The organism is Kitasatospora sp. NPDC051702 (assembly GCF_040681575.1).
GTDB lineage: Bacteria > Actinomycetota > Actinomycetes > Streptomycetales > Streptomycetaceae > Kitasatospora.
This window is the reverse complement of record NZ_JBFAZB010000019.1, coordinates 55,835-113,505: the sequence shown is the minus strand read 5'-3', so window position 1 is coordinate 113,505 and position 57,671 is coordinate 55,835. Positions and strand designations below refer to the sequence as shown.

At 74.0% G+C, this 57,671-nt stretch carries 45 protein-coding genes, 1 tRNA gene and 2 pseudogenes (2 of these 48 running past the window's edge); 34 read left to right on the top strand and 14 right to left on the bottom strand.

All coding sequences use genetic code 11. The features are described from left to right. The 10 genes from AB0N04_RS18290 to AB0N04_RS18245 form a co-directional block, all read left to right on the top strand. Positions 1 to 849 carry the 3' portion of a CTP synthase gene (locus AB0N04_RS18290; RefSeq protein ID WP_360209960.1) on the top strand. Its footprint begins 831 nt before the window's first position, so only the last 849 of its 1,680 coding nucleotides appear in the window; its start codon lies off the left edge, out of view; it ends in the stop codon at positions 847 to 849. Between the two features lie 92 nt (positions 850 to 941). Then, positions 942 to 1,589, top strand: a complete 648-nt coding sequence (locus tag AB0N04_RS18285; protein ID WP_360209958.1) for an NUDIX hydrolase — start codon at positions 942 to 944, stop codon at positions 1,587 to 1,589. A gap of 175 nt (positions 1,590 to 1,764) precedes the next feature. Continuing rightward, positions 1,765 to 4,014 carry a tetratricopeptide repeat protein gene (locus tag AB0N04_RS18280; RefSeq protein ID WP_360209956.1) on the top strand — a complete coding sequence of 750 codons (2,250 nt, stop codon included), beginning with the start codon at positions 1,765 to 1,767 and terminating at the stop codon, positions 4,012 to 4,014. A gap of 261 nt (positions 4,015 to 4,275) precedes the next feature. Then, complete coding sequence (ald, locus tag AB0N04_RS18275) at positions 4,276 to 5,391, top strand: alanine dehydrogenase (protein WP_360209954.1); 1,116 nt, start codon at positions 4,276 to 4,278, stop codon at positions 5,389 to 5,391. A gap of 326 nt (positions 5,392 to 5,717) precedes the next feature. Next, positions 5,718 to 6,884, top strand: coding sequence for a ParA family protein (locus AB0N04_RS18270; protein ID WP_360209952.1), 1,167 nt, complete (start codon positions 5,718 to 5,720; stop codon positions 6,882 to 6,884). Continuing rightward, a complete protein-coding gene (locus tag AB0N04_RS18265) occupies positions 6,881 to 7,519 on the top strand; it encodes a hypothetical protein (RefSeq protein WP_360209950.1) in 639 nt (212 codons plus the stop codon). The genes AB0N04_RS18270 and AB0N04_RS18265 overlap by 4 nt, the downstream gene beginning before the upstream one ends. A 385-nt stretch (positions 7,520 to 7,904) precedes the next feature. Further along, positions 7,905 to 8,864: a segregation/condensation protein A gene (locus tag AB0N04_RS18260; protein WP_360209948.1), complete on the top strand. Its 960-nt coding sequence runs from the start codon at positions 7,905 to 7,907 to the stop codon at positions 8,862 to 8,864. Positions 8,865 to 9,181: 317 nt separating this feature from the next. After that, the gene (scpB, locus tag AB0N04_RS18255) at positions 9,182 to 9,850 is read left to right on the top strand and encodes an SMC-Scp complex subunit ScpB (RefSeq protein WP_360209991.1); all 669 of its coding nucleotides are present in this window, start codon (positions 9,182 to 9,184) and stop codon (positions 9,848 to 9,850) included. Between the two features lie 62 nt (positions 9,851 to 9,912). After that, complete coding sequence (locus AB0N04_RS18250; RefSeq protein ID WP_360209946.1) at positions 9,913 to 11,265, top strand: pseudouridine synthase; 1,353 nt, start codon at positions 9,913 to 9,915, stop codon at positions 11,263 to 11,265. Positions 11,266 to 11,501: 236 nt separating this feature from the next. Further along, positions 11,502 to 12,485, top strand: a complete 984-nt coding sequence (locus AB0N04_RS18245; RefSeq protein ID WP_360209944.1) for a helix-turn-helix domain-containing protein — start codon at positions 11,502 to 11,504, stop codon at positions 12,483 to 12,485. Positions 12,486 to 12,582: 97 nt separating this feature from the next. Here AB0N04_RS18245 and AB0N04_RS18240 read toward each other — a convergent pair whose 3' ends face one another. The 3 genes from AB0N04_RS18240 to AB0N04_RS18230 all read right to left on the bottom strand — a co-directional run bounded on the left by AB0N04_RS18240 (position 12,583) and on the right by AB0N04_RS18230 (position 16,944). Further along, complete coding sequence (locus AB0N04_RS18240) at positions 12,583 to 12,945, bottom strand: DUF952 domain-containing protein (RefSeq protein ID WP_360209942.1); 363 nt, start codon at positions 12,943 to 12,945, stop codon at positions 12,583 to 12,585. 115 nt (positions 12,946 to 13,060) lie between these two features. Continuing rightward, positions 13,061 to 14,608 (bottom strand): mucoidy inhibitor MuiA family protein, encoded by a 1,548-nt coding sequence (locus tag AB0N04_RS18235; protein WP_360209940.1) that lies wholly within the window; start codon positions 14,606 to 14,608, stop codon positions 13,061 to 13,063. 2 nt (positions 14,609 to 14,610) lie between these two features. Beyond that, positions 14,611 to 16,944, bottom strand: coding sequence for a DUF4139 domain-containing protein (locus tag AB0N04_RS18230; RefSeq protein WP_360209938.1), 2,334 nt, complete (start codon positions 16,942 to 16,944; stop codon positions 14,611 to 14,613). A gap of 564 nt (positions 16,945 to 17,508) precedes the next feature. Here AB0N04_RS18230 and AB0N04_RS18225 point away from each other — a divergent pair. The 4 genes from AB0N04_RS18225 to der all read left to right on the top strand — a co-directional run bounded on the left by AB0N04_RS18225 (position 17,509) and on the right by der (position 22,789). Next, entirely contained in the window at positions 17,509 to 18,594 is a 1,086-nt protein-coding gene (locus tag AB0N04_RS18225; RefSeq protein WP_360209936.1) for a prephenate dehydrogenase, read from the top strand. A gap of 166 nt (positions 18,595 to 18,760) precedes the next feature. Continuing rightward, positions 18,761 to 20,239 carry a DUF4419 domain-containing protein gene (locus AB0N04_RS18220; RefSeq protein ID WP_360209934.1) on the top strand — a complete coding sequence of 493 codons (1,479 nt, stop codon included), beginning with the start codon at positions 18,761 to 18,763 and terminating at the stop codon, positions 20,237 to 20,239. 182 nt (positions 20,240 to 20,421) lie between these two features. After that, positions 20,422 to 21,135 carry a (d)CMP kinase gene (gene cmk / locus AB0N04_RS18215; protein WP_360209932.1) on the top strand — a complete coding sequence of 238 codons (714 nt, stop codon included), beginning with the start codon at positions 20,422 to 20,424 and terminating at the stop codon, positions 21,133 to 21,135. A 199-nt stretch (positions 21,136 to 21,334) separates the two neighbouring features. Further along, on the top strand, positions 21,335 to 22,789 hold the full coding sequence (der, locus tag AB0N04_RS18210) for a ribosome biogenesis GTPase Der (RefSeq protein WP_360209930.1): 1,455 nt from the start codon (positions 21,335 to 21,337) through the stop codon (positions 22,787 to 22,789). Positions 22,790 to 23,070: 281 nt separating this feature from the next. Here der and AB0N04_RS18205 read toward each other — a convergent pair whose 3' ends face one another. Next, complete coding sequence (locus AB0N04_RS18205; protein WP_360210001.1) at positions 23,071 to 23,934, bottom strand: hypothetical protein; 864 nt, start codon at positions 23,932 to 23,934, stop codon at positions 23,071 to 23,073. Between the two features lie 237 nt (positions 23,935 to 24,171). Then, a complete protein-coding gene (locus tag AB0N04_RS18200; RefSeq protein WP_360209928.1) occupies positions 24,172 to 24,993 on the bottom strand; it encodes a hypothetical protein in 822 nt (273 codons plus the stop codon). A 595-nt stretch (positions 24,994 to 25,588) separates the two neighbouring features. On the opposite strand from AB0N04_RS18200, the gene AB0N04_RS18195 reads away from it, so the two are divergent. The 7 genes and pseudogenes from AB0N04_RS18195 to AB0N04_RS18165 all read left to right on the top strand — a co-directional run bounded on the left by AB0N04_RS18195 (position 25,589) and on the right by AB0N04_RS18165 (position 31,785). After that, positions 25,589 to 26,392, top strand: coding sequence for a transglycosylase family protein (locus AB0N04_RS18195; RefSeq protein ID WP_360209926.1), 804 nt, complete (start codon positions 25,589 to 25,591; stop codon positions 26,390 to 26,392). A gap of 399 nt (positions 26,393 to 26,791) precedes the next feature. Continuing rightward, a complete protein-coding gene (locus tag AB0N04_RS18190; protein WP_360209924.1) occupies positions 26,792 to 27,130 on the top strand; it encodes a transglycosylase family protein in 339 nt (112 codons plus the stop codon). Between the two features lie 165 nt (positions 27,131 to 27,295). Then, positions 27,296 to 27,964: pseudogene (locus AB0N04_RS18185) on the top strand (alpha-ketoglutarate-dependent dioxygenase AlkB); the annotation flags it as partial. Positions 27,965 to 28,259: 295 nt separating this feature from the next. Continuing rightward, positions 28,260 to 29,120: an acyl-CoA thioesterase II gene (locus AB0N04_RS18180; RefSeq protein WP_360209922.1), complete on the top strand. Its 861-nt coding sequence runs from the start codon at positions 28,260 to 28,262 to the stop codon at positions 29,118 to 29,120. Between the two features lie 197 nt (positions 29,121 to 29,317). Continuing rightward, a complete protein-coding gene (locus AB0N04_RS18175) occupies positions 29,318 to 30,109 on the top strand; it encodes a DUF1684 domain-containing protein (protein WP_360209920.1) in 792 nt (263 codons plus the stop codon). Positions 30,110 to 30,309: 200 nt separating this feature from the next. After that, positions 30,310 to 31,578: an MFS transporter gene (locus AB0N04_RS18170; RefSeq protein WP_360209989.1), complete on the top strand. Its 1,269-nt coding sequence runs from the start codon at positions 30,310 to 30,312 to the stop codon at positions 31,576 to 31,578. 133 nt (positions 31,579 to 31,711) lie between these two features. Beyond that, positions 31,712 to 31,785 (top strand) — tRNA-Pro (locus AB0N04_RS18165). A 64-nt stretch (positions 31,786 to 31,849) separates the two neighbouring features. Here the strand turns inward: AB0N04_RS18165 and AB0N04_RS18160 are convergent. From AB0N04_RS18160 to AB0N04_RS18145, 4 genes are all read right to left on the bottom strand, one after another. Continuing rightward, positions 31,850 to 33,205, bottom strand: coding sequence for a site-specific integrase (locus AB0N04_RS18160; protein ID WP_360209918.1), 1,356 nt, complete (start codon positions 33,203 to 33,205; stop codon positions 31,850 to 31,852). 275 nt (positions 33,206 to 33,480) lie between these two features. Further along, positions 33,481 to 33,672, bottom strand: a complete 192-nt coding sequence (locus AB0N04_RS18155; protein WP_360209916.1) for a hypothetical protein — start codon at positions 33,670 to 33,672, stop codon at positions 33,481 to 33,483. Positions 33,673 to 33,732: 60 nt separating this feature from the next. Next, a complete protein-coding gene (locus tag AB0N04_RS18150; RefSeq protein ID WP_360209914.1) occupies positions 33,733 to 33,873 on the bottom strand; it encodes a hypothetical protein in 141 nt (46 codons plus the stop codon). Positions 33,874 to 33,994: 121 nt separating this feature from the next. Then, positions 33,995 to 34,876: a potassium channel family protein gene (locus AB0N04_RS18145; RefSeq protein WP_363364736.1), complete on the bottom strand. Its 882-nt coding sequence runs from the start codon at positions 34,874 to 34,876 to the stop codon at positions 33,995 to 33,997. Positions 34,877 to 35,179: 303 nt separating this feature from the next. Here AB0N04_RS18145 and AB0N04_RS18140 point away from each other — a divergent pair, with 303 nt between their 5' ends. From AB0N04_RS18140 to AB0N04_RS18105, 8 genes are all read left to right on the top strand, one after another. After that, positions 35,180 to 35,875: a response regulator transcription factor gene (locus AB0N04_RS18140; RefSeq protein ID WP_360209987.1), complete on the top strand. Its 696-nt coding sequence runs from the start codon at positions 35,180 to 35,182 to the stop codon at positions 35,873 to 35,875. Beyond that, the gene (locus AB0N04_RS18135) at positions 35,872 to 37,272 is read left to right on the top strand and encodes a HAMP domain-containing sensor histidine kinase (RefSeq protein ID WP_360209910.1); all 1,401 of its coding nucleotides are present in this window, start codon (positions 35,872 to 35,874) and stop codon (positions 37,270 to 37,272) included. Before AB0N04_RS18140 ends, AB0N04_RS18135 begins: the two co-directional genes overlap by 4 nt. A 104-nt stretch (positions 37,273 to 37,376) precedes the next feature. Next, positions 37,377 to 37,847 carry a hypothetical protein gene (locus tag AB0N04_RS18130; RefSeq protein WP_360209908.1) on the top strand — a complete coding sequence of 157 codons (471 nt, stop codon included), beginning with the start codon at positions 37,377 to 37,379 and terminating at the stop codon, positions 37,845 to 37,847. Next, on the top strand, positions 37,844 to 38,788 hold the full coding sequence (locus AB0N04_RS18125; protein WP_360209906.1) for an FAD:protein FMN transferase: 945 nt from the start codon (positions 37,844 to 37,846) through the stop codon (positions 38,786 to 38,788). Before AB0N04_RS18130 ends, AB0N04_RS18125 begins: the two co-directional genes overlap by 4 nt. After that, on the top strand, positions 38,785 to 39,477 hold the full coding sequence (locus AB0N04_RS18120) for a ferric reductase-like transmembrane domain-containing protein (RefSeq protein ID WP_360209904.1): 693 nt from the start codon (positions 38,785 to 38,787) through the stop codon (positions 39,475 to 39,477). The genes AB0N04_RS18125 and AB0N04_RS18120 overlap by 4 nt, the downstream gene beginning before the upstream one ends. Continuing rightward, positions 39,474 to 40,766: an NADH-ubiquinone oxidoreductase-F iron-sulfur binding region domain-containing protein gene (locus AB0N04_RS18115; protein ID WP_360209902.1), complete on the top strand. Its 1,293-nt coding sequence runs from the start codon at positions 39,474 to 39,476 to the stop codon at positions 40,764 to 40,766. Before AB0N04_RS18120 ends, AB0N04_RS18115 begins: the two co-directional genes overlap by 4 nt. Further along, positions 40,763 to 40,978, top strand: coding sequence for a ferredoxin (locus AB0N04_RS18110; RefSeq protein ID WP_360209900.1), 216 nt, complete (start codon positions 40,763 to 40,765; stop codon positions 40,976 to 40,978). The genes AB0N04_RS18115 and AB0N04_RS18110 overlap by 4 nt, the downstream gene beginning before the upstream one ends. A gap of 110 nt (positions 40,979 to 41,088) precedes the next feature. Next, positions 41,089 to 41,802: a VIT family protein gene (locus tag AB0N04_RS18105; protein ID WP_360209898.1), complete on the top strand. Its 714-nt coding sequence runs from the start codon at positions 41,089 to 41,091 to the stop codon at positions 41,800 to 41,802. A 95-nt stretch (positions 41,803 to 41,897) separates the two neighbouring features. Here AB0N04_RS18105 and AB0N04_RS18100 read toward each other — a convergent pair whose 3' ends face one another. Then, positions 41,898 to 43,547, bottom strand: a complete 1,650-nt coding sequence (locus tag AB0N04_RS18100; protein ID WP_360209896.1) for a hypothetical protein — start codon at positions 43,545 to 43,547, stop codon at positions 41,898 to 41,900. Continuing rightward, positions 43,544 to 44,506, bottom strand: a complete 963-nt coding sequence (locus AB0N04_RS18095; protein ID WP_360209894.1) for an ABC transporter ATP-binding protein — start codon at positions 44,504 to 44,506, stop codon at positions 43,544 to 43,546. The genes AB0N04_RS18100 and AB0N04_RS18095 overlap by 4 nt, the downstream gene beginning before the upstream one ends. Before the next feature lie 382 nt (positions 44,507 to 44,888). On the opposite strand from AB0N04_RS18095, the gene AB0N04_RS18090 reads away from it, so the two are divergent. The 4 genes from AB0N04_RS18090 (at position 44,889) to AB0N04_RS18075 (ending at position 52,521) form a co-directional block, all read left to right on the top strand. Beyond that, entirely contained in the window at positions 44,889 to 47,141 is a 2,253-nt protein-coding gene (locus tag AB0N04_RS18090; protein WP_360209892.1) for a heavy metal translocating P-type ATPase, read from the top strand. A gap of 304 nt (positions 47,142 to 47,445) precedes the next feature. Next, positions 47,446 to 48,327 (top strand): universal stress protein, encoded by an 882-nt coding sequence (locus AB0N04_RS18085; RefSeq protein ID WP_360209890.1) that lies wholly within the window; start codon positions 47,446 to 47,448, stop codon positions 48,325 to 48,327. A gap of 593 nt (positions 48,328 to 48,920) precedes the next feature. Next, positions 48,921 to 49,898, top strand: coding sequence for an AAA family ATPase (locus AB0N04_RS18080; RefSeq protein ID WP_360209888.1), 978 nt, complete (start codon positions 48,921 to 48,923; stop codon positions 49,896 to 49,898). Then, on the top strand, positions 49,891 to 52,521 hold the full coding sequence (locus AB0N04_RS18075) for a S8 family peptidase (RefSeq protein WP_360209886.1): 2,631 nt from the start codon (positions 49,891 to 49,893) through the stop codon (positions 52,519 to 52,521). Before AB0N04_RS18080 ends, AB0N04_RS18075 begins: the two co-directional genes overlap by 8 nt. Positions 52,522 to 52,605: 84 nt before the next feature. On the opposite strand, the gene AB0N04_RS18070 is transcribed toward AB0N04_RS18075, so the two are convergent. Next, positions 52,606 to 53,016: a MerR family transcriptional regulator gene (locus AB0N04_RS18070; protein WP_360209884.1), complete on the bottom strand. Its 411-nt coding sequence runs from the start codon at positions 53,014 to 53,016 to the stop codon at positions 52,606 to 52,608. A 422-nt stretch (positions 53,017 to 53,438) separates the two neighbouring features. Here AB0N04_RS18070 and AB0N04_RS18065 point away from each other — a divergent pair, with 422 nt between their 5' ends. After that, entirely contained in the window at positions 53,439 to 54,938 is a 1,500-nt protein-coding gene (locus tag AB0N04_RS18065) for a SulP family inorganic anion transporter (RefSeq protein ID WP_360209882.1), read from the top strand. Between the two features lie 472 nt (positions 54,939 to 55,410). Here the strand turns inward: AB0N04_RS18065 and AB0N04_RS18060 are convergent. Together AB0N04_RS18060 and AB0N04_RS18055 are read right to left on the bottom strand one after the other, a co-directional pair. After that, positions 55,411 to 56,598: pseudogene (locus AB0N04_RS18060) on the bottom strand (MFS transporter); the annotation flags it as partial. Between the two features lie 7 nt (positions 56,599 to 56,605). Next, on the bottom strand, positions 56,606 to 57,671 hold the 3' portion of the coding sequence (locus AB0N04_RS18055; RefSeq protein ID WP_360209880.1) for an NAD(P)-binding domain-containing protein. It continues 314 nt past the right edge of the window; only the last 1,066 of its 1,380 coding nucleotides appear in the window; its start codon lies off the right edge, out of view — the gene reads right to left on this strand; it ends in the stop codon at positions 56,606 to 56,608.

The following is a 57,671-nucleotide window of genomic DNA, read 5'->3' as shown; positions in this document are numbered from 1 at the left end:
CGGCTCGACCTGCCGTTCCGCGACGTCGACTGGACCACCTGGGACGACCTGCTGCGCCGCGTCCACGAGCCGCAGCACATCGTCAAGGTCGCGCTGGTCGGCAAGTACATCGACCTCCCGGACGCCTACCTGTCGGTGACCGAGGCGCTGCGCGCCGGCGGCTTCGCCAACAACGCCCGGGTCGAGATCAAGTGGGTCACCTCGGACGACTGCGAGACCCCCGAGGGCGCCCGGGAGCAGCTCGGCGACGTGGACGCGATCTGCATCCCCGGCGGCTTCGGCGACCGCGGCGTCAACGGCAAGGTCGGCGCCATCACCTACGCCCGCGAGAACAAGGTCCCGCTGCTCGGCCTCTGCCTGGGCCTGCAGTGCGTCGTGATCGAGGCGGCCCGCAACCTGGCCGGCCTGCCCGAGGCGAACTCCACCGAGTTCGACGCCGCGGCCAAGCACCCGGTCGTCTCCACCATGGCCGAGCAGCTGGCCATCGTCGACGGCAAGGGCGACCTGGGCGGCACCATGCGCCTGGGCCTGTACCCGGCCAAGCTCGCCGAGGGCTCCATCGTGCGCGAGGTCTACGCCGGCGAGCAGTACGTCGAGGAGCGCCACCGCCACCGCTACGAGGTCAACAACGCGTACCGCGCGGACCTCGAGAAGACCGGTCTGCAGTTCTCCGGCCTCTCGCCCAAGGGCGACCTGGTGGAGTACGTCGAGTACCCCCGCGAGGTGCACCCGTACCTGGTCGCCACCCAGGCCCACCCGGAGCTGAAGTCCCGCCCGACCCGCCCGCACCCGCTGTTCGCGGGCCTGGTCAAGGCCGCCATCGAGATCAAGACCGCCACTGCCGAGTAATCGTCGGTCGTTCACCGGACGGCGGCCCCGCGATTCCCGCGGGGCCGCCGTCCGGCGTTAGATTGTGTCGTACTGACGAAAAGGGGAGAGCGATGGACGAGCAGAGCGACCTGGTGATCGCCGACGCGGCCGAGGAGTGGGAGGTCCGGGAGAGCCGGACGCCGTTCCAGGGCAAGGTCACCGGAGTGCGCAGCGAGGAGGTCCGGATGCCCGACGGCAGCTGGGCCCGCCGCGACTACCAGACCCACCCGGGCTCGGTCTCCGTGCTCGCCCTGGACGACAAGGAGCGGGTGCTCGTCCTGCGGCAGTACCGCCACCCCGTCCGCCACCGCCTCTGGGAGCTGCCGGCCGGGCTGCTGGACGTGCCCGGCGAGAACCCGTGGCACGCCGCCCGGCGCGAGCTGTTCGAGGAGGCGCACTGCCGTGCCGAGACCTGGCGCGTCCTGGTGGACTTCTACACCTCCCCGGGCGGCACCGACGAGGCGCTGCGGATGTTCCTCGCCACCGACCTCTCGGCCGCCGAGGGCGAGCGCTACGAGGCGCACGGCGAGGAACAGGAGATCGAGGTCGCCTGGGTGCCGGTGCCGGAGCTGATCCGGCTGATCCAGGCCGGGCTGCTGCACAACCCGACCCTGATCACCGGCACCCTCGCCCTGCACGCCGCCCTCACCGGGGCGGACGGACTGGACGCGCTGCGCCCGGCGGACTCGCCCTGGCCGGCCCGGCCCTTCGAGGCGTGAGCGAACGGCCCGGCCGCCCGCGGCCGCGCCGCGGTTGATCCACGGGGGTGATTTACCGGTTCGTACGACCGGATGTCACCTCGGCTGAGCCGGACGGTCGAACTACGCTTCGCAGACAGGGCGCCCGTCCCGGGCCGCCCCCGCGGAGCGCCGGATGACGTCGGGAGTGGCACGGGTGGCGAGGAAGACGGCGACGATGGACCCCGGCCCCGACGCGCCCCCCGGGGCCGTCCCCGGCCTGGACCGGCTGCCGGCCGGGCCCGCGCTGTTCGTCGGGCGGCGGGCCGAACTGGCCGCACTGCGGGCGGCCGCGGCCCGCCCGGCCAGCGGCCGCAGCACGGTGCTGGTGCTGGCCGGGCGCCCCGGCTCCGGACGCACCGCGCTGGCGGCCCGCTTCGCCCGCACCGTCGCCGCCGACCACCCCGACGGCGTGCTCTTCGCGCGCCTGTCCGCGGCCGACGGCGGCCGGGTGCCGCCCGCCCGGGCCGCCCGGCTGCTGCTGGAGCAGCTCGACCCCGAGGCCCCGGTGCCGCTGCCCGGGGCCGTCGGGGACGCGCGGGACGAACCGGCCTGCGTGGCGCTGCGCGAGGCGCTGGCCGGCCGCCGGGTACTGGTGGTCCTGGACGACGTCCGCGACGCCGGACAGCTGTGGCCGCTGCTCGCGGACGAACCGGGCTGCCTGGTGCTCGCCACCACCGCCGGACCGCTCACCGGGATCGAGGACATCGACCCGGTGATCCTCGGCGGGCTCGACCGGCAGGCCTCCGGCGAGCTGCTCGCCGACCTGGTCGGCGGTACCAGGATCTCCTGCGACCCGGTCGGCGGGGCCGATCTGGCGGAGGCCTGCGCGGCGCGCCCGGCCGCGCTGCGGCTGATGGCCGGGTGGCTGCGCGGCAACCCGAAGGCGGCGGTCACCGAGGCGGCGGCCGAGCTCACCCGGGTGGTCGGCGAGGAGTCGGAGCGGGGGGCGGCGCCGAAGCGGAAGGGCGGGCGCCAGGGCGGGGCGGCCGGGGGGACGGCCGCGGGGAAGGAGACGGCGGCGGGGAACGCGGCGGTGGCGGGGAACGGGGCGGTGGCGGCCGAGGGGGCCGCGCCGGCTCCCGGAACCGGGGGAATCGCGGGCACCGAGGGTGCTGAGGGCGCCGTGGGTGCCCCGGGGGAGTCCGGGAGGCCGGGGAAGACCGAGCGGTCCGGGCAGCCCCGGATGCCCGGGGACCGCCGCAAGCAGCCCCAGGCCCGGGAGCCGGAGAAGCCCGCGGGCGCCGCCCGGCCGGCGGAGGAGCCCTTGGCCGGTACCACCGCCGGGGACCAGGCGTCCTGGGTCAAGCCCGGGCCGGAGCCGGCCGAGCCGGTGCCCGTTCCCGACAACGACCCGCTGATCGGCGCGTTCACCCTGCTGTACGGCACGCTCCCGGCGGCCCAGGCGCGGATGCTGCGCGCCCTCACCCTCGCCCCGGCGCAGACCGCCGACCCGCGCACCGCCTCGGCCCTGGTCGGCTGCCCGGCGCCGGAGGCGGCCGCGACGCTGGCGGCGCTGGCCGAGCACGAGCTGCTCGGGAAAGAGGCCCCGGCCGCCGACGGCAGCCCGCGCTACCGGGTGCCCGGCCGGCTCTACCCGCGGCTCGTCCGGCTGCGGGAGCGGGAGGACCGGCCGGCCGAGACCGAACTCGCCCGGGCCCGGCTGCTGGAGCGGCTGGTGCGCCTCACCGAGTCGGCGCGCGCCCTGCTGGACCCGGCGGGCGGCCCCGGCCCCGACCCGCTGCCCGCCCCGCTGCGGCTCGGCTCGGCCGGGCACGCCCGGGAGTGGCTGCTCGGGGAGCGGGACCTGCTGCTCGGCGCGGTCGCCGACGCGATCGGCCAGGGCGACCTGGACGGCTCGGCCGGCCGGCTGGTCACGGCCCTGCTGAGGGCCCTGCCGCTGACCGGCGCCGCGGCCCCCGCGGACCTCTACCGGCTGCACGAGCTGGTGCTGACCGTCGCCGAACGGCACGGCAAGCCGCGCCGGGCCTCGGCGGCGCTGCTCAACCTGGGGGACCTCCAGGTGGCGGCGGGCCGCTGGGAGCAGGCCGGTGCGCACTACCGGGCCGCCCTGGAGCACGCCCGGACGGCCGACGACGAGCCGCTGTGCGCGCGGGCCCTGGAGGGCGCGGCCGGCTGCCACCGGGCGCTCGGCGACGCCGTGCGCGCCGCCGACTGGTACGGGCGGGCGCTCGGCCTGCGGCAGTCGCTGGGCGACCACGCCGCGGAGGCGAGGCTGCTCGCCCGGGTGGCCGAGGCGCACACCGCGCAGCGCAGGTTCGACGAGGCGGACCGGGAGTACCGGGCGGCCCTGTCGGTGCTGCGCCGCCTCGGCGACGAACGCGGCCGGGAGGCCGTCGGCGCTGCCCTGGCGGACCTGCGGGAACGCGTCGACGCCGGGTGGTGAGAGGCCTTTCGGGGGTATTGTCGAAGATGCCCGGTTCATACGCTTTTGGCGGGAAGATCGCAGGGGAAGCCTACGAACCTGCCAATGTGTTCGGCAGATTTATTCACTTTGGAAGGCTGACACGCCGACTGGGCTTCATTACACTCGAACTCAGTCGCGCAGCGATCCATGCCCCGGGCTGCCCCGGAGGCTTCCCCACGTGCGCGTCGCCCGCCGGTCTTCTCCGGTAGGGACCCCCATGGCAAGAGGACGTGTTTAGCCGTGAAGGTCGGCATCCCCCGCGAGGTCAAGAACCACGAGTACCGCGTGGCCATCACGCCCGCCGGCGTGCATGAGCTGGTCCGCAACGGACACGAGGTCTACATCGAGGACAACGCCGGTGTCGGCTCCTCGATCCCCAACGAGGAGTACGTGGCCGCCGGCGCCACCATCCTCCCCACCGCCGACGAGGTGTGGGCCACCGCCGACCTGCTGCTGAAGGTCAAGGAGCCCATCGCCTCCGAGTACCACCGGCTGCGGAAGGGCCAGACCCTCTTCACGTACCTGCACCTCGCGGCCGACCGTGCCGGCACCGACGCGCTGGTCGCCTCCGGCACCACCGCCATCGCGTACGAGACCGTGCAGCTCGGCAACGGCGCCCTGCCGCTGCTCGCCCCGATGTCCGAGGTCGCGGGCCGGCTGGCCCCGCAGGTCGGCTCGTACCACCTGATGCGCCCGGCCGGCGGCCGAGGCGTGCTGCCCGGCGGCGTGCCCGGCACCCACCCGGCGAAGGCCGTCGTCATCGGCGGTGGCGTCTCCGGCTGGCACGCGGCCACCATCGCCATCGGCATGGGCTACGACGTGACCCTGCTCGACCGCGACATCAACAAGCTGCGCGAGGCCGACCGCATCTTCGGCACGAAGATCAAGGCCATCGTCTCCAACACCTTCGAGCTGGAGAAGGCCGTCATCGAGGCCGACCTGGTCATCGGCGCGGTGCTGATCCCGGGCGCCAAGGCCCCGAAGCTCGTCACCAACGAGCTGGTCTCCCGCATGAAGCCGGGCTCCGTGCTCGTCGACATCGCCATCGACCAGGGCGGCTGCTTCGAGGACTCGCACCCGACCACGCACGCCGAGCCGACCTTCCAGGTCCACAACTCGGTCTTCTACTGCGTGGCCAACATGCCGGGCGCCGTCCCGAACACCTCCACCTACGCGCTGACCAACGCGACGATGCCCTACGTCGTCGAGCTGGCCAACCGCGGTTGGAAGGAGGCGCTGCGCCGCGACCCGGCGCTCGCCAAGGGCCTGAACGTCCACGAGGGCCAGATCACCTTCCCCGCCGTGGCCGAGGCCTTCGGCCTGGAGTCGGTCTCCCTGGAGAGCGTGCTCGCCTGATCCACCAGACCGCCCGGCGGTCCTTCGCCCCCGACCCTCTCCCCCCGGGCCGGGGGCTTCGCCGTGCCCGTGAACGGGCGGGGGAGCGGGCGGGTCGCTCTGTCGTCAATTTCCGTGGGTCGCGTCACCCGACCGCAGAAACGTTAGGGTCAACGGCCCACTCATCCCTTGACATCGGCCCGCCTGATAGTCGACACATCCTGCCCACTACCGTGGATTGTGTTGCTGCGAACGCCTGGAACGGCCTAGAGTCGCAAACCGTCGGCATGCTGCCACGCTGACGAATCGACATAGAGTCCTGGATGCCCAAGGAGGTAAGACGACTTGTGAATGAGTCGACATTTGCTCCCGGGGGTGGTCAGCCAGGACTGGCGGAGCGCACCGCCGGCCAGCCGAGTGAGGAGCCCGGGGCCCGGCAGGCCACCGTGGGCTCGGCCGAGGTCGGCTCGGTCGCACTCCGTACCTTCGAAGCACGCCAGAACACAGCACAGGTGACCACGGTGACCGAACACGACACCGACTTGGCGGCCTACGGAGTGGGCTACGGCGACTTCGCCTACGGCGCCTACGACGACCCGGACGCCGAGTACGAGCCGGATCCGGAGTACGCCGCCACGCTGGCCCCGGACGCCGCCCGCCAGCGCCGCGAGCGGGTCGGCCCGACCGGCCGCCCGCTGCCGTACTTCCCGATCCCCGCGCCGGTCGCCGAGCACGGCCCCGCCCAGATCATCGCGATGTGCAACCAGAAGGGCGGCGTCGGCAAGACCACGTCGACCATCAACCTGGGTGCCGCGCTCGCCGAGTACGGCCGCCGGGTGCTGCTCGTCGACTTCGACCCGCAGGGCGCGCTCTCCGTCGGACTGGGCGTCAACCCGATGGAGCTCGACGTCACCGTCTACAACCTGCTCATGGAGCGGGGCCTGACGGCCGATGAGGTGCTGCTCAAGACGGCCGTGCCGGGCATGGACCTGCTGCCGTCCAACATCGACCTCTCCGCGGCCGAGGTGCAGCTGGTCAGCGAGGTGGCCCGGGAGTCCGCGCTGGCGCGCGCCCTGAAGCCGCTGCTGCCCGACTACGACTACGTCATCATCGACTGCCAGCCCTCGCTGGGCCTGCTGACGGTCAATGCGCTGACGGCCGCTCACAGCGTCATCGTCCCGCTCGAGTGCGAGTTCTTCGCGCTGCGCGGCGTCGCGCTGCTGACCGAGACCATCGAGAAGGTGTGCGAGCGGCTCAACCCCGAGCTGCGCCTGGACGGCATCCTCGCCACCATGTACGACTCGCGCACCGTGCACAGCCGTGAGGTGCTGGCGCGCGTCGTCGAGGCGTTCGGCGAGCACGTCTTCCACACCGTCATCGGGCGGACCGTGCGCTTCCCCGAGACCACCGTCGCCGGCGAGCCGATCACGACGTACGCGACCAACTCGGTCGGCGCCGCCGCCTACCGCCAGCTCGCCAGGGAGGTGCTCGACCGGTGCCGCCCCGCCGAGTGAGTCTCCCGGGTGCCGACGAGCTGTTCCGGACCACCGGCGGGATGGCGCTGTCGCCGTCCCTCGCGCCGCGTCCGGCCGCCGAGGCATCCAGACCGGAGACCGCGCGGAACGCCGGTGGCACGGACGGGCAGGACGGTGCCGAGGGCACCCAGGACGCCAACGGCACGCAGGACGCCCAGCGCGCCGGCGGGGCCGGGCGCAGGCCGTCCCAGGACCAGCAGCCGGCCTCCGTGCCGGCACCCGCGCAGCCGCCCGTCCAGCGGTCCGCCGCACCGGCGGGCTCCCCGGGGGCCGCGCAGGCCGCCGCCGGCGGCCGCGCAGCAGCCCCCGCGCCGGGCGGCCGCCAGCACGCCGGCACCGCCGAGGAGGCGCCGGGCACCGCCGGGCGCGCCCGGCCGCGCGGCCGCGCGCCGCGCCGCCCCAGCGGGCGCGAGCGGCACGACGAGAAGATCACCGTGTACGTGTCCGCCGAGGAGCTCATGGACCTGGAGCACACCCGGCTGGTGCTGCGCGGCGAGCACGGCCTGGCCGTGGACCGCGGGCGGATCGTCCGGGAGGCCATCGCGGTCGTCCTGGCGGACCTGGAGCAGCGCGGCGAGGCCTCCATCCTGGTGCGGCGGCTGCGCGGGCGGTAGCCGCCCCTGAGGGCCCTCGGGGCCCCGCCCCGGCCTCCCCGGGCCGGTCCGCCCGCCCTCCGGCCCCTGAAGGCCCGCTGCCGGGCGTTCCGGCGGTTCGGTGGTGCGGCCCGCGGTCCGCGGTGCTCGGGGCGCGCAGTCGGCGGTGCGGCCGCCGTCCGCTCCGCTCCGTTCCGCTCCGTTCCGCTCCGTTCCGCTCCGTTCCGCTCCGTTCCGCTCTGCTCGTTGTCCGGTGGGTGCTGTCCGCCGGGTCGGCCGCCCGCCGCGTTCGTACGAGCTCGCGCGGGTGGTGCCCCGAGCCCGGTCCGGCGGCGGGCCCGCCGCCGCGGCGTGTCGGCGCCCCCGGGGCCGGCCGGGCGGGCGGCGCGGGTGAAGATGGACCGCCATGCCGAGCACCGCCGAACCACCCGCCACCCCCGTGGACGCGCCTGCGGGCGTGCCCCCGGAGCCGTCCCCGGACGTGCCTCCGAGGAGGTCGGGGAACGCCTCCGAGGAGGCCCCGCGGGGCGGCTTCCGGGTGCGGCTGGACAACTTCGAGGGCCCCTTCGACCTGCTGCTCAGCCTCATCGCCAAGCACCGGCTCGACGTGACCGAGGTGGCGCTGGCCACCGTCACGGACGACTTCATGGCGCACATCCGGGCGATGGGCCCGGACTGGGACCTGGACGCGGCGACCGAGTTCCTGGTCGTCGCCGCCACCCTGCTCGACCTCAAGGCCGCCCGGCTGCTGCCCGCCGCCGAGGTCGAGGACGAGGAGGACCTCGCCCTGCTCGAGGCCCGCGACCTGCTGTTCGCCCGGCTGCTGCAGTACCGGGCGTACAAGCGGGCGGCGGCCCTGTTCGGCGAGCGCTGGGCCGCCGAGCTGGCGCGGCGCCCGCGCACCGTCGGGCTGGAGCCCCGGCACGCCGAGCTGCTGCCCGAGGTGGTCCTCGGCATCGGGCCGGAGCGGCTCGCGCAGCTGGCGGCCAAGGCCATGGAGCCCAGGCCGGAGCCGGTGGTGTACGTCGACCACATCCACACCCCGCCGGTCAGCGTGCGGGAGCAGGCCGGGCTGGTGGTGGCGCTGCTCACCGAGCTCGGCGAGGCGTCCTTCCAGCGGCTCGTCGCGGACGCGCCGGACACCCTGGTGGTGGTCGCCCGGTTCCTGGCGCTGCTGGAGCTGTACCGGGAACGGGTGCTGGCCTTCGAGCAGCCGGAGGCGCTGGGCGAGCTGCTGGTGCGCTGGGTGGCCGGGGCGGACCGGGGTGAGGTGGCGGTGACGGACGAGTTCGACCGGCCGGCGGGCGAGGCCGCGGCGGCGGAACGGGCCGCGGCCGCGGGCCGGGGCGAGGAGGACGGGCGCTGATGGGTTCGGGTACGGGCACGGGCACGGGTACGGGCGGGAACGAGGGCGGCCGGCGGCCGGCGCGGCGCCCGCTCGGGCTGCCGGGGCGGCCGCGGGCGCAGGAGTGGCTGGAGCCGGCCTTCGAGCTGCTGCCGGAGCCGGTGGCGGCTCCTGAGCCGGAGCCGGGGCCGGTGGCGGAGTCGGGCGCGGTGGTGCCGGACGGCGGGGTGCGGGTGGTGCCCCGGGCCGGTGGCCAGGCCGGGCAGCAGGTCGTGCACCAGAAGTCGGCTCCGTCGACTTCCGGTGCGTCGGCGGCGGACCGGAGCGCCGGGCCGACCGTGGCGCAGGCCCCGGCCGCCGCGGACGAGGGGCTCACCACGGCCGGGCTCAGGGCCGAGCTGGAGGCGATCCTGATGGTCGTCGACGAGCCGGCCACCGAGGACCGGCTGGCCGGGGTGCTGGCGCGCCCCCGGGCGGCGGTGGCCGCGGCGCTGCGCGAGCTGTCCGCCGAGTACACCGCCCAGGGCCGGGGGTTCGACCTGCGGCTGGTCGCCGGCGGGTGGCGGTTCTACAGCCGTGACACCTGCGCCCCGGCCGTCGACCGCTTCCTGCTGGACGGCCAGCAGGCCCGTCTGACGCAGGCCGCGCTGGAGACCCTGGCGGTCGTCGCCTACCGGCAGCCGGTGTCCAGATCCCGGGTTTCCGCCGTCCGTGGTGTGAACTGTGACGGCGTGATGCGTACCCTGGTACAGCGAGGACTGGTGGAAGAGGCCGGATCCGAGCCCGAAACAGGTGCGATCCTGTATCGGACGACGAACTACTTCCTGGAACGGATGGGGCTCCGCGGCCTGGATGAGCTGCCGGAGCTCGCTCCCTTCCTGCCCGAGGTCGACGACGTGGAAGCGGAGTCCCTGGAGGGCACGATGATCGCGGAGGCGGTCGCCGCCGCTGCCGTGCAGGCCGTGGACGGCAGTGGCGAGGCCGGTCGGGCTGCGCCTGATCGGTAGGGGGCGGTGAGGTCGGCCGAAACGACCGCACATCCCAGACGGAACGACGTACGGACACTTTGATGCGTAGCAGTGGCAACGGCAGGAACAGCAGCGGCGGCGGCAGCGGTCGCGGCGGACAGGGCGGGGGCCGGGGCGGCGGCTCCTACGGAGGCGGCAGCGGCGGCGGCCGCGGCGGCTCGGGCTCGGGGTCGGGCTCGCGCGGAGGTTCGTACGGCGGTGGCGGTGGCGGCGGTCGCGGCGGGTCCGCGTCCGGTTCGCGGGGCGGTTCGTACGGCGGCGCTTCGTACGGTGGCGGCTCCGGTTCGCGGGGCGGCTCGTACGGAGGCGGCTCCGGTTCGCGGGGCGGTTCCGGTGCGTCCGGGCGCGACGGGCGCCGCGACGACCGCAGGGACGACCGCAGGGACGACCGCCGCGACGACCGCCGGTACCCGGACCGCCCGCTGCGGCCCGAGGAGCGGCGCTACGACCGCCCCGAGTACGGCGGCGGCCCCAACGCCACCCCCGCCCGCGGCGGCTTCGCCGGCCGGCGTCCCGGCCCGGCCCCGCGCCCGCGCCGCGAGGGCCAGGGCGCCCCGGGCGACCCGCGCCGTCAGCCGCAGCGCTCGCGCGAGCTGCAGGCGAAGATCGAGGACGCCGTCCTCGCCCGCCACGACAAGCCCGCGGTCAAGCTGCCGAAGACCTTCGGCGAGCCCGAGGGCGAGCGTCTGCAGAAGGTGCTGGCCCGGGCCGGCATCGGCAGCCGCCGCGCCTGCGAGGAGCTGATCGAGCAGGGCCGCGTCGAGGTCAACGGCCGGCTCGTCACCGAGCAGGGCAAGCGGGTCGACCCGCAGAACGACGAGATCAAGGTGGACGGCCTGACCGTCGCCACCCAGTCGTACCTCTTCTTCGCGCTCAACAAGCCGGCCGGCGTGGTCTCCACCATGGAGGACCCGGACGGGCGCCAGTGCCTCGGCGACTACGTGACCAACCGGGAGACCCGGCTGTTCCACGTCGGCCGCCTGGACACCGAGACCGAGGGCATCATCCTGCTCACCAACCACGGTGAGCTGGCCCACCGCCTCACCCACCCGCGGTACGGCGTGACCAAGACCTACCTGGCCGCCATCCAGGGGCCGATCCCGCGTGACCTGGGCAAGCAGCTGGCCCAGGGCATCGAGCTGGAGGACGGCTACGCGCGCGCCGACAGCTTCAAGGTGGTCTCCAACGTCGGCAAGAACTACCTGGTCGAGGTGACCCTGCACGAGGGCCGCAAGCACATCGTCCGCCGGATGCTGGCCGAGGCCGGCTTCCCGGTCGAGAAGCTGGTGCGCACCCACTTCGGCCCGATCGCCCTGGGCGACCAGAAGTCGGGCTGGCTGCGCCGCCTGACCAACCCCGAGGTCGGTCAGCTGATGCGCGAGGTCGGTCTGTAGACCGCAGCCGTGCCCGCGGTCTCCACCGCGGTCTCCTCCGAGGGCCTCCCCGCCGAGTGGCGGGGAGGCCCTCGGCCGTTCGTCGGGGGTGGGCTGTGAGCCGGGCCGCACCCCTGGTCACGGCCTTGTCAGCGTCATGATCCGTGGCAGAGGATGGCCACCGGACCACCGCCCGCCCCGTGGCGGGACTGCGCCAGGTCGTGCGCCGGTGGGGGGCGAACGGGGGAGACGGCGTCGTGTCGGATGCACCACTCAGCGCACTGGGACTCGCCGAGCCGGACGGGCAGGTCTACGCGGCGCTGGTGGCCAATCCGCAGTCCACCGCGGAGGAGCTGGCCGAGAGCTGCGGCCTGACGCTCCAGCAGAGCGCGCGGGCCCTGGACCGGCTCGCGCAGCAGGGCATGGCGACCCGGGCCCCGGTGGACCGGCACCGCTTCCTGCCGGTCGCCCCCGACGTCGCGATCGGCACCCTGATAGGCCACCGGGAGTCCGAACTGCGGCACGCCCGGGCCGAGATGCACCGTCTGATGGACGCCTTCCGGGAGGCCTCGCGGTACACCGACCCGGCGCACTCGGTGGAGGTGCTGACCGGCGGCGAGGCGATCGCGCAGCGCCTGGAGCACATCACCGAGACCAGCCAGTACCAGGTCCGCGGCTTCGACCGCCCGCCGTACATCCAGGACCCGGTGGCGCCGATCCCGCTGCAGCGCCGGCGGCTGCGCGAGGGCCTGCGACTGCGGACGATCTACGACCGGGACGCGGTGGCCTGGCCCGGGCGACTGGAGCGGAACATCCTGGCCGGGGTGGCGGACGGCGAGGAGGCGAGGGTCCGGCCGTCCCTGCCGATGAAGATGATCATGTCGGACGACCGGATGGCGATCATCCCGATCAGCGTGGGCGACAGCGTCCTCGACGCCGCGTACGTCATCCACCCCTCCGCGCTGCTCCAGGCGCTGGACACGCTGTTCGAAGCCGAGTGGGAGCGGGCCGTGCAGCTGCAGGCCGCGATCGGCACCGGCGACGCCGGGCTGGAGCCGGAGGCCGACCACCGCAAGCTGCTGGGCCTGCTGGCGGCCGGCCTCACCGACGAGTCGATCGCGCGGTCGCTCGGCTGGAGCGCCCGGACCACCCAGCGGCGGCTGCAGAGCCTGATGCGCTCGCTGGGCGCCACCACCCGCTTCCAGGCCGGGATGGCGGCCCGGGAGCGGGGCTGGCTCTGAGGGCGGGGCCGCTCCGGGTGCTGAGCCGGGTGCGGGTGCGGGTGCAGAGCCGGGGCCTGGTCCGGATGCGGGCCGGCGCCGGGTGCGGGGCCGGGTGTCAGCTCCAGGGGGTGAGGGTGGCCCAGCGGTGGTCCGGGCCGCGCTCGACCTTCAGCAGGCCCTGGACGGCCGAGCGGTTCAGCCGTCCGTAGATGTGCGGGAAGAGCACGTCGGGGGTGGCCCCGGGCGGCGGTGCGCCGTTCGGGGCCTCCCACTTGACCATCGGCTCCACCAGCGACTCCTCGATCAGCAGCACCATCAGCGGGTCGGGAGTGTCGGCGAAGAAGGCGTTGGCCACCGCGAGCGCCGTCTGCTCGTCCGCCGAGCAGTGGATGAACCCGTCGGTGAGCAGCGACGCGGTGGCGTACGGCCGACCGGGGTCGGCCAGCCAGTCGTCCAGGGGTGCGAGGTGGAGGATCATGTTCCTGTTGTACCCGGTTTGGTCCTGAGCGGTCGTCACGAGGGGCCCGGTGTCCGGTGGGGTCTCCGGGCCGGGCCGGCGCCCGGTGCGGCCCGGGCGCCGGCGTCCGGTGCGGTCAGAGCCCGGCGACCCTGCCGGCGGCGGAGACCTCGTACACCAGCGTGACCGTCCGGCGGGCGCCCGGCCCGAGCGGCACGTCCCAGCGGAGGATGCCCTCGGCGTCGAAGGAGTCCGGCGACGGGGAGCACTCCTCCTTGCGCAGCCGGACCTCGACCGCCGCCACCTCGGAGACCGGCACCCGCTCGCGGACCGTGACGACCTGCTCGTCCCGCTCCTCCGGGCCGGAGAACCGGGACAGGTGCAGCCGCACCGTCCGGGTGGTCGTCTGGCGGCCGGTGAGCCCGGCCGTGGCCTGGCGGCTCTCGCTCTCGCGGACCACCCGGTAGCCGTCCGAGCTGCCGAACGCCAGCTCGGCCCCGGCTCCGGCCGCGGTGAAGCGCAGTTCGCCCCGGCCGGTGAAGCCGCTGCCGCGCACCAGCTCCACGGGCCCGGCCAGCAACGGGTGCCCGGCCGCGTTGCGGAACCGGACGACCTGGGTGACCAGCGGGGACAGCTCCGGCGCGCAGGCGTACTCGCTGGTGGCCGGCACGGTGAACGAGCCCAGCGGCACCCGGTGCGCCCGGCCGTCGGAGGGCACGGTGGCCGCGGCGGGTGCGGGCAGCACCCGGACCTCCCCGCCGTCGTCCACGCCCGGCACCCCGGCGGCCGGACCGAGTTCGCTGATCGTCTCCTCGCGCAGTTCGACCTCGACCGTGCGGCGCTCCTCCGCGGTGCGCTCGCGCAGCACCAGGACGTCCTCGGCGACGGCCGGCGGGTCGGTGGCGAGGGCCGACCGGGCGGTGGAGAAGGTGAGCCGGACGCCCGTCCAGTCCTCGCCGGTGCGCTGCCAGACCACCGCCTCCGACTCCAGCCGCAGCTCCCCGCCGTCCAGGGCGGCCCGGTAGGAGGGGCGCCAGAGCGCGCACGGCACCAGGTGGGTGACGGTCAGCGCGCTCGGGCCGGGCTGCGCCGCCTCGACGGTGAGCTCCAGGTGGGCGACCAGCTCGGCCGGCTCCTCCTCGGCCCGGTCGAGGGCGGTCAGCGCCTGCGAGCGCTCCTCCTCCAGGCGGCGCAGCCGGGAGTGGGTGGCGCGCAGCTCCTCGCCGCGGCGCTCGCGCTCGGCGTCCACCCGGTCCAGCTCGCGGGCCCAGCGGGTGCGCTCGATCTCGCCGACCCCGGCGCCCTCGCCGACCTCGCGCAGCAGGTCGGCCGAGAGCTGGGCGAGCAGGGCCAGCCGGGCCTCCAGCCGGGTGCGGGTCTGCTCGGCGAGCCGGCTCTCGCCCTCCAGCTCGTGCAGCCGGTGGCGCAGCCGGGAGTCCTCCGGCCCCGGCGGCAGCGGGGCGCGCGGGGTCCAGGCCCGGACGATCCGGGCGTCCAGCACCCGGGTGCCGGGGGCGGCGCTCTCGGCGCGCAGGGTGCGGTCGACGGCGAGCGCGGTGAGCGGGCCGAGGCGCAGCCGCTGGATCCCGGCGGTCAGCTCGACGGTCGCCGTGCGCTCGACCTGGCCGCGGTCCTCCAGGCAGGTGACGGCGGTGACGGGGAGGGGGACGGTCGCTCCGGGCATCTTCAGTTCCTCCGGTTTCCGCCGACGATGGCCTTTCCGGCCGGGATCTTGATCTGGTAGCCGCCGTCCAGCTCGGCGCGGCCGCCGGGCGGCAGGTCGACCCGCCAGAGCCGGGTGCTGGGCGGGCACTCGGGTGTCGGGACGGCCGGGGCGTGCCAGTCGGCCCGCTCCTCGATCCGGACCTCGGCGTCGGAGGAGACCGGCACCCGTTCGCGGACCTCCACCGTGACGGGGCGGCCGAGCCGGTTCGCCAGCCGGACGTGCACCCGGTGGTCGAGCACGGTGCTGGTGTTCAGCATGCCCGCGGTGGACTCCTGCAGCTCGGTGCGGCGCGCCACCTCGATGCTCTCGGTGACGCCGACGCCGAGGCGCCGATCCCCGCCGGGGGCGAGGGTGGGCAGGGCCGCGGTGAGCAGGAACTCGTCGTCGAGGGTGACCTCGACCGGGCCGGCCAGCACGGCGCGGTCGGTCCGGTTGGCCAGCACCAGCGTGGCGTACACCTTCTCCTCGACCGCGGGGACGGTGACGTACTCGGGGCGGACGGACAGCGGGATCTCGTCGATCGTGACGGTGTGCCAGGTGCCGTCGGAGGGGATGTCGGCGGGGGCCGCGGCGTCGAAGCGGTGGTCGAAGGAGCCGGCCGACTCGCGGGGCGGGACGGCGTGGCGGGGGAGCGTCAGCTGGCGCACCCGGGCGGCGGCCGGGGAGGCGGCGGCCGGGCCCCCGTACCCGAACGGGTCCGTGCCGCCGGCCCCGTCCGCCCCGCCCGGTCGCCCGGCCCCGGGGCGCAGGGTGCCGCGCTGGGCGGCGGGCGCGTCGGGGCCGGCCAGGACGAGGGCGGGGTAATCGAGCAGGGCGGCGTCCGGGGCGAGTGCGGCGGGCGCGGCCTCCGGGGCCTCCAGGGCCTCGGCGAGGCCGCCGCCGCCCGACTTGCGGGCCCGACGGGCCTCGGGTCGCGCACCCGGGGGCGGTCCGCCCGGGGCCACCGGGGCGGGCGGCGGCGCGGACATCTGCGGCACCGGTGCGGCGACGGGCGCGGCGCCGTAACCGGCGAAGGCGGCCGGGGCGACCGGGGCGGTCGGCGGCGGGGGAGCCGGGAACGGCTCGTCGACGTCCAGGGTGCCGCCGCGCGGGCTGCGGGCGGACAGGAAGTCGGCCTCCACCAGGTCGGCGGCGGCCGGGTGCGCTGCGGCCGGTCGGCGGCCGGACGGGCGGGGGCCCGGGCGGCCCGCCCCGCCGGCGCCGGACGGGCCCGCGGCGGGGCGCAGGCCGCCGTGGCGCGGGGACGGTCGGCCCTCGGCGGCCGCGTCGTAGCCGGTGAACAGGTCGGTCAGGCCGGCCGGGGGCTCGCGCCAGCCGGACGGCGGCGGCGCGGGCTGGCTGCGGCCGATCCGCAGCGAACCGAGCCGGGGCAGGTCGGTGCGGCGCTGGAGGTCGGCGGTGGAGAGCGCCAGCCGGACGCCGGTCCAGTCCTCGCCGGTCTGCTGGGCGACCGAGGCGCGCAGGACCAGCCGGCCGGTGTCCTCGCCCTGGCGGTAGGAGAGCCGGTAGGCGGGCACCCAGCGGGCGGCGGGGACGCCGTACTCCAGCTCGATCTCGAGCTCGAGCTGGGTGGGGGTGGTGCGGGGGCTGGTGCCAGGGATGGCGTCCGGGGAGATGGCGTCCGTGGTGTTGGCGTCCGTGGTGTTGGCGGAGGCTGCGGTGGTGAGGGTGAGCAGCGCGGTGACGGCGGTCCCGACCGGCCCGGCGGGGCCGGCGGTGGACGCGCGGTCCAGCCGGTCGGAGGCCAACCGGCGCTCGTGGTCGGCGAGTCCGATCTCCCGGGTGAGCTCCTCGGCGCGCTCGTGGAGCGTGGCCAGCCGCTCGTCGACGAAGTCGGCGAGCTCCAGCCAGGCCTCCGCGGGCGTCCGGCGCAGCGGCTCGTCCTCGCGGCGCTGCGGCGGCACCGCGCGCAGGGCGGTGGTCTCGTCGATCGCGGTCAGGACCAGCCGGTGGCGCTCGTTGAGCGCGCCCAGGCGTTCCAGGGCATCGTCCAACTCGCTTCGGAGCCGGGGGAGTTCGTCAGGCTCGTGGAACTCGGCTAGCCACTCCAGCCGGGCCTCGGTGACCGCCGCCCCGGCCGGGCCGCCGATCACCCGGGCGCGCAGCGAGCCGCCGTCCAGGGAGGGCGGGAGGCCGGTCAGCCGCAGTCGGCCGTCGGCCGGCACCGGGACGGTGGCCCGGCGGCGGCACACCGCGCCCTCGGCGTGGACCACGACCGAGTCCAGGACCGACGGATGGGCCGGTACCGCGGGCGGTTCCGGTTGCCCCGCCCCGCCGCTGTGCTGATCGTCCATGCGCAACCCCTTCGTTCGCGTGCCCCTGCGTGCGCTCGCGCGGGCCCCGTGGTCGGGCGCCCCGCGTGTGCGTGCCCTGCGTGCTGGCGTCCTGCGTCGTTCGTGTCCTGGGCTGTTGTCCCGGGCCGGCCGTGTCCTGGGCCGTTCGTGTCCTCGGCTGGCCGTGTCCTGCGCTGCTCCTGTCCTTCGTCGTTCGGGCCTCGTGACTCGGGCCCGGTGTCCCGCGCTCGGTGCCTCGTGGCCCGGCCCCGTGGTGCGGGCGCGGCGCCCGTGCCGCCCCCGGCGGCCAGTCTGCCCCGCTGCGGGGCGGCCGTCGCCGGATTTCCCCGAGGCGGCGTGTGCGGCCGACGGCCGTCCGCACTCACTGGGACGGGGGCGCGGGGCGGACGGTTGCCCCTCCGGGGATCCGGCCGGGCCGCCGGGGCGGTCCCGCGGTGGCGGGGGGCGTCCGTCCGGGGGACGGGCGGTGGCGGCGGGCGTGGAGCGGATGCGAGAGGATGGCGGGACCCCGAGGGTTCGATGAGTCCGAGAGTTTCGAGAGTTCGAGAAGGAGCGCGACCCGCCATGCGCACTGCCGTCGTCGTCGGTACCGGACTGATCGGCACCTCCGCCGCACTCGCGCTGGCCGGTCGCGGGTTGACCGTCCACCTGGAGGACGCCGACCCCGACGCCGCCCGGACCGCCGCCTCGCTCGGCGCCGGCACCACCGAGTCGGCCGACGGCCCGGTCGACCTGGCGATCATCGCCGTCCCGCCCGCGCTGGTCGGCAAGGTGCTCGCCGACTGCCAGCGCCGCAACCTGGCCCGCTGGTACACCGACGTGGCCAGCGTGAAGGCCGGACCGCGCAGCGAGGTCGCCGCGCTCGGCTGCGACACCGTGCACTACATCGGCAGTCACCCGATGGCCGGCCGGGAACGCTCCGGCCCGCTGGCCGCCCGCGCCGACCTCTTCGAGGGCCGCCCGTGGGTGCTCACCCCGACCGCGGACACCGATACCGAGACGCTCAACGCCGCCCTGGAGCTGGTCGCCCTCTGCGGTGCGATGCCGATCGTGATGGACGCCGCGGCCCACGACCGGGCCGTCGCCCTGGTCTCGCACGCCCCGCAGCTGGTGTCCTCGCTGGTCGCCGCCCGCTTGGAGCACGCCGACGAGACCGCCATAAGGCTCTCCGGCCAGGGCGTCCGGGACGTCACCAGGATCGCCGCCTCCAACCCGGGCATGTGGGTCGACATCCTCTCCGCCAACGCGGGCGCCGTCGCCGACATCCTCGAGGAGGTCGCCGCCGACCTCGGTGACACCGTCACCGCGCTGCGCGCCCTGGAGGCCGCCGAGGAGGGCGAGCGCCGGGCGGGTGCGGCCGGGATCGAGGCGGTCATGCGGCGCGGGAACACCGGGCAGGCCCGCATCCCCGGCAAGCACGGCGCTCCGCCCACCCGGTACGAGACGGTGTCGGTGGTGCTCGGCGACCAGCCCGGCGAGCTGGGCCGGCTGTTCGGCGAGGTCGGCGCGGCCGGGGTCAACATCGAGGACGTCGTCATCGAGCACTCGACCGGCCAGCAGGTGGGTTTCGTCCAGCTGGCGGTGGCTCCGGCGGCGGTCAAGCCGCTCACGGCGGCCCTGCGGCAGAGCGGTTGGAGCGTCCGGGACTGACGGGACTGAGCCGGTGGTCGTGGGGGCGCCCGGCGGGGTCGGGGGTCGGCGGGGCGTCCGAGCGGCCGGTCGGTTGGCCGGCTGGTCGGTTGGCCGTCCGGGGGCGGATGCGTACGTGGAGGAGGCCGAGGAGCAGCCGCTGCTTCCGGCTCGGGGGGAGGACGGCATGAGGATCATCGACATCCCGCTCGGAGCGGATGAACGCCCGGGCGACGTAGGGGAGTTGGAAGCCGTCGGGAACGAGGGCTTCCTGGCGGCGGTGGTCGGCGGCGAGTTCACCGTCCACCACCGCAGCACCGCCTCGCTGCTCGCCCTGCCGGGGGAGCGCCGGGCGGCGGGCGCGGCCGGGAGCGGGGATACGGACACGGCAGGGAACGGGGACGGGGGCGAGGGTGAGGACGAGCCGACCTGGAGCCTGTTGCTGCGCGCCGTCCACCAGGCGTTCTGTGCGCACTTGCCGCTGAGCCTGTCACCGGACGTGCTCTGGTACGCGGTGGTGCACGAGGTGGCGGTGCACGTCCGGCTGAACGCCGAGGCGTACGCGGGGGTCTTCGGGGCCGCTCCGACGACCGCCGCGGACGCCGCGCCGGGGCCCGTCCCCGGTACCCGGCGGCCGATCGTGGTCCGCGACGACTCCCTGCTGGGGCCGGATCCCGACTGGTCCCGGTCGATCCGGCTGGTCCGGGAGCCGCTGGCCGAGGCGATCGGGGCCGAGCTGGTGGACCTGTTCCAGCCGAGCTTCTCGACGACCACGCCGGACGACGTCTCCTCGGCGCTGGTCGCGCTGATGGACGCGGTGAGCCCCTACTGCGATTTCCAGTGGCTCTCCCTGTGCGGCATCCCGCGGGTCCGGCTGGAGGGCACGGCGGCGGACTGGGCGCTGCTGGCGGAGCGGGCCGGCGGGCTGGCCCGGAGGTTCACGCTGCTGGACCCGTGGTTCGCCGAGCTGCTCCCGGTGCTCGACGAGATCGCCGCCACCGCGGCCGGCGGGCCCGTCGACGAGGACTTCTGGCGCTCGCTGTACAAGTGGGAGTCCGAGTCCGGCGGGCCGTACGTGTCCGGCTGGATCACCGCCTTCTTCGCGCACACCCGGCGGAGCACCGGCCCCCGGCCGCGGACGGACTTCCGCTGGTGGGGGCGTGAGCACGTGTTCACGGAGAACGCCTTCCCCTCGCACGTCTCGCAGGTGCGGTTCGAGTGGCGGCAGCCCGCCGGGGCACGCCGGATGGCCTTCGTCGCCGGGGTGCTCGGCGTCGAACGGGACGGCGACTACCTGCGGCCCCGGCTCGGGCACGCCGTGCTGGAGGCCCTCCGGGAGGGCGGGGACCCGGCCGCCGAGCAGGCCGCGCTGGCCGCCGCACAGCTGCCCGCCGGGTGGACGGTCGAGCGGGTGCGGCAGGTCAGCCGGGTGGACGAGGCCGCCCTGCTGGCCACGGAGGGGCTCGTCGTCGACGACCTCGGGGGCGATCCCGAGCAGGCCCGGCCGGTCGCCGTGATCCGCTTCACGTGGGCCTGCCTGTTCCGGGTCGCGGACGACGAGGACTGGTACGTCGGACTGCTCGACCCGCGTCGCGGCGTCCTCGGCAGGGAGAACTCGGTCGGGCCCGACCTGACGAGCGCCCTGGAGCGGATGCACGGGTACTGACCCGGGACGTGATCCGGGACGTGATCCGGGACGTGACCCGGGCCGTGACCCGGGCCGTGAGCCGGGACGTGACCCGGCCCGGACCGGGGTCCGGCGCCGGTCCATTAACCTTGAGGAAGACAATCCCCTGCCGTCTGCCCGCCCAGGCTCCGGCTCCCATGCTCAGAGAGAGGTTCGGCCCCGTGGACACTGCCGACCGAGCGCACGCCCCGGTCGTCGTCGCCATCGACGGACCCTCCGGCTCCGGGAAGTCGACCGTCTCGCGGGCGGTCGCCGCCCGACTGGGCCTGAGCTTCCTGGACACCGGCGCCATGTACCGGGCGATGACCTGGTGGATGCTGGCCAACGACGTCGACGTGACCGACCCGGAGGCGGTGGCCGTCGCGTGCGGCAAGCCGGTCATCGTGTCGGGCACCGACGCCGACGGCCCCACCATCACGGTGGACGGCCAGGACGTCTCCGGACCGATCCGCGGCCCCGAGGTGACGGCGCAGGTCAGCGCCGTGTCCGCGGTGCCGGCGGTGCGGACCCGACTGGTGGAGCTGCAGCGCGGCTGCGCCGAGGTCGCCGAGCGCGGCATCGTCGCCGAGGGCCGGGACATGGGGACGGTGGTGTTCCCGAACGCCACCGTCAAGGTCTTCCTGACCGCCTCCGAGCAGGCCCGGGCCGAGCGCCGCGCGGCCGAGCTGCGCGCCAAGGGCGTCGACGAGGCGACCATCACCGCGATGGCCGCCGACCTGGCCCGCCGGGACGCCGCCGACTCCTCCCGGAAGACGGCGCCGCTGACCCAGGCCGCGGACGCGGTCCTGGTCGACACCAGCGACCTCACCCTGGAGCAGGTGATCGGCCGGATCGCCGCGCTGGTGGAGGAGCGGGCCGGACTGTCCTCGGTCTGACCGGGCCGGGACTTCCAACGCCCCGGGGGCGTGAACGCCCGGAACCCTCGACCGCACCGCGGTGCCGCCCCGGCGGCACGTAGGACGCGATCGCGCCGCCGAGGCGCGACGTGAGAAGTGATTCGCGCTGCCCCGACCGGGGCAGGTACGCACGGCACGCCCCTGGGAAGGGCCGGGCCGGGAAACGGAACAGACGAACATGACCGCAGAGCACTCCACCGCCGATCACGGCGGCCTGGACGCCGCCGACTACGCCGAGTTCATGGCCCTCGCCGCCGAGGAGGGCTACGACATCGACGGCGTGGACGGCTTCGACGGCGCCGAGCACGTCCCGCTGCCGGTGCTGGCCGTCGTCGGCCGCCCGAACGTCGGCAAGTCGACCCTGGTGAACCGCATCATCGGCCGCCGCGAGGCCGTCGTCGAGGACAAGCCGGGCGTCACCCGCGACCGGGTCACCTACGAGGCCAGCTGGAACGGCCGCCGCTTCAAGGTCGTCGACACCGGCGGCTGGGAGATCGACGTCCTCGGCATCGACGCGATGGTCGCCGCGCAGGCCGAGCTGGGCATCGAGCAGGCCGACGCGGTGCTGTTCGTGGTCGACGCCACCGTCGGTGCCACCGACACCGACGAGGCCCTGATCAAGCTCATCCGTCGCGCCGGCAAGCCGACGGTGCTGTGCGCCAACAAGGTCGACGGCCCGTCCACCGAGGCCGAGGCCGCCTACCTGTGGTCGCTCGGCCTGGGCGAGCCGTTCCCCGTGTCCGCGCTGCACGGCCGTGGCTCGGGCGACCTGCTCGACGCCGTCATGGACGCGCTGCCCGAGGCCCCGCCGCAGACCTTCGGCGACGCCGCCCCCGGCGGCCCGCGCCGCGTCGCGCTGATCGGCCGGCCCAACGTCGGCAAGTCCAGCCTGCTGAACAAGGTCGCCGGCGAGGAGCGGGTGGTCGTCAACGAGCTGGCCGGCACCACCCGCGACCCGGTCGACGAGATGATCGAACTCGGCGGCAAGACCTGGAAGTTCGTCGACACCGCCGGTATCCGCCGCCGGGTCCACCTGACGGCCGGCGCCGACTTCTACGCCTCGCTGCGCACCTCCTCCGCCCTGGAGAAGGCCGAGGTCGCGGTCGTCCTGATCGACGCCAGCGAGACCCTCGCCGAGCAGGACACCCGGATCATCTCGATGGCCGTCGAGGCCGGGCGCGCCGTCGTCATCGCCTACAACAAGTGGGACCAGCTCGACGAGGAGCGCCGCTACTACCTGGAGCGCGAGATCGAGCGCGACCTCGTCCAGGTGCAGTGGGCCCCCCGGGTCAACGTCTCGGCGAAGACCGGCCGCCACATGGAGAAGCTCGTCCCGGCGATCGAGACCGCGCTGGAGGGCTGGGAGACCCGCATCCCGACCGCGCGGCTGAACGCCTTCCTCGGCGAGCTCGTCGCCGCCCACCCGCACCCGATCCGCGGTGGCAAGCAGCCGCGCATCCTGTTCGGCACCCAGGCGGGCGTGCGCCCGCCGCGCTTCGTGCTGTTCGCCTCGGGCTTCCTCGAGGCGGGTTACCGCCGCTTCGTCGAGCGCCGGCTGCGCGAGGAGTTCGGCTTCGTCGGGACGCCGATCTCGATCTCGGTGCGCGTGCGGGAGAAGCGCAAGAAGAAGTAGAAGTAGGAGGAGGGGTGGCGGTGCCGGGTAGCTGATACCCGGTACCGGCACCGGTACCGCTTCGGTACGAGCGGTCGCCCTTGTCGGGGCGGCCGTGTGCGAGGGCCCTGTCACCTTGGTGGCGGGGCCCTCGCCGGTTGTTACGGGGTGCTCGGCGCGGCGCGGCAGGCACGGTGCGGGAGGGGCGGCGCGGCAGGCGCGGGAGGGGAGGGAGGAGGGGGAGCGGCGGCGCGGCAGGGGAGGAATGGGAGGGGCGGAGGCGGGCCGGGGCCGCTCTCCGGTCAGTGGTGGTCGCCGTTGCGGCCCGGGGGGAGGGAGAGCATCTGGCGGTGCCGTCCGCCGGCCGGCGCCGGAGCGGTGGCCACGCCGGAGGCCGTCCCCATCATCGGGGCGGGCGCGGGGGGCGGTGCCGGCACCGTGTGCGGGATCGGGCCGAGGTAGCCCGCGGCCACCCAGCCCTGGCCGTTGGTGAACTGGGGGGCGGGGGACGGGGCCGGGGCGGGGTCCGTGGCGGTGGCGGTCTGACCGAAGCCGTCGCTGGTGGGGGCGGCGGGCCCGGGGTGGGCGGGGCTGTGGCCGGTGTGGTGCGACGGGTGGTGGCCGGTGTGTCCCGCGGTGTGGCCCGTGTGTCCGGCAGGGACGGCCGTGTGGCCCGCGGTGTGTCCCGCGTGCCCCGTGTGTCCGGCAGGGCCGGTGTGTCCTGCGTGCCCGGAGTGTCCGGTGTGGTGGGCGGTGCCGTGGGCGAGGTGGTGGTGGGTGCCGTGGCCGGCGCCGTGGCCCGTGCTGTGCCCGGTGCCGTGGCCCGCGCTGTGTGCGGTGGTGTGTGCGGCCTGCTGGTTCGGCATGAACTGCGGGAGGCCGGCCGACTGACCCCCGTAGGTGTGGAAGGACTGCTGCTGCGGGTACGCGCCGCCCAGCCCCGAGTAGGCGTCGCGGACCGCGAAGCCGGTGAACTTCAGGTCCTCCTCGCCGGAGCGGTCACCCGGCAGTGCGCGGAACAGCCGCCGGTACTCGGAGTACAGCTCGTCGTAGATCGGCGTCGTCGAGTGGGGGTGCTCCGCGTCGTACGACGGGCGCATGCCCGGGATGGAGCGGGGGGCGGTGGTGGTCAGGCCGGGGGACGAGGAGACGTCGTAGCTGTACACACAGGGGCCAACGAGTGAGGGGGCGGGGGGATGCGGGGTGCCGGGGCCCGGCCGGAAGGCGGGTCGGCCTCGGGGGGAGGCCGCCTTCCGGCCGGGTGGCCGGGCGTGGCGCGGAGCGGTGGCGGGGCGTGGGTGCGGAGCGGTGGCGGGCGGGAGCGTTGCTGCCGTGGGGCCCGGCCGGTGCGGGGGCTCGGCTCGTGCGCCCCGGCGCCGACCAGGTGCGCCGAGGGGCGGGGCTCAGGTGCCGGCGAGCGGGAGGGAGGCGGCGACCACCTGGCCGAGCGCCACCGCCCGCTCGAGGGCCTGGCGGAGCAGGTCCTCGCGGGGCTGGCGGCCGACCATCCCCGCCGGGACGGCGTACATCGTCACCTCGGAGAGCTGGCTCGCCGCCAGCCGCCAGGCGTCGGTGACCTGGAGCGGCTGGTGGGCCTGCCACCAGCCGGTGCTGCCGCCGGCCGCCGCGGGCTGCAGGATCGCGTGCAGCTTGCCCATCGCCACCAGGACCGACCAGCCGGAGAGCTGGTCCGGGGTCTCGTCGAGGTCCGTGATGCGCTGGAAGCCGGCGTCCTGGAGCAGGTCGAGGAACTCGTCCTCGCCGGAGGTGCTGCCCGGACGGCCGACCGGCCCCGTCGGCTCGACCACCAGTGAGGCGTGCCCGACCTTGCCGTGCAGGACCAGCCCGCAGGTGATGCCGAGGATGGCGGCCTGGCCCGGCGCGGTCTGCTGCGCGGCGGGGGCGGGAGCCTGGGCGAAGGCGGGATCCGCGGCCGGGGCGCCGGTCTGCGCCTGGTGGATGCTGCGGACGGCGCCGACCAGCTGCTCCTCGGCCACCGGCACCACCTGGGACGGGATGCAGCGGGCGTGGGCGAAGGCGAGGACGGCCGTCTCCTCGCCCACGAACAGCACCGTGCTGGTGGGCTCCACGTGGGTGTCGCCGGGAGTGCGGCAGGAGGTGCACTCGTAGCTGTCCGGTGCGCGGTCGCCGCCGAGGAGGCGGTCCGCCTCGTCGTCGCCGATCTCGGACCGGACCTCGTCGCTGACGTCGAGCATGCGCGGCACAGGGTCTCCTCGGGTGGGTGCGGTTGGGGTCGGGGGCGGGTGACGGGGAGGTCGCCATGACCAACGGGCCCTTGTGTCAGGCGTCACGGGTGGCCGTCGAGGCTGACGGGAATTGCCTCGGATCCGACCGCGAGGAGTGTTCTCGTGGTCGCAATGTGTCGATGTCGGTGGCAGGCCTGCCGGATTGAAACGGTGAGGTGGGTCACGCGGCCTCGATGTTTGATCTACGAATTGACGGCCAAAGCGGACAATTCGGGCATGATTGCTTGGTCATTACCGCCGGTAACCCTTCGCTGAGCTGGGCAGACCGGTGGAGGTTTGGTTTCCCCGTCGACCGGCTCGTAGCTTCATTGGCGGCGCAACGAGCGCCACCCGGGTTCACCCCCGACGCCCTGCCCCTCCCCGGCCCCGCCGGGCGCGGCAGGTGTCCGCCGACGCGATCGCTCGAACAGGTCGCCCGGCGAGCGGCTGGGTGGCCAGGGCGGCAGCGGCACGTCCGACACGTGCACGGCCGTCCGACGGACGCGGCAAGCGAACGCGGCCCTCTCCAGGGTCTGGTTCCGCATGCCCGCCCGGGGCTGTCGAGAGGAACCCCATGACCTTCCGTAACGAGACCGCCGCTGCCACCACCACCGCCGCCACCAAGCGCAACCGCGTTCGGATGGCCGTCGTGGCGGGCGCCGCTGTCGCGGCCCTGCCGGTGGCCGGCCTCGTCACGGCCACCTCGGCCTCCGCCGCCTCCGTCTCCACCTGGGACGCCGTCGCCCAGTGCGAGAGCGGCGGCAACTGGGCCATCAACACCGGCAACGGCTTCTACGGCGGGCTGCAGTTCACCTCCAGCACCTGGGCCGCCTTCGGTGGCACCGCCTACGCCTCCCAGGCCAACCTGGCCACCAAGGCGCAGCAGATCTCCGTCGCCGAGAAGGTCCTCGCCTCGCAGGGCCCGGGCGCCTGGCCCGTGTGCTCCGTCAAGGCCGGCCTGACCAAGGGCGGCGCCCCCGCCGCCGTCGACACCTCCGCCGGTGCGACCGCCGCCAAGCCGGCCGCCCCGGCCGCCAAGCCGGCGCAGACCCCCGCCCCGGCCGCCAAGGCCGAGGTCGCCCCGAAGGCCGCCGCCCCGAAGGCCGCCGCCCCGAAGGCCGCCGCCCCCAAGGCCGACGCCCCGAAGAGCGACGCCCCGAAGGCCGCGCCGAAGAACGACGCCGCCAAGGGCGCCTGGACCGGCTCGAACGACGCCAAGCCGGCCAAGGGCGACAGCTACACCGTCAAGTCCGGTGACACCCTGAGCTCCATCGCCGCGGCGAAGGGCCTGGACTGGCACGACCTGTACAAGAACAACGCCAAGGTCATCGGTGGCAACCCCGACCTGATCCTCCCGGGCCAGGCCCTGAGCATCTGAGTCCGGTCACCCGGTCTCGGCGGTTCGTCCGGTGATGCGTCCCGGTGATGCGTTCCGGTGATGCGTTCCGGCGGCTCGTTCCGGTGACCTGATGGATGGCGGGCGTCTGACGCTCGTTCAAGGGCCTCCGGCCCGGCCACGCGCCGACACCACGGCCGCTCCTCCGCTGCGCGGGGGAGCGGCCGTCGGCGTTCCCGGCGTGTCGGGGAGGGGCGGGCGGCGGCGGGCCTATCGTCGGGCGCTATGCGGCATTCGCGTGACGGGGGTGGGGGCGGGGTGCCGGTCGTGCCGGCTGAGCCGGCCGCGCTTTCGGGCGGCGGTCCGGTGGTCGGTCCGGTGTTGGGTCGGTTCGTCGGTCGGCGTGTTGGTCCATTCGTCGTTCCGTTCGTCGTTCCGTTCGTGGTGCCGGCGCTGGTCCTGGCGCTGCTGACGGTTCCCGGCGGCTCGGCCGGTGCGGCGAACCGGGTCGCGGACCTGATCTGGGACGGGCTCGCCGACTGCGAGAGCGGCGGTGACTGGCAGGCGGACACCGGCAACGGCTACTACGGCGGCCTCCAGATCTGGCTGCCCACCTGGGTGGACGCCGACGGCCTGCGGTTCGCCGACCGGCCGGACCACGCGACGCGGCGCCAGCAGACGAGCGTCGCCGAGGAGATCCTCCGGCGGCAGGGCTGGGAGGCCTGGCCGAGCTGTGCGCGGGACCTCGGACTGATCGTCGACGCGACCGGGGGCGACTGACCGCCCTGGCGGGGCGGTTTCCCGGCCGTCGGGGGCTGTGCTCTCTTGCCGTCGGCCGGTCTCCGCCGACCGCTACCGGCTTCCGCCGACCGTGACTGATGCCGTGACCGTGACCGTGACCGTGGTCGGCGCGTGCGGGAGGATGGTGGGGTGATCCAGGGTGAGCTGTTCGGTGACCCTTCGGCGACCTCCGCCGCGCGCGGGCGCTCCGAGCCCGCCCCCGGCGCCGTCCTCCTCCCCGGCTGGCTCGACGCCGCGGCGAGGCTGCGCCTGGTCGCCGCCTGCCGGGAGTGGGCCCGCCCGCCGGCCGGCCTGCACACGGTCCGCATGCCGACCGGCGGGACGATGTCCGTACGGATGGTGAGCCTGGGCTGGCACTGGTACCCGTACGGCTACCGCGACGTCGCCGAGGACGGCGCGCCCGTCAAGCCCTTCCCGCCCGAGCTCGGCCGCCTCGCCCGTCAGGCCGTCGCCGACGCCTACGGCCCGGACCCCGCGGGCATCCCGGGCGCAGCCGGGTACGAGCCCGACACCGCGATCGTCAACCACTACCCGCACGGCGCGAAGATGGGCCTCCACCAGGACCGCGACGAGCGGGCCGACGCCCCCGTGGTCTCCCTCTCGCTCGGTGACACCTGCGTCTTCCGGCTCGGCAACACCGAGACCCGGACCCGCCCGTGGACGGACCTGGAGCTGCGCAGCGGGGACCTGCTGGTGTTCGGGGGTCCGGCCAGGTTCGCGTACCACGGCGTGGTGCGCACGCTGCCCGGGACGGCGGATCCGGAGCTGGGCCTGGTCGGGCGGCTCAACATCACGGTGCGGCAGTCGGGGCTGGCGCCGCGCACCCCCGGGGCCCCGTCCGGTTCCGGTTCAGGTACGGGTGCCGGTGCGGGTTCGCGCTCCGGTGCGGGTTCGCGCTCCGGCTCGGGGACGGGCTCCGGTTCGGGCGCGGGCTCCGGTTCGTCGTTCGAGGCCTCGTTCGAGTGAACCGGCCCCTCGGGCCCGCCGGGCGGGAATGACCCCGGTCGCCGGAGAATTCGAGTGGGTTGGAGAATTCGATCAGGACGGGCACCGGCAACCGGACGGAAGACCTCCGCCCCGGCCGAGGGCCCGGAGAGGAAACGCACCCATGGGTACCCCCGTTGACGACCTGGTCGACCTGCTCGACCTGGAGCAGATCGAACTGAACATCTTCCGCGGGCGCAGCCCCGAGGAGGCGCTGCAACGGACGTTCGGCGGCCAGGTCGCCGGACAGGCCCTGGTCGCGGCGGGGCGCACCGTGGACGGCGACCGCCCGGTCCACTCGCTGCACGCCTACTTCCTGCGCCCCGGCGTGCCCGGGGTCCCGATCGTCTACCAGGTCGACCGGATCCGCGACGGCCGCTCCTTCACCACCCGCCGGGTGCTCGCGATCCAGGGCGGCCGGTCGATCTTCGCCCTCACCGCCGACTTCCACCTCCCCGAGGCGGGCGGGATCGAGCACCAGCACCCGATACCGGACGTCCCCGCCCCCGAGGACCTGCCCAGCGCACTCGAGGAGGTCGGATCCAGGCTCGGTGAACTCCCCCCGTTCATCAGCCGCCGCCAGCCCTTCGACATCCGCTACGTCGACCGGCTGCGCTGGACCAAGGAGGAGCTGGCCGGCGTCGAGGCGCGCAGCGGCGTCTGGCTGCGCACCAACGGGCAGCTGCCCGACGACCCGCTGATCCACGTCTGCGCCCTCACCTACGCCAGCGACATGACCCTGCTGGACGCCGTTCGCGCCCCCGTCGAGCCGCTCTGGGGCACCCGGCACTTCGACATGGCCTCGCTCGACCACGCCATGTGGTTCCACCGCCCCTTCCGGACGGACGACTGGCTGCTCTACCAGCAGGAGTCCCCGATCGCGCACGGTGCGCGCGGGCTCGCTCGCGGGCAGATCTACGACCGGAGCGGGCAGCTCGTGGTGTCCGTGGTCCAGGAGGGGCTGTTCCGGCCGCTGAACGGCTGATCCGGCCCCTGTCCGGGTTCGGGGGCCTCCGGGGAGCGGGCGGCCTGCGGCGCCGGGGGCCCGGCCCGGTGTTGCCGCCGTGTTGCGGTTGTGGCGGGCCGGGATGAACCGTCCCGACGCGCGGCGTTGTGCTGGTTGACCGAGCTGGGCGGCCCGAACCGCGGGCCGTCCGAGGACCGAAGTGGGAGGGTTCACCGATGACGGCGACGGCCGCGGAGGACTGGAAGCACTGGAGCGACAACCGGGCTGCGGCCGTGAGCGCGCCGCACGGCCAGCTGGCGCTCACCGGCACGCACTGGCTGGAGCCCGAGCCCGCCCGGATCCCCGGTCTGCCCGGGCAGTGGTGGACCGACGCCGAGGGCGTCCGGCTCCGGGCGGAGGCGGCCGAGGGCATCACCGTCCACGGCGTCGACGGGCCGGTGGACGGCGAGGTACTGCTCCGCCCCGACACCGACCCGGCCGCCGACCGCGCCACCCTCGGTGACCTGCTGCTCGTCCCGATCGAGCGGGAGGGCGAGCTCGCCCTGCGGGTCTTCGACCCGGCCGCGCCGACCCGTACCGCCTTCGCGGGGATCTCCGCGTACCCCTACTCGCCCGAGTGGGCCGTCCCCGCAGTCTTCACCCCGTTCGAGGACACCGGCGACCAGTCCGTCCTCGTCCCCAACGCGGACGGGAAGGAACGGCCGCTCGCCGTCGCCGGGCAGATCGCCTTCACCGTGGCCGGCGAGCACCGCACGCTGACCGTCAGCGGCTCCGGCGACCGTCTCAGCGGCGTCATCGCCGACGCCACCAGCGGCATCGACACCTACCGGTTCCGCTTCATCACCCTGCCCGCCCCGGACGCGGACGGGCACACCGTCCTCGACCTCAACCGGGCCTACCTGCCGCCCTGCGCGTTCGCGGACCACTTCATCTGCCCCTTCCCGCCGCCGGGCAACCGGCTCGACTTCGCGGTCGAGGCCGGTGAGAAGCAGGTCCTGACCAGGTAGGACGGCCCGGAGCCGGGCCCCGGTGCGGGGCGCGCGGCGGGCGGGGCGCACGATGGGGGGTTGTGTCGACCAATCATCCTGCCAATTCAGCCCCGCCGTCCGACCCCGCCCCGGAACCGGGCGCCGCGCCGGTATCGGGCGCCGTCCCGGTGCCCGGGTCCTCCGCAGTGCCCACCGACGCACCGGTCCCCGATGCCGCCCTGCCGGCCGACCCCGCGCCCGGCCCCGAGTCCCGCCCCTGGTACCGGCGCGCCCTCGCCGACGTCAGCCCGCTGCGCGACCACGCCGACTACCGCCGGGTCTGGCTCGGCCAGGCCGTCTCCTCCATCGGCCAGCAGATGACGGCCGTCGCCGTCTCCGTCCAGGTCTACGACCAGACCGGTTCCGCCTTCGCCACCGGCCTGGTCGGCCTCTTCTCGCTCGTCCCGCTCGTCGCCTTCGGCCTCTACGGCGGCGCGATCGCCGACAGCGTCGACCGGCGCAGGCTCGGCCTGATCGGCTCGGCCGGGCTCGCCGCCGTCTCCGCCGTCCTCGCCGTCCAGGCCCTCGCCGGCCTCGGCCAGGTCGCCGTCCTCTACGCCGCGGTCGCCGCCCAGGCCGGCTTCTTCGCGCTCAGCTCGCCCGCCAGGTCCGCCATGATCCCCCGGCTGGTCCCCGCCCACCAGCTCCCCGCGGCCAATGCGCTGAACACCGTCAGCATGAACCTCGGCCTCACCGTCGGCCCCATGCTCGGCGGCGTCCTCATCGGCACCTACGGCGCCCAGGCCGCCTACCTCGTCGACACCGTCGCCTTCGCCGGCACCCTCTACGCGATGTGGCGCCTGCCCGCCATGCGCCCCCTCGGCGACCGCAAGGGCCGCGCCTCCGTCCTCGACGGCCTCCGCTTCCTGCGCGAGCAGCCCAACCTGCGCACCAGCTTCCTCGCCGACCTCGCCGCGATGATCTTCGGCATGCCGCGCGCCCTCTTCCCCGCCATCGCGGTCACCTTCTACGGCGGCGACGCCCGCACCGTCGGGCTCCTGGTCTCCGCCCCCGCCGTCGGCGCCCTGGCCGGCGCCCTCTTCTCCGGCTGGGTCGGCCGCATCAACCGCCAGGGCGCCGCCGTCCTCGCCTCCGTCGCCGCCTGGGGCCTCGCCATCGCCGCCTTCGGCGCGCTCCACAACCTCTGGCTCGGCCTCCTCCTGCTCGCCGTCGCCGGCTGCGCCGACACCGTCAGCATGATCTTCCGCAACACGATGATGCAGGTCGCCGCCCCCGACGAGATGCGCGGCCGCCTCCAGGGCATCTTCGTCGTCGTCGTCGCCGGCGGCCCCCGCCTCGGCGACTTCGAGTCCGGCGCCGTCGCCTCCCTCACCAACCCGGCCACCTCCGTCATCACCGGCGGCCTCGCCTGCGTCGCCGCCGTCCTCCTCCTCGCCGCCCGCCGCCCCGCCTTCCTCAAGTACGACGCCCGCCACCCCACCCCCTGACCCACCCACCCCGACCCGGCAGCGAGCACCCCTCCACGTGCTGTATTGTTTTCCACGTCGCCGGGACAACCGGGGACAAGGTCGAGAAGCCCACGGAAGAGCCCCCCAGGCTCCACCAACGGCAGCGAGACCACGGGACGTGGCGCAGCTTGGTAGCGCACTTGACTGGGGGTCAAGGGGTCGCAGGTTCAAATCCTGTCGTCCCGACTGTGAAGTCGGTTGTGAGAGACGGTACTTGGGAATCCAGGTGCCGTCTCTTTCTGTTGTTGAGTCAGCTGGTGGTCGCATGGTGGTCGCCGGGCCACATCGGCCAGGCTGCTGAGGGTTCTTCTGTTCGTGTCTGCTGGTGTGCGGGCAGTTGCCGGTGTGGGCGTGGGTTCTGGTGCCAGGGGCGACGGGCGCGGCAGGCGGGCCGGCCGAGGGCGGCGCGGTCGGCGTTGTTGAGGATCCAGGCGACGGCGTCGACGGCCGCGCGGGCGGCGAGGAGTGTCAGGTCCGTGTAGATGTTCGCGCTGGTGGACAGGGTGCGGTGACGCAGGGTCTTGGAGATGACGGGCAGGGGGACGCCGGCTGCGGTGGCGAAGCTGGCGGTGAGGTGGCGCAGGTCGTGGAGGGCGATGCGGGGGACGCCGGCCTTGTCGCAGAGCAGGTGGAAATGGTCGAGGACGTTCTTGGGGTGGAGAGGACGGCCGTGGCGGTGGAAGACGTAGCCGCCGGCGGGGGTGATCTGGCCGAACGCTCGTGTGCCGGCCCGGTCTTCGAGGGCGTCGACGACGCGGTCGGACAGGGCGACCCACGCCTTGCTGCCTTTGGTTTTCGGCGTGGTCAGCAGCATCTGGTTGTTGTCGACGACGGAAAGGGTGGCGCGGATGAAGAAGACGCGTTCGGGCAGGTGGACGTCGTCCCAGTGCAGGGCGAGTGCTTCGCCTTTGCGGATGCCGGAGCCGATCATGAGTTCGGCGAGGTCGGCGTAGAGCGGGTCGGTGACGTGGGTGAAGCGCAGGAAGCGCGCGGTCTGCTCCTCGGTCCACAGGCGCCTGGGGGCGGAGGCGGGGCGGGGCAGGAGCGGTGGCTTGGCTGGGTTGCGGGCCAGGCGCTCGTCGGTGACGGCGCTGCCAAGGGCGCTGGAGAGGGCGGCCAGGATCCGGTGGACGGTGACCCTGCCGCGGCCCCGGCGCAGCTGGTCGGTGACGAAGGCCCGCAGGTGCTGGCGGGTGAGGTCGACCAGGGGGGTCTGCCCGAGGGCGGGGATCAGGTCCTGCTCGACGTAGGCGCGGTAGCGGGCCATGGTGGTGGGCTTGAGCCGGAGCTCTTTCTCGTCGAGCCAGTCCCGCAGGTATTCGGCGGTGCGCTGCCTGGGGTCGGTGACGACGCACAGGGCCAGTCCCTCGTTGAAGCGCCGCAGCGCGATGCGGGCGTCGAGCTCGTCGGGGAAGCCGGCACGGCGGATGGTGCGGCGGTGGCCGTCGAGGGAGGGCGTGTCGACGGCGAAGACCCAGGTGCCGTGGTGCGGGTCGGCGGCAAGGCGGGGGCAGTTGGCGCCGAGCTGTCGGCGGTGGTCGTCGCGGCAGCCGCAGCGCCGGTAGACGCGTCCTCGGTCTTTGCCTGGGTTCGGTGAGCAGCGCATGGTGATCGCCTCGGAAGGTCGAGCGCGCGGGTTCTGCCTTCCATTCTGCTCCTCTGGGGCGACCACTGTGCGACCACGATCCCCGGAAAATGGCTATTGACCTGTGGGTCTCCCTTGGCTGGCGATAAGGGGAGATGAGCTGTAGGCCAGGCTCGGCCACGTTCGCGGCTCTTGGTTCTTGTGCTGCGCGGCCTCTTCGTCGTTCCGGTCTTCGGCGTCGTCGCTAAGGTCTTCGTCGATTCCTTGTACCAGCCCCGGACTTCGCACGTGGGGTTTCAGGTCTCCAGCCAGCGGGGTCGGGTTTCGTCGATGCTGAGGAGTTCGAGCAGGTGTGCTTGGACTCCTCGGTTGAGGACGACGGGTGGGCTGGTCGCGGTGCCGGGCCGGATCGTCAGGCCGGCCAGGTGGTAGAAGATCACGCGGCCGGTGGGGCGGACGGCGCGGTTGTCGGGGTAGAGGCCGAGCATGGTCTGCTCCGGGCCAAGAGCCTGGCGTACTTGGCTCGATGCCGAAGACCTCCTCCACCGTCATTCCCGGGCCCGATCGCCCACGCGGACCAGCGGCGCGGGTGCGGACAGCCGGTTGGCGACCATCACCTCGATCACCTGGCCGTGGGTGGGGTGGGCGACCTCGCGGATCGGGCACAGGTCGTCGACGATCCCGGCCACGTCTAGTCGGCGCAGAAAATGGCAGAGGCAGGCAGGGCGCCCAGACACCTCTCCACCGCAGGCGTCAACTCCACCGTCATCCGAGGACAGCCAGTCACATGGCGCCCGACTGGGTTGTACCTCAGCCTGCGGATCCGGATTGGCGGCCGTGGTCGCGGCCGTAGGCTTCGAATGTCTGCTTCGGTGTGCCGTGTGTGTGGAGGAAGCGTTCGTCGAGGATGGCGGCGAGATCTTCGAGGGCTGCTTTGAGTGCCGAACCGGAGTGCCGGACCTCCGGATGTGCGGAGGCCGCAGCTTCGTCGGCTTGTTCGACGACGTCGCCGATCTGGGCGGGCAGGGAGGTGCGGTCGTCGCCGTCGTAGAAGTAGTAGGACTCGGCGTACTGCATGAAGTCGACGGAGACAATGGCGACTTCCCTGGAGAGGCTGTCGAGCAGATTTGCCCCGGCAGTCGGCCAGCCCTGTCCTGTCGTGGGGTGGCTGCGGCGCAGGTGGCAAAGGCGCAGGGCCAGGGCGCGTCGGCGGGCGAGGGCCGGGTAGATGCCGAGGATCCAGGAGACGGTGGCGCTCAGGAGGGCGAACCCGACGAGGGCCTCGATGGGGGCGACGATGCGTAGCCATCCGGCGGTCGGCGCGATGTCCCCGAGGCCGAGGGTGGTGAGGTTGACGAGGGAGACGTACAGCGCGTCCACGAAGCCGGCGTGTTCGGCGGGCTCGAGGCCGGTGGAGTAGGTGAAGGACACCGGCATGTGCGGCCAGTAGACGAGTGCCCAGCCGATCGCTGCGGTGAACGCCCACAGGGCCACGACCGAGACCATGGCGAGCGGGCCCGCCAGCCCGGCCGCTCGGCGGTGCGTGCTGAGGTGCGAGGTCAGCCGCCATGCGGCTGTCATGATGAGTCTGCTGAGTCCGCCGTGGCGGGTGGGATGCCACAGTGTGTGGAACACGTCCCGCAGAACGAGGAGTACCACGAGCGCCCCCGACACGGTCACCAGCCAGTCCATACCGCTTCCTTTCGCCGCGTGTCAGACTCTCGCGCCGGGAGGCGTGACCGCTGGAGCCGCGCGCACGGACCCGTACCCCTCCACGCAGGTATTCCGTCCCGGCGACGACCACAGTCATGCACCCGGCGGGAGCGTCGGGCAGCTGTAGGCATGGGCTGCGCGACAGCGGCGGTTGCCTGGCGAGCACCGGGTAGGGCTGGTAGGTGGCCTGGGTGGCCCAAGCTGCCGCGACGGTGGCGCAGGCATGCTGGTTGTAGCGGCAGGATCGCGTAAATCGGCCGTTAGAGAGGCGGGCGCGGTGTGATGAATACGGCGGTTGTGCCAGACACGGCGGGCCTGCGGGTGCTGGTGGTGGAGGACGATCCGGTGATCGCGGACTCGCTCGTGCGCGGGCTGCGGCAGGTCGGCTACGCGGCGGACTGTGTCGGCACCGGCCGGGCAGCCTTGGCGCAGTCTCCGCCCGATGCGGTCCTGCTCGATCTGGGTCTGCCCGACATGGACGGCGTCGAGGTGTGCCGTCGGCTCAGGCAGCGCTCGGATGCGGCGATCATCGCCGTCACGGCCCGCGGTGAGGAGGCCGACCGGGTGCTGGCCCTGGACGAGGGCGCCGACGACTACCTGGTCAAACCGTTCGGCCTCGCCGAGCTGCTTGCCCGCCTGCGTGCGGTCCTGCGCCGCACTCACCCGGCCGATCACGAGCCGGTCCGGCACGGTCCGCTCGTCATCGACTCCCGCACCCGACGGGTCACCGTCGAGGGCCGCGAAGTCGCCCTGACGCCGAAGGAGTTCGACATTCTGGCCTGTCTCTCCTCCGATCCCGGGCGGGTGGTGACCCGCCAGCAGATCCTGGAGAGCGCCTGGGACGCCCACTGGTACGGGCCGACCAAGGTCGTCGACGTGCACGTCGCCGCGCTGCGCCGCAAGCTCGCGGTCCCGGGACTTATCGAGACGGCCTACGGGCGCGGGTTCCGGCTCGGCGAGGTGGCGTCACGGCCATGACCCGCCGGATCGCGTTGGCCCTGCTGACCCTGACGCTCGTCCTGCTGACGGCGGCGGCGGTGCCGCTCGGCCTGTCGATCACACAGCGTGAGCACGTGGCGTTCCGGGACAAGACGCAGGCCGGTGCCCGGGTGATCGCCTCCTCCGCCGAGGAGTACCTGTCGGACCACCTTCCCCCTGACGCGATGCGCGCGGACCTCGCCGCGGCTCAGCAGGCGGGCGACTGCGCAGCCGTCTACGACGCCGGCGGGCAACTGGTGGCCAGCACGCCCTGCACGGCCGCGCAGGGCCCGGAGGCCCGCGAGCTGGCCGCCGAGTCGCTCTCGGGCCGCGAGCCGGAGCCGCCCGAGGGCGAGGGCCGCCTGCTGGCCGCCGAACCGGTCGGGGACTTCCGCCAGCCGGGCGGCGCGGTCGTACTGGCAAGGTCCACCGCGCCGCTCGACACCCGGATCGCCGTCACGTGGGCATGGATCGCGCTGATCGGCGCAGGCGGCCTCGCCGCGTCGGCGCTGGTGTCGGTATGGCTGGCGCGGTGGGTGGGCCGCCCGCTGACGGCGCTGGACACCGCCGCGCAGCGCCTCGGCGAGGGCGAGCTGAGGGAGCGGGCCACCGTCGCGGGCGGCCCGCCGGAGGTACGCAGGCTCGCCGCCACCTTCAACACCATGGCCGCCCGCACCGAAGCGCTGATCCACGGCCACCAGGCCGTCGTCGCCGACGTCTCCCACCAGTTGCGCACACCCCTGACGGCCCTGCGCCTGCGGCTGGACCTGCTCGCCGCCGCCCCTGAAGGCGCCGCGCCGGAGCTGCTGGCCTCGGCGCAGGAGGAGGTCGCGCGGCTCTCCCGATTGGTGGACGGCCTGCTGGCGGTCGCGCGAGCCGAGCAGGCGGTGCCACGGCCGGTAGCGGTGCGGGTGGACGAGGTGGTGCAGGACCGGGCGGCAGCCTGGGAGCCGGTGGCCCTGGAACACGGCATCCATCTCGGGTCGCGGTGCCGTGCGCCCGGGCCGGTCGCACTCGGCGCCGGCCACCTGGAGCAGATCCTGGACAACCTGCTGGCCAACGCCCTCGACGCCGTCGCCGAGGGCGGCACGGTCACGATCGACAGCGACCCGGCCCAGGACACCGTACGAGTGCGGGTGGTCGACGACGGCCCCGGCATGAGTCCGGAGGCCAAGGCCGTCGCCTTCCACCGGTTCGGCAACCCGCAAGCCCGCGGCAGCGGGCTGGGCCTGGCCATCGTGCACCGGCTGGTCACCGCCAACGGCGGCACCGTCCGCCTGGAGGACACCCCCGGCGGCGGACTGACCGCCGTCCTCGACCTGCCACGGTGGCGGGAGCGGCGCAACACCCCGACGGGTGGGCCGACGGCCGGGCCCGAGACAAGCACCTCGCCGTGATCTTTACCAGATCTGAGCAACCCGTGAGCAGGACCTGGAAAGGCGTGCGCGCATCGTGGTGAGTGGATTCACCACCCGCACCCTGACCACGAGGAGCGGTCACCATGGCCGACCCGCACACTGATTCCGAGCCCGAAGGCGGCTCTGTCCAGCGCCGCGAACACGGCATGCGCAGGGTCTCCACCGTGACGCGGTGGACGGTCGCCGCGGCTGCCGCGGGCTCCGCCGCCCTCGGCCTTGCCTACACCCAGCTGCTGCCCGGGACTTCGGCCACGCCCGCCGCCGCCCCCGCAACCGGAGGCCTGCCTGCCTCCGACCCCGCCTGCACCCAGCCGGCCCCTGCCCCGACCGGCGCACCCACACCCGTCACACGCCGCGAGAGCGACGACGGGGACGAACGCGCGGCGGACGGTCAAGGCGAGCGCGCATCGGACGACAGCGAGCAGGGCACCGCCCAAGTACAGCCGGTTGCCGCCACGTGCCCCAGCGGCACCACCGCGCCCGGCCTCAATCCGCCCACCCAGCCGCCCGCCCCGGCTCAGCAGGCTCCGCAGACCCGGACCGGCGCCTCATGACGCACCACGACAGCCCCCCGGCGGCCGTCTCGTTCCCGGCGCTCGGCACCACCGCCACCCTGCTGACCACCAAACACCGCGCACTGGCCGATGCCGAAACGATCCTGCTCTACGAGCTGGCCGCCATCGACGACGCATGCAGCCGGTTCCGCCCGGACTCCGAACTGAGCCGGGTCAACGCACGCGCCGGCACCCCCGTCACAGTGAGCGCACTGTTCGCGCAGGCTCTCACCGTCGCCCTGCGCGCCGCCGAACTGACCGACGGTGCCGTTGACCCCACCGTCGGGCAGGCCGTCCTCGCCATCGGCTACGACCGGACGTTCGCCGCCATACGGCCCGAGGACGCCACGCCCCTGCCCGTCGCCCGCCCGGCCACCGGCTGGCGCGAGGTCACGTGGGACCCGCAGGCCCGAAAACTGCTGCTCCCGCGCGGGACGACGCTGGACCTGGGCGCCACCGCCAAGGCCCTGGCCGCGGACCGGGCCGCCGAACGCGCGGCCCGCGCCACCGGCGGCGGCGTGCTGGTCAACCTCGGCGGCGACCTCGCCACCGCCGGTCCCGCACCGAACGGAGGCTGGTCCGTCGGAGTCTGCGACGACCACGCCTCCACCGAGCCCGGCCCGGTCGTCACCGTCACCTCCGGCGCCCTGGCCACCTCCGGCACGGGCGTGCGGACCTGGCGGCGAGCGGGCCGCACCGTGCACCACATCGTCGACCCCGCCACCGGCCGCTCCACCGCGCCCCACTGGCGCACCGCCACCGTCGCCGCCGCGACCTGCGTGGACGCCAACACCGCCAGCACCGCCGCCATCGTTCTCGGCCCCCAAGCCGTCGACTGGCTGACCCGGACCGGCCTGCCCGCCCGGCTGGTCCACATCGACGGCACCGAAACCCGCCTCGGCGACTGGCCCCAGGCCCCGATCAGCGGAGGCCACCGGTGAACACCGCCACCGCCCTCGCTGCCAACCCGCTCTGGTACGCCACCCGTGCGGGCGGGACCGTCGCCCTGCTGCTGCTCACCGCGACCGTCGTCCTCGGCATCGCGGTGGGCGGCAAGGGCGCTCCGCGTCGGATCGGCCGCTTCGAGGTCGGACTGCTGCACCGCAATCTGGCCGTGCTCACCCTGGCGTTCCTGGCCCTGCACATCGCCACCGCCGTCCTCGACCCCTTCGTCCACCTGGACTGGGCCGCCGCAGTCGTCCCGTTCGGCGCGTCCTACCGGCCGCTGTGGCTGGGCCTGGGCACCGTCGCATTCGACCTGCTGCTCGCCGTCCTGGCCACCAGCGCCGTGCGGCTGCGCCTGGGCCGCGGCCGCTGGAAGGCGGTGCACTGGCTCGCATACGCCGCCTGGCCGCTCGCCCTCTTCCACGCCGCCGGCACCGGAAGCGACACCCGCCTGCCGCTCCAACTCTGGCTGTACGCCGGCTGCCTGGCCACCGTCGTCGTCGCCGTGTGGTGGCGGCTGTACCGCGCCGGGCCCGGCCGTACCGTCCCCCGGCTAACCGCCGCCCTCGCGGCTGCGGTCGTGCCCGTTCTGGTCGCCGCGTTCCTGGCCACCGGGCCGCTGCAGCCCGGCTGGTCCCACCGCGCCGCCGCCCTGTCCCTGACCGCCCTGGGAGGCATCCGATGAACCAGGCACCCGCCCGCACGCTCCAGCAGGCGACCGGCACAGCCAGGCTCCTCGACGCCTGGCACACCACCGGCCGCCCGGCGGACCTCGCCGATCACCTGGAACGCCACGGTGCGGCGCCCCGCCCGGGTGCCGCGCTGATCGCGGCCGTCGAGGAGGCCGGGCTGACCGGACGGGGCGGAGCCGGGTTCCCGACCGGCCGCAAGATGCGCGTCGTCGCCGCCCAGCGCCGCCGTGCTGTCGTCGTCGCCAACGGCATGGAGAGCGAACCGGCCAGCCGTAAGGACCAGATCCTCCTGGCCGTCGCCCCGCACCTCGTCCTCGACGGGGCGGTACTCGCCGCCGAGGCCGTCGGCGCCGACCGCGTCCACCTGTGCGTGCCGCGCACCCGCACGCACCAGCTGCGCGAACTGACCGCCGCGATCGACGAACGCCGTGCGGCCGGCCTCGACACCGTTCCGGTGGTCCTCCAGGAGCTGCCGCACGGCTACGTCACCAGCGAGTCCACCGCACTGGTCCACTGGCTGAACGGCGGCCCGGCCCGCCCGCTCGGATCCCCACCCCGCACCCACGAGAAAGGCGTGCACGGGCTGCCCACCCTGGTCCAGAACGTCGAGACCCTCGCGCACCTCGCACTCATCGCCCGCCACGGCCCCCACTGGTTCCGCCAAGCCGGAACCGCCGAAACCCCGGGCACCGTCCTGATCACCGTCGGCGGGGCCGTCCGCGACCCCGGTGTCCTCGAAGTCGAGTCCGGTACCACGATCGGTGCGCTCCTCCAGCAGGCCGGCGGCCCCACCGAACCACTCCAGGCCATCCTGGTCGGCGGCTACGCCGGCACCTGGCTGCCCGCCGGCCAGGCACTCGCCCTGCCCTTCACCCGCGCCGGCCTCGCACCCGCCGGAGCGGCGCCCGGAGCAGGTGTCATCACCGCCCTGCCGCAGGACGCCTGCCCGCTGACCGAGACCGCCCGCATGCTCACCTACCTGGCCGCGAACGGAGCCCAGCAGTGCGGGCCCTGCCGCTTCGGCCTGGCTTCCGTCGCCGCCGATTTCACCGCCCTCGCCGACGGCCACGCCGCCCCCGACCAGGTGGAACGGCTGCGTCACCGCGTCGGCCTGCTGCCCGGCCGGGGCGCGTGCCGCCATCCCGACGGCGCCGCCCGCCTGGCTGTCGGTGCCCTGACCGCCTTCGCCGACGATGTCGATCACCACCTCCACCGCGGCCGCTGCCGCCGCCCGGCGGTCCTGCCCGCGCCACCCACCGCCCGGATCAGGGAATGGCGATGACCTCCGCCCTCGCCCTGCTGCGGGTCGACCGCATCGCCTGCACCGGCCACGGCCAGTGCGCCGAGCTGCTGCCCGAACTCATCAGCCTCGACGAATGGGGCTACCCCGTCCTCCACGACACCGCCGTCCCACCCGACCTCCACGCCCACGCCCGGCGCGCCGTCCGTGCCTGCCCCCGACTCGCCCTCCACACCGACCGGGCCCAGACCTGACCGCCGTGCCGCGTGCCGCCCCGGTCACCACCCAAGGCTGGACAGCCGGATGCGCCCACCGGCCGGCACGCCGAGAATGACCTTGACGATCCGACGGGAGCGCCCGACTCATGACCTTCTTCGACATGCTCAACCCGCACCAGGAGAGCCACAGCGCGGGCCGGGCCGGTTGGCTGCGCGCCGCCGTGCTCGGCGCCAACGACGGGCTGGTGTCCATCGCGAGCCTGATGGTGGGCATCGCGGCGAGCGGGGCGAGCACCTCGACGGTGGTCACCGGCGGCCTCGCGGGGCTGTCGGCGGGCGCGTTGTCGATGGCCGCCGGTGAGTACGTGTCCGTCAGCTCGCAGGTCGACGTCGAGACCGCAGACCGGGCCAGGGAGCAGCGCGAACTCGCCGAGAACCCTGAGGCCGAGCTCGCCGAACTCACCGCCATCTACCAGGCCCGCGGCGTCCCCGGCGACCTCGCGCGGCAGGTCGCGGTCGCCCTCCACGAGGCCGATCCGCTCCAGGCCCACCTGCGTGACGAACTCGGCCAGAGCGAGCACACCGCCGCCAGGCCGCTGCAGGCCGCCCTGGCCTCCGCCGCGAGCTTCCTGATCGGGGGACTCCTCCCCTTCCTCGGCCTCTTCGCCGGCACCACCACCGCCCGGCTGTGGCTGATCGTCGCCGTCACTCTCCTCGGCCTCGCCGTTGCGGGCGTTCTGGCTGCCCGCGCCGCCGGGACCGGCGTCCTGCGTCCGACCCTGCGTGTCGTCCTCGGCGGCGGGCTGGCCATGGCCATCACCGCCGCGGTCGGGCAGATCGCCAACGTCTCCGGAGTCTGACCGGAGCGGTGGACGAGGTCCCACCGGCCGAGCGTCCCGGCGACGCGGCCCAGTCGGGCCGCCGTGTTGCCGGCTCGGCACCGCCTCCGGCGGTCCTATGCGCCCGTGAGGTCGCGCCGCTCGAAGGCGGCGGCGCCGACCGTCATCAGGGCGAGGCCGATCCCGGTCATGACCACGGTGGAGACCGGGGCGAAGGACTCGGCCGGGACGGTGGCGAGGTGGTGGAACGGGGACGCGTCCAGGACCCCGCGGGGCCAGTGCAGAGCGGGCCCGATCAGCTGGACGAGGTACGCGGTGACCGCGACCGCGACCGAGGCCGCGACGGTCAGGCGCGGCCGCGCGCCGTACAGGAGGAGCGCCACGCCGGTGAGGAGGACGGCGACGGGCAGGGTGTTCAGCACCGACCCGAGCGTGTCGGTGATACCGACGTCCGCTCCGCCGATCGCGGTGCCGGTCCACAGCGCCAGCGAGGCGGCCACGGCGATCAGCATGGTTGCGGCCACCGTCAGCAGGAGGTGGCCGACGAGCCAGCGGCGGCGGGAGACCGGGCGGGCGAGGGTGTTGTCGAGGCGTCCGGCGGCCTCCTCCGTGCGGGCGGCGCCGATCCGCCAGCATGCGTAGAGGGCCAGGAGCAGGCCGATCAGTGCGGCCATGATGCTGAGGTAGGCCTTCGTGGCCTGCGCCGCGTCCCAGCCGAGGGCCTGGAGCACTTTGCGGTAGGCCGGGTCGTCGGCGATGAGATCGGTGACGGTCCTGAGCGTCGAGCCGATCACGAACGCGTAGGCCGCGACACCGATCACCCAGCCGATCAGCACACCCCGGGTGCTGCGCCAGGCGAACGCGGCCGGACCGCCCAGCAGTCGGGCCCGGGATGTCCGGCGGTCCGGTTCGGCCAGCAGGGCCCCGCCGGTGTCGCGGGCCCGGCGCAGCCGGACGGCCACCGCACCCAGCAGGACGGGCACCGCCAGCAGTGCCGCCAGGGCCTGCCACCGCGGGTCCCGGTAGGGGTGAAGTTCGTCCATCCAGCCGAACGGGGTGAGCCAGCGCGCCCAGCCACGTGAGTCGCTGCTGTTGGCGAGCATCCGCACGAGGAACATCAGCCCGAACACCGCCGCCGCGGCGCCGGTCGCCCGCCGTCGGACCTCGAACGCCTGGGCGGTGATCGCGGCGACGCCCGCGAAGGTCGCCGCGAAGCCGGCCAGGGCGAGCCCGAACAGGACCGATCCGCCCGCGCCCGTCCCTGCTGTCGCCAGGACCACGGCGACCGCTGCACCGACCACGGTGATGGCGCAGGCGAGGACCGCAAGGTCCACGAGGACGGCTCGGCCCGCCCGCAGCGGGCTCGCAAGGACGAGTTCGGCCCGTCCGGACTCCTCCTCGCCGCGCAGCAGCCGCCCGGTGGTGAGCAGCGCCCAGATCCCCACGACGGACACCAGGACCCAGCCGCCGTCCCAGGCCACGAAGCCGCCCGGGGTGTCGATGGCGTGCGGGATGCCCTGGAGCATCCGCAACGCTGGATTGTCCTGGAGCGTGGCCAGTCTGGCCCGGGAGGCGGCGTCGGGATAGGTGCCCAGGTAGGAGAAGACCTCGACCGCTGTGTAGGCCGCGACCGTCAGGGCCAGCAGGCCCGTGCCCCGCCGGACCAGCCGGGCCGAGAGCCGCGCGAGCGCCACCTCCGCACGCCGTCCGCGCCCGTACGGAACGCCGGCCCCGGGCGCGGGGGACTCGGCTGCGGTTGCGGTCACTGCGGCGCGCCTCCTTCGCCGTCGTTCACCTGCGCGGGCCTGGAGCCGTGAGCGGCGGCGACCGCTTCGCGCTGGGCGGGGGTGGCCTCGTAGTAGGTCAGGAAGATCTCCTCCAAGGTCGGTTCGCGGCTGCGCAGACGCACCAGCCCCGCGTCGGCGAGCCGCGCGAGCACGGCAGCCGGCGGACCGGTCACCGACACCCGCACGCCGCCGTCGGTCGGCTCCACGGCGGTCACGCCCGGCAGATCGGCGAGTTCGGGAACCGGGCCGTCCAGGACGGCTTCGAAGACCGTGCTGCCGAGGCGGCGCAGGTCGGCCAGGGCCGCGATCTCGACCAGCCTGCCCTCACGCAGGATCGCCACGCGATGGCAGAGGTCCTCGACCTCGTCCAGGATGTGCGACGACAGGAAGACGGTCTGTCCCCGCGCGGCGGCCTCGCGGGCCAGAGCCTGGAACTCGGCCTCCATCAACGGGTCCAGGCCGGCCGTCGGCTCGTCCAGCAGCAGGACGTCCGGCCGCGTCATGAACGCCGCGACCAGCGCGATCTTCTGCCGGTTGCCCTTGGAGTACGAGCGCGCCCGCAGGCCCGGATCGAGGCGCAGCCGCTCGACGAGCTCGTCCCGGAAGGCGAGGTCGACGGCGCCGGACAGGTTGCCCAGGTACGTGAGGATCTCCAGACCGGTCAGCTGCGGCCACAGCGAGACATCGCCCGGGACGTAGGAGAGGTGGCCGTGGGCCCGCTCCACGTCGGCCACCGGGACACCCATGATCCACGCGGAGCCGGCGGTCGGCCGGATGAGATGGAGCAGCAGCCGGATCGTGGTCGACTTCCCCGCCCCGTTGGGCCCCAGGAAACCGAAGATCTCCCCCTCCTCCACCGACAGGTCCAGGCCGTCCAGGGCGACCACCCGGCCGAAGCGCTTGCTCAGCCCCTCGGTACGTATCGCGGCGTTCCCCATCCCGCACCTCCGTGGCTCGGCGGGTCCGTTTCCACGCTACGGCCCGACGCGGGCACCGGGCAGCGGGCGAAGGACCCCTCGAGTGCGGCGTTCGGCTACTGCGGCCGTCCGCCATGGCGTTCGGCCACAGAGCCGGCCACCTGGTGGCTCCCTCCTCCGTCGGAGTGGACCATTGAGGGGAGGCGATGTGGGCCGGTGGGCCCTGTACCGGGACGCGGTACCGCGATGAGGTGAAGGTCCGGGCCGCCGTTGCGGCTGCTGTCGGCGCTACCCGGGGAGACCGGAGGATGTCGTGCCGGAAGCAGAGAGCCTGACGACCGGCCGTGACCAGGCCCGGCCAGTGGCTGCACGTGCGCGCCGATGGCTGGAGCCGGGTCTGCTCGTGGCAACCGCTGCGGCGCTGGCGGCCGGCGGGATCGCCTGGCTTGCCGGCAGCCAGACCGCCGCCGACCTGTGCTGGGCCGCCGGCACTGTACTGGCCGTCGTTCCGGCGGTGGCCTGGGTCGTGGTCGCGCTGCGCAAGGGGCGGGCCGGCGTCGACCTGATCGCGGTGCTGGCCCTGGTCGGCACCCTGGCGGTGGGCGAGTACCTGGCGGGCGCCCTGATCGCCTTGATGCTGGCCACCGGACGTGCCCTGGACGCCGCTGCCGAACGCCGCGCCTCCCACGACCTGCGCGCCCTGCTCGAGCACGCGCCGCGCTCGGCCCGCCGCCGCACAGGCCGCGAAGTGGCCGTCGTCCCGCTGGCCGACGTCGCGGTCGGCGACGTGCTCGTCGTCGGCCCTGGCGACGTGGTCCCCGTCGACGGCCGGGTCAGCGACGGCACGGCCGTGCTCGATGAGTCCGTGCTCACCGGCGAGTCCGAACAGGTGGAGCGCGCAGTCGAGGACACCGTGCGCAGCGGTGTCGTCAACGCCGGCGGCGTCTTCGAGATCACGGCGACCGCCACCGCCGAGGACAGCACCTATGCGGAGATCGTCCGCCTCGCCGAGCAGTCCGGCGCACAGCGGGCACCCACCGTGCGCCTCGCCGAGCGCTACGCCGCCTGGTTCCTGCCCCTGTCCCTCGCGCTCGCCGGCCTGGCCTGGCTGCTGAGCGGCTCCGCCACGCGTGCCGTGGCGGTCCTGGTGGTCGCGACCCCCTGCCCCCTGCTGCTGGCCGCACCGGTCGCCATCGTCTCGGGACTCTCACGCGCCGCACGGCGCGGCGTCATCGTCCGCGACGGCGTGGCACTGGAGAACCTCGGCCGGGCCCGCACCCTGGTGATCGACAAGACCGGCACCCTCACCGCCGGCCGTCCCCGCGTCCTCGAAGTCGCCGCCGCCCCCGGCCGCACCCCGACCGAGGTACTGCGCCTGGCGGCCTCCCTCGACCAGGTGTCCACCCACGTCCTGGCCCAGGCCATCGTCCACGAGGCCCGCACCCGCGACCTCACCCTCTCCCTCCCGCGGGACAGCACCGAAGTGCCCGGACGCGGCCCCGCCGGGACCGTCGACGGCCACCACCTCACCGTCGGCAAGAGCGACCTCGCGCCGTCAGCCCTCCCCACCTGGGCGCGGGCGGTCGACAACCGCGCCGTCCTCGACGGGGCCGCCATCGCCTGGCTCACCGTCGACGACACCCTGGCCGGCGCCGTCCTGCTGCGCGACCCGCTGCGCCACGACGCCCCGCACACCGTGCAACGGCTGCGCGAAGCCGGACTGACCCGGCTGGTCATGCTCACCGGCGACCGCCCCGAGCCCGCCCGCGAGGTAGGCGCCGTCCTGGGACTCGACGAGGTCCGCTCGGGGCAGTCACCCGCCCACAAGGTCGCCGCGGTCCGCGCCGAATCCGCCCGTGCCGTCACCCTCATGGTCGGCGACGGCGTCAACGACGCCCCCGCGCTGGCCGCCGCCGACATCGGCGCGGCGATGGGCGCACGCGGCTCCAGCGCCTCCTCCGAAGCCGCCGACATCGTCCTCACCACCGACCGAGTGGACCGCCTCTCCGACGCCATGGAGATCGCCGTCCGCGCCCGCCGCATCGCCGTCCAGAGCGCCGCCGGCGGCATGGCACTGTCACTGCTCGCGATGGTCGCCGCCCTGTTCGGCCTGCTGCCCCCGGCCGCAGGCGCGCTCCTTCAGGAGGCCATCGACGTCCTGGTCATCCTCAACGCCCTGCGGGCCCTGCTGCCCGCCCGCGGCGCCCGCCCGCCGCTCGAACCCGACACCGAAGACCTCATCCACCGCTTCGCCGACGAACACGACGATCTGCGCGACACCCTCGACGCCATCCGCGAAGCAGCCGGCCTGCTCACCACCGAACACGGCCCACGCGCCCTCGCTGCCGTCCGGGAGATCGACCGCCTCCTCACCAACCGCCTCCTCCCGCACGAACACGCTGAGGAACACCAGCTCTACCCCGCCCTGACCCGACGCCTCGGCGGCTCCGAAGCCACCGAGACCATGAGCCGCGCCCACACCGAGATCGACCGCCTCGCCCGCCGCATCACCACCCACCTCCACCTCGCCGACGAGGAAGGCCACTTGCGGCCCGAGCAGATCGACGACCTCACCGCCTGCCTCTACGGACTCCACGCCGTCCTGCGCCTGCACTTCCAGCAGGAGGAGGAGAGCTACTTCTCCCTCGTCCCCTGAACACCGTCCGCCGAGACCGGAGGCCACCCGCTGGGGCACTTCTCCCGTGGACCCGTGGCAAAGTGCCGCCGCCTTGCCGACCACCGCTGCCTCGTGTCCGCCCGGCGAGGACGAGGACGCGGCACCGCAGGCGGGGCGATCCCTCGCGGCCCGCTGCCCGGTACCGCAGGGGAGACGACGGCGTTCCTCAACTCGTTCGTGAGCGTCCTCCTTGGGTGTGTTCGTGCGTGGCGAAAGGGGTGTCGGGCGTGGACGGGGCGAACCTGGAGCAGAGAAGCCACGACGTCCGGACGCGGGAGACATGATGAGCGGTCTGGTGATTGTCGGTGTGGACGGGTCGGAGTCGAGTCTCGCCGCCGTGGAGGTGGCGGCGCGGGAGGCGCGGTTGCGAGGGGCGCGATTGCGGGTCGTGCACGCGTTCATCTGGCCGACGATGCATGTGCCCCTGGGACCGTCACCCCTGGGCCCGCCCGAGGGCGGGCTGCGCAACGCGGCGGAACGCCTGGTGGCCGAGGCGGTGGAGCAGGCGCGGGCGGCGGCACCGGAGGTCGATGTCAGTCATGCCGTGGTGACCGGTGAGCCGTTGACGGTCCTGGAGGCGCAGTCGCGATCCGCCGACCTGGTGGTGGTCGGATCCCGGGGCATGGGCGCCTTCGTCGGACTGCTCGTGGGGTCGACGGCCGTGCACCTGGCGGCGCACGGCCGCTGTCCGGTCCTGGTGGTGCGTGAACAGCCCCGTACCGAAGGCCCGATCGTGCTGGGCATCGACGGCTCGGCCGCTGGTACGGCAGCGATCGAGTTCGCGTTCGCCGAGGCCGCCCTGCGCAAGGCGCCGCTCCTGGCTCTGCACGTGTGGAACACCAGGAGCGAGCGGGCCTACGAAGGGCCCGGCGATCCCCTGACCGCCGTCGTGGTGGACCGCGACCATCTCCGCGAGACCGAGCAACGCCTACTGGACGAGACGGTGGCCTCCTGGCAGGAGGCCTTTCCGCAGGTCGTGCTGGAGCGGCGCCTGGTGCGCTCCCGGATCCGCCCCGCACTGATCGACGTCAGCCGCGAAGCCCAGCTGGTCGTCGTCGGCGCTCGGGGTCGGGGCGGCTTCACCGGCCTGCTGCTCGGCTCGGTCAGCCAGGCTCTGCTGCACCATGCCCACTGTCCCGTCACCGTCGTCCGAGGCAACGAGTGAAGTCCACGTCACCCGGATCACGGCTGGGCCCGACACCCTGCCCGCGCAGAAGGCGCAACCGTTGTTGAGGGGCCCGCCGCCAACGTGCCGAGGCGGTGGCCGCCCTTCGGCGTAGCCCGGGCCACGGGCGCTCTGCGGCGTGCGCCGACCGGAGGGGCTGCGCCTGCTGAAGCAGTTCCTGATCGGAGTTCTGCGCCGACGGGCTGCCCGGGCCCCTTCGCCCGAATGTCCCGTTCCTGCCCGGCCGCCCCGCCCAGGCGCTTCCGCACCGCCCACCTGCCAGCCCATGGAATGGCCGTCCGCTCGCCGTGCGGCTGGTGGGGGGACTGGTGCCCCGCCAGGGTGCGGAGCGCTGGCGCGCCCCGGGCCCGGCCGCAGGCTGGTGCTCCAGCGCCCCGCCGCGGACCCCCGAGCGCGGCAGGGCCCCGGCCGACCGCCCACGCGCCCTGTCCGTTTATGCGCCGGGCCTACCCAGCTCCTACCGTCCCCGTACGATGGCGGAAAGCGCTGGCTCGTCTACCGTGCGAGTGTCGACTGTCATCAACGCTCGTTCATAGGGCGGGCCCGGTTTCCGGAGAAGGGGTGTGGGGTGCGTGGCTGCGACAGCTGACCACCTCAAGGCGCTCCTCACCGCGCATGCCGAAGGCGACGAGGACCTCTTCTACAGCGTCGCTCTCCAGGTCGCCGCGAAGTCCGCCCGCCAGGGGCACGGCAAGCTCGCCGTCGAGATCCGCGAGCTCATCGATGCCGCACGTGCCCAGAAGATCCCCCGCACCGGCCCCACCCCCGTGGTGCAGCCCAGGGGCGAGCTGGCCAGCCTGCTCACCGCCGGCTACTCCGATGTCCGCCTGGACGACATGACCCTCGCCGAAGACCTACGAGCCTCCCTCGACAAGGTCCTCCACGAGCAGCGCCAGCGCGCCCGCCTGGAACGCTTCGGCTTCACGCCCGTCCACCGGATCCTGCTGTCCGGCCCGCCAGGCACCGGCAAGAGCATGACCGCCGCCGCCCTGGCCAAGGAACTCTCCCTGCCGCTGTTCACCATCCGCCTCGACGGACTGATCAGCCGCTTCATGGGCGAGACCGCCTCCAAACTCCGCCTGGTCTTCGAAGCGGCAGCCGAGACCCGGGCCGTGTACCTCTTCGACGAATTCGACGCGCTCGGCGCCGAGCGCACCGCCGGCAACGACGTCGGCGAAGCCCGCCGCATCCTCAACTCCTTCCTCCTCTTCCTCGACGAAGCCCCCTCCGAAAGCCTCGTCATCGCCGCCACCAACCACCGCCAACTCCTCGACCGAGCCCTGTTCCGCCGCTTCGACCTCGTCGTCCGCTACGCACCCCCCTCCGCGGAGCAGGCGATCGAGGTTTTGCAGCGAAGGCTCACCGGTATGAACACCGCAGCAGTACGGTGGTCCGACCTGACCGGCAAGGTCGACCAGCTCAGCCACGCAGAGCTGGTCAAGGCAGCGGAGTCGGCGGCCAAACGCGCCATCCTCGGAGGGGACGACATGATCGACGAACGCCAACTCATCGACGCCCTGGACGAGCGGCACGCGCTGCGCCATGCCTGACCCGGCCCCGCCGAGGTTCACCCCGCACCTGCTCGTCCCGTGGAGCGCCGCCACCCTGGTGCCGAAGAAGCAGACCGCGCGTGGTGGCGGGGACGACCTGGTCGACAGGTCCGCCGACCGGTACGGCCACGTCACGCGCCTGCTCGAAGGACTGCGCCAGGCCCAGCAGGAAGCCGTCGAGGACCGGCGGGACATCCCCGCAGACAATCGGCCCGACGGGTTCGCCATCCGCGTCGAAGCGGCGGACGGTCACGGGCTGAACCTGGGCGCCCTCGACAGCTCCGGCCTGACCCTGCTGAGCGCCCACCCGGCGACTCCTGGCCACCCGCAGGACGCGGTGGTCTGGATTCCGGACGGACACGTGCCGACCTTCGCCGACAAGATCAGCCAGTTCACCCAGGACACCCGGGACCACAACCCGAAGCAGGCCGCGACCGTCGCCAACATGGAGCGAATTCAGCGTGCACTGCTCGAACACTTCTGGCAGGAGGAGGCACCGCTCCCGGAGCTGCAGGCTCCCCGATGGTGGGAACTGTGGTTCGATCCCTCCATCACCGGGATGGACCAGATCCAGGATCTCCGTCGTACCGCCGCCGAGCACGGCTGGCGGATCGCACCCCGGTCGATCACCCTCGGGGACTACCACGTCGCCCAGGTCGAAGCACCCGGCGACCAGCTGAGGCTCCTGCTGACCACCAACTGCCCCGCCGAGATCAGACGGCCCAATTTCGCCGAAGAGATCCACACGACCGAGCGCGCCCTGCAGGTGCCGCTCGTGGCCGACCTCGCCACCCGTCTCGAGCAGGCACCGCCCGGATCACCCACGGTGTGCATCCTGGACACCGGAATCCGCCAGGAACACGTTCTGCTGAAGGATGCGCTCGCCGGCCGAGCGCAGAGCGCCTTCCCCACGGAAGGCCCGGAGGACCGCAACGGGCACGGCACCTGGATGGCCGGCCTGGCGCTCTACGGTGACCTCGACGCCGCACTGGCGACCAACGATCCCGTGCGCCTCACCCACGGCATCGAAGCGGTCAAGCTCCTGCCGGCGAAGACCCCCGGCACTCCCCGCACCTTCGGCGAGGTCACGGCCGACGCCGTGGCCGTCGCTGAGACCGGATCCGTCGAGCAGCCCCGTGCCCGGGTGTTCTCGATGGCCGTCACCAAGCATTCCGTCCGCCCGGAGAACGGGACCGACGGAACGGCGACCCTGTGGTCCGCCACCGTCGACGCGCTCGCGGCCGGCACGTCCGTCACCGTCCGCGACGACCGCATCGAACTGCACGGCGCTCCCGATCCGGCAGCCTCCCGGCTGATCGTCGTCTCGGTCGGCAACATCCGCGACCGCCTGCCGCACGAGATGCGAGCCGCCGACGGCAGCCCCTCGCACCTGTACCTGTGCGACACCTCCCGCGTCGAGGACCCCGCACAGGCCTGGAACATTCTCGCCGTCGGGGCCCACACCAACCTCACCGACGTTCCCGACCACCCCGACTTCAAGGGCTACCGCGCTCTCGCGTCGGCCGGTGAACTCTCGCCCTTCAGCCGTACCTCCGTGGCGATGGGCGAGTCCACTCCCATCAAGCCGGACATCGTCCTCGAGGGCGGCAACCTCCTCGTCGACGACGCCAACACCCGGTGGCACGAGCACGACATCGTCGGCCTCACCACCACCGGCATCCATATCGACCGGCCCCTCACCACGGCGAATGCCACCAGTGCAGCCACCGCCCAGGCCGCCCGCCTGGCAGCGATGGCCCACGCCGCCTACCCAGCCCTTGGCCCCGAAGCGATCCGCGGCCTGCTGGTCCACGAGGCCCGCTGGACCACGCCCATGCTCCAGGGTGTCTACACCAGGAACGGCCGGCCCAAAATGGGGCCGGGTGACTTCGCGAGAAAGGTACTGCGCCGCTACGGCTGGGGCGTGCCGACCGAGGAGAGGGTCTTGTCGAGCGCGGCGAACGCCGTCACCCTCATGATCCAGGGCTCGCTCATCCCGTACCGCCGCTACCCGGGGGGTGTCCGCCTGGGTGAGCTCAAGCTCCACGAGCTTCCCTGGCCGCGTGAGCAGCTGGACGACCTGGGCGGCACGGACGTCGAGCTGCGGGTCACCCTGTCGTACTTCGTCGAACCCAATCCCGGTCGGCGCGGTGTCAGAGGCCAGCGCACCTACCCCTCCCATCGGCTCAGGTTCGCCATGAAGGGCTCCCTCGAGTCCCGGGCCGCCTTCGAGCGCCGCATCGCGGAGACGGCGGAGGCGGAGGACGACGGAATCACCAGGGTCAAGAAGTTCGACAGCGACGACGCGTGGGTCGTCGGCCCGACCAACCGCAAACGCGGCTCACTCCACTCCGACGTCTGGAGGGGCGACGCGACAGCGCTGGCCGGCAGCGGCATGCTCGCCGTCTACCCCGCCGGCGGCTGGTGGAAGGACCACGACCGCTCCGACCGTGTCGGCCTTCCCGTCTCCTACGCCCTGCTGGTGTCGCTGGCGACACCAGAGGTCGAGACCGACCTCTACACGCCAACGGCCGTAAAGCTCGACGTGCCGATCCCTGCCGACCTCGCCGCCCGAGTCGAGACGTCCTCGGGAGTGCCGGTCCAACTGCCGATCAGCTGGTAGCTGGCATCGGGCGGGCAGCGGCCGTCGCGCACGACGCCCCCGGAGCCGGCGCAGTGGACACGGACGGAACGGCGCTGGACCTGCTCAGCGGTCGGCCGGGTCGGCTCCCTTGATCCGTCGGCGGAGGGTGGTGGCGAAGTCCTCGGCGCGGGACAGCTGGACGCGCAGATCGGCGATGCGGTCCTGGGCGGCCTGCTCGTAGTCGCGGACGCGGTCGAGCAGCTTCTCCCGCTCGCCGGGGTCGAGCCGGCTGCCGGCGTCGAGGCGGTCGGTGGCGTCGAGGAGGTCGCGCATCTGGTCGAGGCTGAAGCCGAGGGGCTTCATGCGGCGGATGACCATGAGGCGGGCGACGTCGGCCTCCGTGTACAGGCGGAAGCCGCCCTGGGAGCGGGCGGAGGGGATGACGAGGCCGGTCTCCTCGTAGTGCCGGATGGTGCGCAGGGACAGTTCGGTGCGGGCGGCGACCTCGCCGATCTGCATGTGCTCGGATTCCACGCCCGCCATCCCCGTGTCGCTCTCGTCTCCTGGCCTGTCGGCGGCCGACGTCTCCAACCCTCCCTACTCTAACGTCAGGGTAGAGTTGGCGGTGTGGGGTGGCCTTGTGCCTTCCCCGACCCTACGGCCTGTGCGCGTGGTGCGGGCCCACCGCTGTGTCGGGGCCGAAGCCGCCCCCGCGAACATCCGCCGGCAGGAGACGAAGCGTGCGCATGCCCCAGGTGCCCGGCGCCGCCGACTGTCCACCGTGATGCAGCACGTGCCGTGAGCTGATCGGCTGCCTTCGGGCCCGCCTCGCTCCGCCCCTTCCGTCTTACGCCCGCCACCTCGGGCGATCCGCGGGGTTGCCGCCCTCGCCCTCCCGCGTTCCCGTCCCCGCGCGTACCGCCGGTCGCGCCCGAGCACGACAGGTCCACCCCCTCTTGCAGACTTCCCCGCTCGCCGCTGCCTCGCGCCTGCGCGGCTCCCGCCCGTCCTGGCTGTCGCCGAAGGTCTTCCGCACCGAAGTGCTGGCCGGCCTGGTGGTCGCGCTCGCGCTGATCCCCGAGGCGATCTCGTTCTCGATCATCGCCGGCGTCGACCCGAAGATCGGCCTGTTCGCCTCCTTCACCATGGCCGTGGTCATCTCGGTCGTCGGCGGCCGGGCGGCGATGATCTCCGCTGCCACCGGTGCCGTCGCCCTGGTCATCGGCCCCCTCAACCGCGAGCACGGCCTGGGCTACCTGGTCGCCGCGGTCATCCTCGGCGGCGCCATCCAGATCGTACTGGGCGTACTGGGGGTGGCGAAGCTGATGCGGTTCGTGCCGCGCAGCGTGATGGTCGGCTTCGTCAACGCCCTCGCGATCCTGATCTTCATGGCCCAGGTCCCCGAGATGCACGACGTCCCCTGGGCCGTGTACCCGCTGATCATCGGCGGCCTGGCGCTGATGGTGTTCTTCCCGAAGATCACCAAGGTCGTCCCGGCGCCGCTGGTCTCGATCGTCATCCTCACCGTGATCACGGTCGCAGCCGGGATCGCGGTGCCGACCGTCGGCGACAAGGGCGACCTGCCCTCCTCCCTCCCGGTGCCGGGCCTGCCGGACGTACCGTTCACCCTGCGCACCCTGACGGTCATCGCCCCGTACGCGCTCGCGATGGCGCTGGTCGGGCTGATGGAGTCGCTGATGACCGCCAAGCTCGTCGACGACATCACCGACACCCACTCCTCCAAGACCCGCGAGTCGATCGGCCAGGGCGTGGCCAACATCGTCACCGGCTTCTTCGGCGGCATGGGCGGCTGCGCGATGATCGGCCAGACCATGATCAACGTGAAGGTGTCCGGCGCCCGTACCCGCCTGTCGACCTTCTTCGCCGGCGCGTTCCTGATGGTGCTGTGCATCGTCTTCGGCCCCGTCGTCTCCGACATCCCGATGGCCGCGCTGGTCGCCGTCATGGTGATGGTGTCCTTCGCGACCTTCGACTGGCACTCCATCGCCCCCAAGACGCTGAAGCGGATGCCTGCCGGGGAGATCGCCGTCATGGTGATCACCGTCGCCGTGGTCGTCGCCACGTCCAACCTCGCCATCGGCGTCGTCGTCGGGTCGATCACCGCGATGGTCATCTTCGCCAAGCGCGTCGCCCACCTCGCGAACGTCACCGCCGTCACCGACCCCGACGGCACCAGCGTGGTGTACTCGGTGACCGGCGAGCTGTTCTTCGCCTCCTCCAACGACCTGGTCGGCCGGTTCGACTACGCCACCGACCCCGACAAGGTCGTCATCGACCTCACCGCCGCCCACATCTGGGACGCCTCCTCGGTGGCTGCCCTCGATGCGATCGAGACGAAGTACGCCCAGCGCGGCAAGACGGTGGAGATCATCGGCCTCAACCAGCCCAGCGCCGAGATCCACCAGACACTCAGCGGCGAACTCGCCAGCCACTGACGCGCCACACCGCGCCGGCTCTCCGAACTCCCGGAGGGTCGGCGCCGTCGTTCGGCGCCCCCAGCGCCCCCGTTGCCGTCTCCGCCCTCTACCTCTGGCTGCGCTACATCCTCCTCACCTGACGGCGTGCCAATGGCAGTCGGCCGGCCGGGGCAGACGGCGTTGCCACACCGGGTCATCGACGGCTCCTGCTCACGGCGGGCGAGGCAGCAGAAGTCCTGCGTGGCCCCTCCCCGCTGCTGCTCGGCTGCGCCGGGGCTCCCCGGGAGGTCAGCCCAGCCACTTGACGGGTCGTCCCCGGTGCGCGGCGCCTGGTCCTCGCCGTCGGCTGCCACCTGGCAGCCGACACGCCGGTGCCCGTGGTGGCGGTCCGGGTCGGGTCCGATCTCCGGCCGCCACGCCTGAACTGAAGCAGCCGGGCTGTCATCGGTCGCCGATCGGAGTTGGCGACGTTCGTGCCCGCAGAGGCCAGCGCGAGGACCGCTGCCGCACCGGAAGCTACCGCCAGGAACGCGAACATCACCGGGGTACCACCTGGACGCGGACCGAGGGCGGCGGTGGCCCACGGCGCGAGCGCGCCGGCCACGGTGGCCGGCGCGGTCAAGAGGGCGGTGAGGCGGCCGTAGGCGGTGGTGCCCCAACGGTCGGTGACGGCAGTGGCCTGGAGAAGGGTGAGGTTGCCCCGGACGGTGCCGGCCAGGACGGCGATGGCGATGAGCAGGGCGGCGGGTCCGGGTACGGCGGCGAGGAGGGCGGTGGTGGCGCCGCCTGCGGCGATGATTGCCGTGGTTCTGACGGTGACAGTGGTGCGGCGGGCGAGGGCTGCGTAGAGAGTGCGGCCGAGGGTCTGGCCGAGGCCGCCGAGCCCGAGCGCCCAGGCCGCGGTTGTCGGGCTGCTGCCGCGTTCGGTGAGGAGGGGGACGATGTTGAAGACGACGGCGTACATCGCGAACCCGGAGAGCGTGAACGCCGTGGCGAGCAGGATGAACGGCCGACTCCGGGCGGTGGAGGCTTCCCCGGGTGCCGCACTGGCGGCGGCTCGGGGCGGCGGCGGCCAGGGGTGGCGCAGGGCGACGGCGTGGAGCGGGAGCGCCGTGACCGCGAGGATCGCGGCGAGTGCCAGGTAGGTGCCGCGCCAGCTGAGGTGCTCGGCGAGGGCTGCGGTGATGGGTGCGAAGACGGTACTGGCGAGGCCGCCGGCGAGGGTGAGGGTGGTCAACGCCCGGACGTGGTCGGGTTGGTGCCAGCGGGTGAGGGCGGCGAAGGCCGGCTGGTAGAAGGTGGCGGCCATCGCTGTGCCGGCCAGCAGCCAGGCCGCGAAGAAGACGGGAAGGTTCGGGGCCAGCGCGGCCGCGATCAGGGCGGCGACCCCGATCAACGAGCCGGTGGTCATGACGATGTGCGGGCCGATCCGGTCGAGGATACGGCCGATGGGGATGCCCGCGAGGGCGGAGACGAGCAGGGCCGCGGAGAACGCGGCCGTGGTCGCCGGGGTGGACCAGCCGGTGTCGGCGGTGATGTGCGGGAGAAGGACGGGGAAGGCGTAGTAGAGGATGCCCCAGCCGGTGATCTGGGTGGCGCAGAGGGCGGGCAGGGCGGCGCGGGGCCGTGACCGATCCCCCGGTCCGGTCACGGCCCCACTGGTTTGAAGGGTCGTCACGGCCTGGTCAGCAGCAGCCGGACGGGGCCGCGGTCGGGGTGCCGAGACCGATGCTGAGGACCTGCGGCGCGGCGGGGACCGAGCAGCAGCCGCCGCCGTCCGCCTGGTCGGCATCGGGCTGGTCGAAGAGTCCGGCTCCGCCGCAGACTCCGGTCTCAGGGAGGGTGAGTTCGACGCGGGCGGCGGCCTCGTGGTCGCCGGCGAGGGCGGCGGCCACCGAGCGGACCTGCTCGTAGCCGGTCATGGCGAGGAACGTCGGCGCGCGGCCGTAGGACTTCATGCCGACGAGGTAGACGTCCTTCTCGGGGTGGGCGAGCTCGTTCGCGCCGTGCGGGTAGACGGTCCCACAGGAGTGCTGGTTGGGGTCGATCAGCGGAGCGAGCGCGACCGGCGCCTGGAGGCGCTCGTCGAGGCCGAGGCGGACCTCGGACAGGAAGGAGAGGTCGGGGCGCAGGCCGGTGAGGACGACGACCTGGTCGACCGGTTCGCTGCGGTGCCCGCCCTCATCCACCAGGACCAGCTGCTCGCCGTCGGTCTCGACGGCGGCGGTGCGGAAGCCGGTCAGCGCGGAGGCATTGCCGTCCTGGACGGCCTTCTTGGCGCGCAGGCCCAGCGCGCCGCGGGCGGGGAGCTCGTCGGCCTCGCCGCCGCCGTAGGTCGAGCCGGTGATGCCGCGCCGCAGCACCCACACCGCGTGCGTGCCGGGCTCGTCCGTCGCCAGGTCGGCGAGGTAGGCGAGAGCGGTGAACGCCGAGGCGCCGGTGCCGACCACGGCGGTGCGCTTGCCGGCGTACCGGGCGCGGACGGCCGGGTCCTTCAGGTCGGGGATGCGGCAGGAGATCCGGCCGTTCGCGGCCCGCTCGCCGAGGGCGGGCAGGCCGTTGGCGCCGAGCGGGTTGGGGGTGGACCAGGTGCCGGAGGCGTCGATGACGGCGCGGGCGAGGACGCGTTCCTCGCGGCCGTCGGTGTACTCGACGTGGACGGTGAAGGGCTGCTCGTCGCGGCCGGAGTCGACGATGCGGTCCCGGCCCGCACGGGCCACCCCGGTCACCTTCGCTCCGTAGCGGACGCGC

Coding starts and splice junctions, on each gene's coding strand:
- AB0N04_RS18285 (WP_360209958.1), top strand. CDS start 942: ATGGACGAGCAGAGCGACCTGGTGATCGCCGACGCGGCCGAGGAGTGG.
- AB0N04_RS18260 (WP_360209948.1), top strand. CDS start 7,905: ATGCCGAGCACCGCCGAACCACCCGCCACCCCCGTGGACGCGCCTGCG.
- AB0N04_RS18250 (WP_360209946.1), top strand. CDS start 9,913: ATGCGTAGCAGTGGCAACGGCAGGAACAGCAGCGGCGGCGGCAGCGGT.
- AB0N04_RS18240 (WP_360209942.1), bottom strand. CDS start 12,945: ATGATCCTCCACCTCGCACCCCTGGACGACTGGCTGGCCGACCCCGGT.
- AB0N04_RS18235 (WP_360209940.1), bottom strand. CDS start 14,608: ATGCCCGGAGCGACCGTCCCCCTCCCCGTCACCGCCGTCACCTGCCTG.
- AB0N04_RS18230 (WP_360209938.1), bottom strand. CDS start 16,944: ATGGACGATCAGCACAGCGGCGGGGCGGGGCAACCGGAACCGCCCGCG.
- AB0N04_RS18225 (WP_360209936.1), top strand. CDS start 17,509: ATGCGCACTGCCGTCGTCGTCGGTACCGGACTGATCGGCACCTCCGCC.
- AB0N04_RS18220 (WP_360209934.1), top strand. CDS start 18,761: ATGAGGATCATCGACATCCCGCTCGGAGCGGATGAACGCCCGGGCGAC.
- der (WP_360209930.1), top strand. CDS start 21,335: ATGACCGCAGAGCACTCCACCGCCGATCACGGCGGCCTGGACGCCGCC.
- AB0N04_RS18195 (WP_360209926.1), top strand. CDS start 25,589: ATGACCTTCCGTAACGAGACCGCCGCTGCCACCACCACCGCCGCCACC.
- AB0N04_RS18180 (WP_360209922.1), top strand. CDS start 28,260: ATGGGTACCCCCGTTGACGACCTGGTCGACCTGCTCGACCTGGAGCAG.
- AB0N04_RS18175 (WP_360209920.1), top strand. CDS start 29,318: ATGACGGCGACGGCCGCGGAGGACTGGAAGCACTGGAGCGACAACCGG.
- AB0N04_RS18160 (WP_360209918.1), bottom strand. CDS start 33,205: ATGCGCTGCTCACCGAACCCAGGCAAAGACCGAGGACGCGTCTACCGG.
- AB0N04_RS18155 (WP_360209916.1), bottom strand. CDS start 33,672: ATGCTCGGCCTCTACCCCGACAACCGCGCCGTCCGCCCCACCGGCCGC.
- AB0N04_RS18145 (WP_363364736.1), bottom strand. CDS start 34,876: ATGGACTGGCTGGTGACCGTGTCGGGGGCGCTCGTGGTACTCCTCGTT.
- AB0N04_RS18140 (WP_360209987.1), top strand. CDS start 35,180: ATGAATACGGCGGTTGTGCCAGACACGGCGGGCCTGCGGGTGCTGGTG.
- AB0N04_RS18135 (WP_360209910.1), top strand. CDS start 35,872: ATGACCCGCCGGATCGCGTTGGCCCTGCTGACCCTGACGCTCGTCCTG.
- AB0N04_RS18130 (WP_360209908.1), top strand. CDS start 37,377: ATGGCCGACCCGCACACTGATTCCGAGCCCGAAGGCGGCTCTGTCCAG.
- AB0N04_RS18125 (WP_360209906.1), top strand. CDS start 37,844: ATGACGCACCACGACAGCCCCCCGGCGGCCGTCTCGTTCCCGGCGCTC.
- AB0N04_RS18115 (WP_360209902.1), top strand. CDS start 39,474: ATGAACCAGGCACCCGCCCGCACGCTCCAGCAGGCGACCGGCACAGCC.
- AB0N04_RS18110 (WP_360209900.1), top strand. CDS start 40,763: ATGACCTCCGCCCTCGCCCTGCTGCGGGTCGACCGCATCGCCTGCACC.
- AB0N04_RS18105 (WP_360209898.1), top strand. CDS start 41,089: ATGACCTTCTTCGACATGCTCAACCCGCACCAGGAGAGCCACAGCGCG.
- AB0N04_RS18095 (WP_360209894.1), bottom strand. CDS start 44,506: ATGGGGAACGCCGCGATACGTACCGAGGGGCTGAGCAAGCGCTTCGGC.
- AB0N04_RS18085 (WP_360209890.1), top strand. CDS start 47,446: ATGAGCGGTCTGGTGATTGTCGGTGTGGACGGGTCGGAGTCGAGTCTC.
- AB0N04_RS18075 (WP_360209886.1), top strand. CDS start 49,891: ATGCCTGACCCGGCCCCGCCGAGGTTCACCCCGCACCTGCTCGTCCCG.